This is a genomic window from Paenibacillus sp. FSL W8-0187 (genome assembly GCF_037969755.1).
Taxonomy (GTDB): domain Bacteria; phylum Bacillota; class Bacilli; order Paenibacillales; family Paenibacillaceae; genus Paenibacillus_AQ.
Map to the genome: position 1 here is coordinate 5,468,757 of NZ_CP150206.1, position 57,671 is coordinate 5,526,427.

Below are 57,671 nucleotides of genomic sequence, written 5' to 3' on the forward strand. Positions count from 1 at the left end.
AGCGATAAGATCCGACGGATCAGGGTTCGGCGTGCCCCCGCCGCCGTTTTCGGAATTGCATGGTCCTTTATCCTGCCACACGCCCCAAAGGCCAGTGGTTCCCGGCTCTTCGCCAGTCGTCCACCATTTCGCCTTCCACCGTTTCCCGAGATGCGATACTTCAGCTCCGCTATTGTAAGCGCTACCAACATTCCAGGGAATAGTCGTGCATTCGGCAAGAGCCGTACCCTTTCTGCTTAATGTATCCTTTCCACCGGATACCACTGACGACTCGGCATTAGCGTAGTCCGATCTAACCCATGTAGACGTCAATAACAGCAGCGTCAAAATGACTAATATCGGTTTGATCAGGCCGCGGTTCGTTCCCGTATTTCTTATCAAACATGCCATCCCCCTTCAAATTGATCATGATATGCATCATTAACATATTAATGTGAAGGAAAATCAAAACATTCCATTCATGCGGTTAATAATCGATTCAACACCGCTCTCATGGTAGCCTCGCCGCCATTCTGTTCCACAACCTGAGCAAATGCGGCACGTAATGCCTCCGCTAAAATGACGCCCAATTCTTCGCCAGCCTCTTCTCCTGATGCTATGGCCAGCTCACCGAGATAAGGAGCGACGGGATTCTCTCCTTTACGGGGATCGGGCTCCAACAGCAATCGGCCGACTTTGAGACGAATCATGCTGTCGTAAGCAGTCAAAAGGGCCGATTTAAGCCGGCGCTCGGGAGGCGCGGCGTCGGCAACGGCCTCCATTCGGTCCATCATCCGAAGCGTAACGTCATCCCGAAGCAAGCCGTAAAATTTCTTTTTGGATTTATAGTGATGATAAAGAACTCCCACGGTCACTCCAGCATCGAATCCTGATCATCGTTTTTCATGTGTGGCCCCCTCGCATTTATATGGCTGAGGTCGATTGCCAAAATAAGCAGAACAGAACATGGGGCGTCCCGCCAGATCCAGGATCTTTTGGGGTACTACCCTCAGCACGCTCATTCATATCGCGGTATTCGCATTTCTTCCGTTGCTCATAGGTCAATCGTTTATAGGACTCGGGCTGATGGAATCATGGTTCTGTCCATGTTTGCGGCGGGTCAGGCCGTTCAGAGTTATTTTATACAGAAGGCACCGGGCTCCTCCAATCTGATTCTCAGCTTAAACACCTCCATTGTGCACCTCGGGTTAGCCGCAGGCGCGGGTTCAGGAGGCTTCATGGTCAATACGATATCCACGCTTCAATATCATCCATGGCTCGGTGGATTCGTGCTCGCACTAGGCCTGGCTGCAGGACTTGTCAGCTTCTCGGCCGGTCGAAAGACATGGGTTCCAAAATCGGCTTGACCTCACCCGCTCCATCATATGAAATTTGCCCAAGCCACCCTGCCAACGGGTGGCTTGCATGCTGCTGGTTCCAAAAATGGGCTCACGCATGATTGCCCATGGGAATAACGTATTTTATGGGTCAACGCCTATTACAATATGAAGGGCAGGAATCACAGTGGCAACCTCTTATATGGATTTCACCTCACCGTCCGTTCGGTATACTTATGATATGAGCAATAATCCGTTTTTCAAAAAAGATAGCCGAAATTATATTAATTCTCTCTCCATAAAAGAATTGAACACGCTCGGCAACGCTTCCCTGCTGGATATATACCTCAGCACCGGAAACGTGATAGAGCCGCATATCCATCAGAATGCATCGGAATTGGTGTATGTCATTTCTGGTGCAGTCATCGTCTCTATCGTCAATCCATTTACGAAGGAGCTGCTAAACTTCACGTTAACGCCCGGTCAGGTTGTGCTCGTGCCCCAAGGCTGGTGGCATTATGAAATGGCGACGGTTGACAACACCCACCTGATTGCGATTTTTGACGCACCGGTGCCTGAGTTTATTGGAGGCTCGGATCTTTTGAGATTGACGCCGGCCAGCGTGTTCGCTCACACCTACTGCCTGGATGAAGCCAAAGTCAAGGATACTCTCGCTCCGATTACCGATACGGTTATCATCGGCCCGCCCAACGACTGCTCGCTGCAAGAGCAAGTGCAAGGGCAGATGAAACATCCTCAGTATTATTCACATCATAATCAGCACTATTATCATCAAGAAACATCTGGTAATCGTCGAGACTATGAGCTTCTTCAGCAGCAGCAACAGCAATACCAACAACAGCAGCTGCAATTTCAGCAGCAGCAACAGCAATATCAGGAGCAGCAGCAACAGCAACAGCAACCGATGTTCCAGCAGCAATTTCAAACTCAGGATCAACCGCAGCATGGAGCATATGCTGCTGAACCGCAGCGAACATCAGGTCCATCACAAGAGCAATTCCGTTCACAACAGCAATTACAAGAACAACAGCGTCAGCAATTCATCCAACAGCAGCGGCAGCTGCCATTCTTACAGCGCCAGCTGATTGGAAATGGCTGGGATCAATTCTGATCAACCTTTTGGTGATAGGTCCTCGAGCACAATACGCAGCATCACTATTCGTCAGTGATGCTGCGTATTTCTCTTTTTTATATGGAATTATATTATTTAGGAAGACCGGATGCTCCCGTTATTTTCATCTTCCGGCACGTAATGTTCTCAGGCCGCGTAACCGATATGGACCACTGTATACCCGAGGTCAGATTAACCAGACTTAAGTAATATCCGTGTCCTGCGCCGGTATCAATACCCAGCTTACCGTCGCCATACCAGAGCTCCTCTGGCGGTACACCTAGACGAAATGTAGACGTATGACCGAATACAATCGTTTTATCCAACCATCGGGGGGACAGAAAAAACGGCTCGCGAATTTCCGTTAATTCTTCCGGGCTCTGAGCATGAAGCGGAATTCCGGGCCGAATGCCTGCATGCACAAACAAGTATTGATTATACTCGGTCCATAGCGGCATTGTTGCTATGAACTGCTGATACTTCATGAGCCTGGGAGCCGCGAGCCCTGCTTGTTCCGGTCGGTGATGCAGCCATTTGCGTTCGTTATTACCCAGCAGTGCAATAGCACCGGCATCTCGCAGTTCCTCCACATAATCCAGTGTCCCTGCTGAATCCGGTCCCTTATTTACATAATCCCCAAGCAAGAACAAGCGGTCCACCTCCGGATCATAATGTACATGCCGCAGGAGAGTTTCAAGCAGATAACCGTAGCCATGAACATCCGAAACTGCGTACACCTGACTCATGGGGCTAACATACTGCTGTCTGCATATATCATGGTTTGATCCGGAGACAGTCGTATCAACAATTCGCTTCCGGCATCCACGCTGCAATCATGGAATAAATGAATGGGCTGCTGATCTGCCGTTTCCACAATGACTCTCCATCTTGTTCCTTCGTACACCGTCTGCACCACCGTCACCTTCAGCAGGCTCCCTTCCTGCGAAGCTTCGCCGCGCCAAATCCGGATGGATTCAGGATGGACCATCATCACGGCCCTGCCGTCTCCCTTATCCACGCCGATGCGGAGTCCGGCTATCGGACTCCCGGCAAGCATGGCTATTGGCTGTCCATCCTGGGTCAGTTTGGCTTCCAACTGATTATGATAGCCCATGAGCTGCGCAACCCAAGGGCTTGCCGGTCTCTCAAACAACGCCCTCGGCTCCCCGAATTGGTCAATTCCTCCATCCCGTAAAATCAGGATTCGATCAGCGACCGTAAATGCCTCCATACGATCATGCGTCACATACAGGGTAGCGATGGATAATTCGCCGAGCAATCTGGCCAATTCACCGCGCATATCCGTTCTAAGTTTGACATCCAGATTAGACAACGGTTCATCCATTAATATCAGCTTTGGCTCTGTTGCCAACGCTCTCGCTATGCCTACTCGCTGCTGCTGACCGCCAGACAGTTGGGCCGGCAGGCGGTCCAATAAGCCTTCCAGCTTCAGAAGCGACTGGAGTCGATCCAATGTATTCGCTCTGTCTTTAGTGTCTAACTTTCGGCGTTTCATCCCATACTCCATATTTTGTTTCACCGTCATATGCGGCCAAAGGGCATAATCTTGAAACACCATATTAATGGGCCGGTTCTCCGGGGGAATATAGTGTCTCCCCCGTTCAACGGTGACCCCCGCCATCTCTACCTCGCCTGAATCTATGCGCTGAAGTCCGGCAACCATCTGCAGCAGCGTCGATTTTCCGCAGCCCGATGGACCGAGAATGCAAATGCGTTCCCCTTCCCTCACTTCAAACGTGATCGGCTTCAAGACTTGCTGCGAGCCGAATGATTTCGATACGCCCTTTACCTTTAGGATCATTCCACTCTCCATCCTTTCTAAGTTGGATCACGCTCTATCGACAGCCATTTCCGTCTACCGCTTTCTATTGCCATCCAGCCATCGAAATACAAGGCGTCCCGCAGCTTGAAGCAGTACGATGATGAGCACCACGGTACCGCAGCTTACAACGGTAGCAGCCGTAGCATAGCCGTAGCGCGAGAATTCAAAAGCTCTGTCGATAACCAGTGGCATCAGTGAATAATTAGCCGGTTTCAGCATCGAGGCCAAGGCCAAATCAAACACGCTGGTTCCAAACGAAGCTAGGATCGCGATAAGCAAAGACTGACGTACCATGGGCAGTACGATATCCCGCATCCGTTCGAATATGCTCGCGCCTTGGATAGCGGCTGCCTTCAGCATCGTGCCGGACAAATTGCCGAACGCTCCAAGCTGGACCCTGACTGCGTAGGGGGTGGCACCGGCTATACCCGCAATCACGAGCAGCGAGGGGGTTCCGTATAAATGGAGTCCTAAAGGCTCCAGCCATTTCTGATTCCATATGAAAATATAGCCGATCCCGAGCACAACGCCGGGGACCGCTAGGGATATGATGGAGAACAGCTGAAGCATGGGCTTTAGCCTAGACTCCGTGAAGGTCAGCATGTAGGCAACTACAAACCCGATCAGCATGCTAAACAATGCGGCTGCGGCTGCAATTGCGAGTGAATGATACATTCCTTCCAGATAACCGAGCAGCCGGTGATCCCCAGCCTGTCCTGCAAATAATTCACGATAATGCTCCAGCGTAAAATTGCCCGGATTCAGGCCTCCGCCTGCCTGTTTCAGCAGAGATACCGCTGCACTCGTCCCAATCGGAATCCCGAGACTCAGGAAAAGAAAAACCGTAATTGACAGATTGTACATCCAGGCAAACCGCGGCTTAACCTTCTCCATTTTGACTGCTCTCGCATTCAGAAAGTCAAATCTGGATTTACGGAGGGTCACCATCAGCAAGGTCATCGCCAGCACCAGTATCAATACCAAGTAGAATGCCAGCACTCCCGCCATATCAAAACGTACAGGTGACTGGTAAATGGCCGAGTAAATGGAGTAGGTCAGCGTCGGGAATTTATACACAGTTGCCAATGCGGCAGGCAGCCCAAAATCGCCGATCGAATCCATAAAGACCAGTGTCCAGCCCGCAACATAAGAAGGGAGTGCCAGTGGCAATTCGACGGTTCTCCATACGGTGAAAGGCCTCGCGCCGTTCAGCCTGGCTGCATAACCGAACTGCCTTATATTCCACTCCGAAGCTGCCATAATAGCCAAGTAAGCTAACGGGAATTTGCTTAGGGACATGACAAACACAAGTCCGGCAGGTTGAAAAATAAATGAAGTGACCCACGTCAGCCCCAGCCACTGATGAACCAGTCCATCCGCACTGGCAAACAATACCCAGCCCTGTGCAATCATGAACGATGGCGCGATCAGCAGAACCCACGCCGTCATATCCAGCAATCTTGCTGTTGCAAAGTTCCATCTTGCCCGGATGGTTGCAAGTACGCCTCCAATGATCGTACCGAACGTAGCCGTCCCCAGCGCTAATGTGACTGAATTCAGGAGGGATTGTTTCCACAGAGGTCGGTGAAATATGTCTCCGATCAAACCCAAGCTGCTGGACTGGATCTGCCCGAAAAAGAGTCCAGGGAAAATCACGTTGATTAGCACGGCAAGCAGCGGCAGAAAAATAAAAACAAACAGGAGGAGGGTTACCCCGCCTCCATAGCGAGCTTCCGAAGTATTCATGTTATGTGCCTACCTTACGTTTTGATCCGCAAACCAAGTCTTGATCTCAACCTCATGCTCTGAGGCCCACTTCGCAGAAGGCAGCATAAAGGCTCCGTTCGGTTCACGTTCACTTCGCGCTGACACACCTTCAACGAGCGGCGTAAAGAAACTATCCGTGGAATCCTGACTGGTTAACATCTGCTGTGTCTCGGGTTTTAGCATATATTCCACAAATGCCTTGGCCGCTGCCGGGTTCTTGGTATGTTTGCTGATCGCTACAACACGCAAGCTGCCTGGCGCACCCTCGCGCGGCCATATCACCTCAATAGGCTCACCTGCAAGCTTCAGTTCATAAGCATTGTGCTCCTGGAGTGCCGCAACCTCGATTTCTCCGCTTAACAATGCTTTTCCGACCGGACCATTCTTGGGGTAGACATGCAGCCCCTTCTTAAAACGCTGCTCATATTTCTGCTCTGCCGCTTCGACACCCCATTGCTCATAAAAAGCAGATACGAGCGGATAGGCAGGCGCTGCTACGGCCGGATCGGCATGACCCACAGGACCGTCATAGGCAAAAAATTGCTCCCAGGTCGTCGGTGCCTTCTCCGGCGTTACCAGCGTTGTGTTATAAGCGATGACCCCGGCCGCATGAATGCCTATAGGAAAGTAGGCGAAATCTTCGGGAACATAACTCCTTCCGTTTTCGGACAGATTTCCCAGATTCTCAGGCTCCCAGTCTGTCAGCAGGAAATCGCGATCTGCCAAATTGCGCACCGAACCGTGCCCATCCATCATCAGGACGTCCCACTGCGGGTTACCCTGCTCGGCTTCTATTTTGGCCAATGCTTCTCCCCCGCCGTAATGCACGGCTTCGATCTTGAAGCCTGTCTCTTCCATAAACTTCGGAGCAATGAAATCTACAAAATCATTCCCGTATAAGTAGATCGTTTCCCCGGTATCCTCTGCGTTGTCGCTGGTCAAGGATACGTCCGACTGTCCGGCGGTACTTCCGCTTCCGCTGGTAATGGGTCCTGTCGTTTCCTTAGATCGAACCGTTTGCTGTCCATCCGATTGCGCGCAAGCCGACAACAACAACATCAGCGCAGTTAATGCAATGAATATCCCATGTTTAAAGCCTCTTTTTTTGTTCATGTCACCCTCCTGTTTCTGATTTCCTTCTTGGTTCCATTTCAGCATAACGCGCCAAATTCAATTAAAAATTATCGCTGCGTTAACAAAGAGTTAAATAATATCTATCAAATGTTAGATAAGATTAAGATTATCAATGATGAAATGGAAAGAGAGGATAGCAACATGAACTTACAGCAATTAAAAGTATTTGTGCTTACCGTGGAGCTGAGGAAGTTGTACCTTGTGGCTCAGAAGCTGGGCATTACCCAGCCAACCGTCACCTTCCATTTAAATAAGCTGCAGGAAGAGCTTGGCCTTGCCCTGTTTCACACCAAGTCCTACCATGTCATCAAGCTTACGGAAGCCGGTCAAGCCTTTTATCATTACGCATCGCAGATCCATTCCCTGTCTGAGGAAGCTTCATCAACTATGGATGTCTTCCGCGGAACCGCTGCAGGAGTACTCGCCATTGGCAGCACCCATACTCCCGCTACCTACCTGTTACCGCCGTTTCTGCAACAGTTGAAACTTAATTATCCGGGATTGTCCATCCAGTTGGATGTCCGACCGGCTGCCTATATTATCGAGAAAGTCAAAAAATACGAGCTCGATGTAGGCATCATATCGAACACGCAAGTAGATGAGCCTGAATTCATCGTACAGCCGCTGATCCATGATGATCTGGTGCTTATATTCGCCCCGGATCATCCCTTTGCCAGCATAAGAGATTTAATTCCGAGCGATCTGGTCGAACATCCCTTTGTTTCGCATGAACCAGGCTCCATCAGCAGACAGCTTATTGACCGCTGGGCTGACAAACATCATATCCACCTTCTAATATCATTGGAAATCTCGGGAACCGAAGCACTGAAAGCAGCCGTTCGCCACCGTAATAAGCTGATCAGTCCGGCGCTGCGGATGTTCTGGAGAAACCTTTTGGACAATTTTGCATCACAACAGCCGGAAGAGAGTCATGACACGATTCAAGATTAATCCCGCTATATTTCGTATTCCTCGAAAAACGGTTAGAATAGTAAGGTACGGCATCCATCGAATGCCAATGAGAATTTTGAAGGAGGATCCCTATAACATGAGTATTGATTATAAAGCGTATTTCGCTGAACACCGCGAAACCCATCTGAATGAGTTGAAGGAATGGTTGTCCATTCCGAGCATTTCGGCCCTGTCCGAGCACAAAGGCGATGTGGCAAAGGCTGCCGAGTGGCTCGCAGGCAAGCTGACCGAAGCAGGCCTTGAGCATGTGGAAGTTCATCAAACGGCAGGACATCCTATTATTACGGCAGACTATCTGCATGCCGAAGGCAAACCAACCGTGCTCGTATACGGTCACTATGACGTACAGCCTGTAGACCCGCTTCATCTGTGGGAAACGCCGCCCTTCGAGCCGGCTATCCGTAACGGAAAATTGTATGCACGCGGAGCAACGGACGATAAAGGCCAGCTCTTCCTGCATGTCAAAGCCGTTGAAGCCATTTTGAAGCAAGAGAAAGAGCTTCCGGTCAACATCAAATTCTGCATTGAAGGCGAAGAAGAGGTGTCCAGCCCGAACCTCCCGCTCTATCTTGACAACAACAAGGACAAGCTGGCCGCAGACGCCATCGTGATCTCGGATACATCCCTGCTCGCACCTGGCAAACCGGCCATTTCCACAGGCCTTCGCGGATTGTGCTCCCTAGAGTTGTCTCTGGAAACAGCCAATACCGACCTTCATTCCGGTACATATGGCGGCGGCGTACCTAACGCCTTGCATGCCCTCGTCTCCCTGCTCTCTTCGCTTCATGACGAGCAAGGCCGTGTCGCCGTAAAAGGCTTCTATGACGGCGTGCTCGAGCTGTCGCCTGAAATGCGCGAGGAATTTGCCAAGCAGGAATTTGACGAGGATAAGCTGAAGCAGGATCTCGGCCTCGATTCCCTGTACGGTGAGGAAGGATTCTCCTTCGTTGAACGCGTGGGAGCGCGTCCGACCCTTGAGCTGAACGGCGTATATGGAGGGTTCCAAGGAGAAGGCAGCAAGACGGTTATTCCGAAGGAAGCCCATGCCAAAATTACGTGCCGCTTGGTGGCGGACCAGGATCCGCAAGCGGTCCTCGACGCGATTGAAGCCCACTTGCATGCCCACACTCCAGTCGGTTCGAAGATTACGTTTAAACCGAAGGAAAAGGCATTCGCCTTCAACATCGATCCGTCCCATCCAATGCTGCAAAAAGCCGCGGACGCCTTCGAACATGTCTACGGCACGCGTGCCCTCTTTACAAAGGATGGCGGATCCATCCCGATCGTCGAGAAGCTGTCCAGCACGCTTGATGCTCCTGCCGTCATGATGGGCTTTGGCTTGCCGGACGAGAATCTGCACGCTCCGAACGAGCATTTGAATTTGGAGAATTTCGATAAAGGTTTGCTGACGATCGTTGAGTATTTGAAGCTCGTGTAAACTTTTACCGCCAACGGCCAAAGCGTAGACGCCAACATCACCTGGACACCGCGACCTTCACGCGGGAAGGAAAGCCCAAAGAGTAATCGTAAAGATCCTAAAAAAGAACGCGTATGGCGGGATAACCGAATCCCTGCCAATACGCGTTCTTTATTTTTAAGAAAAGTCCCTTATGCCATCCACATACCGACCATCGGACTGCGGCTTCGGTTTACCGAAGAAAATTGGCCATGGGGTGTGTCCTACAAAAACTTGTTACTGGCTCTATCCCCAAACAGGTAATTTCATCAGCAACAAGCCGCTGCTATCACCAACAAGCCACACTATTACAATAAGCCGCATCTAACGGACCACAGATCCGCTATTTGCACGATTCAGACGATTTTCTTATCCTAACGGACACCAAGTCCGTTATTCAACCCTTTCGCCGCGAAAAAACGGAGTTTTTATGCAAATAACGTACCTCATGTCCGCTAGAATCCCAGTTTAGCTCTTATCGGATCAAATAACGGATCCTGTGTCCGTTAGAATCCGAAAGTATCCACTTATCGAACCAGCAGTTATCACCGTCCTATGTCCGGTAAGCCCGAAAGTATACATTTAACACACTTGCCATCGGGCTCGGTTAACACCGTGACTATAGCATCGACCGTTCTTCAAACAAACTATGTTTTTGCGCGTAGCAGCGCATATGCATAAATAGCGAGGGGGATGTTAATAAAAGTGCATATCGGGTATTAAAAAGAGAACATATGTACATCGCATGAGGAGGGAACAAATGAGAGCAGTCACATTTCAAGGCGCAAAAGACATTCAGGTCAAAGACGTGCAGGATCCATCCCTTCAGACACAGGATGATATTATCGTCCGCATCACCTCTACAGCCATTTGCGGTTCCGATCTTCATATATACCTCGGGACTATGCCCACGTCTAAAGATTTCGTGATCGGCCATGAGCCCATGGGGATCGTAGAAGAGATCGGTGCTAACGTAACCCGCGTAAAAAAAGGCGACCGCGTCGTTCTTCCGTTCAATGTTTCTTGCGGCCACTGCTACTATTGCAATCATGATATGGAAAGTCAATGCGACAATTCCAATGGCATCCCGGATGTCCATACCGGTGGATACCTGGGTTACACCGAACGCTATGGTAACTATCCTGGAGGGCAGGCTGAATATCTGCGCGTGCCGTACGGGAACTTTATGCCGTTTGTCATCCCGGAGTCATGCGAATTGGAGGATGAGGCCCTTCTCTTCTTGTCCGATGTTCTGCCTACTGCCTATTGGAGCGTGGAAAATGCCAGCGTTAAGCCAGGTGATACTGTGACGGTGCTCGGCTGTGGACCGGTCGGTCTGATGACCCAAAAATTCGCCTGGATGAAGGGGGCTAAACGGGTAATCGCCGTGGACCGCCTTCCCTACCGGCTGCAAAAAGCAAAGCGGATGAACAATGTTGAGATCTACAATTTTGAAGACTATGATGATATGGGCGCGTACATCCGCGAGATCACTAAGGGCGGCACGGATATTGTGATCGACTGCGTTGGCATGGACGGGAAGAAGTCAACCATGGAAGCCATTGGTCAAAAGCTGAAGCTCCAAGGCGGAACGTTAAGCGCAATGGATATTGCCTTCGATGCCGTTCGCAAATTCGGCACCGTTCAGCTGACCGGCGTGTACGGTTCATTGTACAACATGTTCCCGCTGGGCCATATTTTTGAACGAAACATTACCCTTACCATGGGACAAGCCCCTGTCATCCATTATATGCCGGAGCTGTTCAGGAAGATCACCGCCGGGGAATTCGATCCAACCGAAATTGTATCCCACCGGCTTCCACTGGAACATGCAAGCGATGCCTATCGGATATTTAGCGATCATGAAGAAGACTGCACCAAGGTAGTTCTGAAGCCGTAGCATCAATTCAAAGCTACAAGAATAAACCAAACATTCCCTGTCACAACCTTTGGATTGGATAGGAAGTGCTTGGTTTTTTGTGTCCCGTTTCATGGAAATTAGTGATTTTGTGTCCCGGTTCATGAAACTTAGTGAGTGAGGTTAAAATCTTCCCGGATGAGTGTTGGACGCTTCGACATGACCTCAAGTCTCAAGGGATGCGTGTCGTCAACGGCTAACATATTCGCCGGGTAGGCTGTCTATTCATTCGCTTTTCTGGGATTCACCCGGATGATCGTTCCGCACGGATCGGATATCCAGTAGCCTCGCGAGTTCTCGTAAACCTCCACCTCATCCCTGCGATCCACCTGATGTTCTCTCAAATATGAAGCGGCGGTCTCGGGATGATCCGTAGTGACCTCTAACCAGACATCCTGCTGAGCATAGTGAGTCATGCAATCCAGCCATAAATTGTTCGGGCCGTGCTGAAAGAGGTGTGAACCATCCTTGAAGCCCAAATAAGGCAGCCGCAAAACCTCTTTGTAAAAATGCACGGTTTCCTCATACTTGTACTTCGGAATTTTAAGGGCAATATTGTTTCCGCCGACAAACTGAATATCCGCTGATGACATGAGTACAAACCTCCTTTTGGGATTTGATGTCATTGTATCATGCAGCATCACCGAAAAATTCTTCTGGATTGCTATCCTAGCAGCGTTGGTTTAAGACGACCTCGGCATTGGTTTATACCAGTTGGGCATATGCGTCTGGAACCCCTCATACCAGTTCAGCACCTCTTGAGCCTGATTCACCATAACCTCCACTTCCTGCTCTCCAAATGGAATCGCCCAATGAATTGAGGAAATCTGATTGCTCGCGATATAAAGTGCCATTAATCTGAAAAATGAATCCGGTACCTCACATCCTTGAAAATATCCGTGAATACGACCGGAAGCGAACCACGGGCTAATCGCAGCATCCCACGTAATCCGATTAAACTCCTCCCAAGGGTCACCATAATCCGCCCGGTTGAAATCGATGATGCCCAGCTCACCTTCAGGAGTAACCACCATATTGCCGACATGATAATCCCCATGCTGAAAAGCACGGGGCCGCTCATCAAGTAAATACCGATGCTCCTCCATAAAACGAATGATGTTCTCAGCACCTGCGAGCTGGATGCCACAGTTCTTATAATTTTTGATGTACCTATCCATTTTGGAATTATAATAATCCGCCCACGTATCAAAGCTGCTTTCAGCCGGAATGCGATGCATTTCGCTCAAATATTGGCCTGCCCGAACGCCAAGCCGGTACTGCTCCTGAGAATCCAGCAATGGAATCGCATCCCTTGCATCTTCTCCCGGAACCCATGTAAACAGGGAAAATACTTGCCTGCCATCATGGCATACGCCAAAATCAATCGGGCGAGACGTACGCATTTCGATAGAATCAAGCTTTTTTACCGCTTCAAACTCCCACCGCTTTCGCTCATATTGAGAGATGTCGGATAATCGGAGAAGCCACTCCTGGCCTTCCGTATCCTGAACATAAAATTTACGATCTGCCGACCAGCCCTTGTCAACCGTTTGAACGGTCATCCATTTATCTGCCCCCGGGATTTCGCGAATCGCGTCCTGCATGCTGCACACCCCCTATATTCGATAACCTGCACGATCTTTAAATCTCATACATTATAAAGGAAGAGGGTTCATTAGACCATGCAGATAATTTCCGGCTAAGCACTGGAATAAATAAATTCGTTGCGCCTCATAATCACTGACCGTAATTGTCAGGAATGATGTAATAAACTCGACTTACAGCATCCATCCTAATATAAAGCGAGGGTTTACACATGAACATGAGCATAGAGGATTTTACGACAGAATGGTTAAAAGAGGCACGGATTACGGAACAAGTCATGGACGCATTAACCGACGATTCGCTCAAAACCGCCATGACGGATCAGCATCGCACGCTCGGTCAGCTGGCATGGCATTTGGTGATGTCGATTCAGTACATGACCATGCTCGGTTTGCAATTTGAGGCACCATCTCGCGAGCAGGAAATCCCGGGTTCCGCCGCCGAGATTCAGCACAGTTACCGCCGGATCCGGCATGCCTTTCTGGATGCGGTGCAGTCGCAGTGGAGCGAGGAGGATCTTCGCGCTACCCGTGATTTCGACGGAGAGCCTTGGGCAAATGCGGCATTCCTGCATTTTACCCTGGTTCATCAAGCCCATCACCGCGGACAGATGACGGTGCTGATGAGACAAGCCGGACTGCGGATTCCCGAGCTCTACGGTCCGACTTACGATTCCTGGATCGACAAGGGAATGGACCCACTCGTGTAGAAAAGATACAATCTACTTAAAAGCAAACATTCGGGATCATCCCATCTGGAAGGAGCGAATCTAGATGTCCAAAGCGGATAATATGCTGTCGATCCTATGGATGCTCCGCTCGGGCAAGAAGATGACCGCGCAGCAAATCGCCGATGAGCTGGAAATCCATGTTCGAACGGTGTACCGCTGCATCGATTCGTTATGCGCCAGCGGCGCGCCCATCATCGCCGATTCCGGGCCGAACGGCGGCTTTCGGATCCTCGGACAGTTTGCCGAATCCCCGCTGATGTTTGATGCAGAAGAGCAGAAGGCATTGGTGCATGCCTCGATCTTTGCCAAAGAAAGCGGCTATCCGTTCACGGACGCACTGCAGCGGGCGATCGACAAGCTGAAGCTTTATACAAACGAGGAGCAGCTTCATCAGATCGAACGGCACAGCAGCGGCATCTCGGTTTTGCAGCCTCCTACTCATAAGGGACTGCGACCGCTGCTTCAGACACTTGAACGTGCCGCGGCGCAAGGACAAACCCTGAAGATGATGTATTCGAAGGGCAGGGAAGGCGCCAGCGTTACCCGAGACTTCGATCCCTACGGCATCATCCACTGGAAGGGTCAATGGTATGCTGCGGGCTTCTGCCATCTGCGTCAAGAGATTCGCAATTTTCGCGTGGATCGGATCATCGAGCTGGAGCTGACAGAGCATGGATTTGAACGGCCCGCTGATTTTTCGGCCAAGGATGTACTGCTTGGCAGTCTGCTGCCCGATCAAGGCAGCCATGAACCACTGGTCCAAGTCGTCATCCAAGGTCACGAGCATGTTCTGAATGAATTAAGTCAGCATTGGTTATTTGGACATACGCTTGTGAAACGCTGTGATGGAGAAGCTCATTTCCGAATGGATACGTCTTCACTGACGTCCTATGTTCCCTATTTTCTTCTCCCATATGGCAAATCTTTAACCATTCTGGAGCCCGCTTCTCTTGTTCTGAAACTGTCAGAAATCACGACAAGCATGGCGCTCCATTACGAACGCATGTTAAGCGACATGACCAAAAAGGAAGGGTGAACCCGATGGAGAAATTCGCGATGTACGGAAAGCTGATTGCCCATCCCGGCAAACGGGATGAACTTGCAGAGATCCTGCTCGAAGCAGCAGCGATGCTTAGCGATAACAAAGATTGTGAACTCTATATCGTCAACGTTTCGGACAGCGATCCGAATGCCGTCTGGGTCACGGAATTGTGGAGCAGCCAAGACGCGCATGCCGCTTCATTGCAGGGAGCCGATACGTCCGAGCTGCTCCAGCGCGGACGGCCGCTGATCGCCGGCGCGGAGCCGCTCAAGCTTAAACCGCTTGGAGGAAAAGGTTTTTAGATATACCTGATCAGAAGAATAGAGGCTGTCCCCGAATCGAAATTCAGGGACAGCCTCTTTTTTTGCTATATATTGTTCCGGTATTCCGAGGGGCTGTAACCAACCTCTTTACGAAACGTCTTCGAGAAATAGTTCGCCGATTCAAAGCCGGTTGCGTCCGCAATTTCTTTGATGCTCAGAGGGGTCGTTCTCAGCATGAGTTTGGCCTGCTCCATTCGTTTGAGGCTTAAATATTTCTGCGGCGTGATCCCAAAATGGCGTTTAAAGTACTTAATAAAATAATTCGGATGCAAATGCAGCGTCCCCGCCATCTGCTCCAGCGTAATCTCCTCATGCAGGTGATTCTTAATGTACTGCTGCACTTTGTGGAGCCTGCCCATATCTTCCATTTTGTCCGTATGAATCTGCGGGTGCTGGTGCTCGAACACTCGGGACAGGATGTCCAGCATCACCGACTTTTCCTTTAACCGCGCGGCGATGGTACCGGTACGATGCGCATCCACCAGCTGCTGGAATAATGACGGAATCTCCGCGTTCTCCGATAAATCATAGCAATAGGGAACGTTCAGCCAGGAAAATACATCGGAATCACCTACGGTCGCCGAGAAGTGCGACCAATATTTAAGATAGGGGCGGCCGCTGATGACAGAGTAGGATTGCCTGGTCCGTGCCGGCATCAGAACCAATTGACCCGGAACGGGATACAGCTCCTCATCGCCGATTTTCACCCATCCTTCCCCATCCAGGATAAAATAGAGCTTGTTGTAAGACACGGTGTAGTCGAATTCCTTCCACTCCGGCCAGCACTGCGTTCTTTCAGCCTCCCAGATCTGAACCTGCATATTCAGGAGCATCTGCTGAATGGCTTCATGTTCATTTCGTTCATTCTTCATCTTCGATTATCCTCTAAAGTTATTATAATACCCGTCAGAGTTAAGTAATTATCTATTCATACTAACACATTCTTGTTAAAATCAAACTCGACAATTCCAAGAATCGGAGGTTTGAATCCATGACAACAACTACTCCAACCAATCAAGTCATCCAGGAACGAAACCAGCGTGTGCAATGGTTCCAGAACGACCGTTTCGGCATGTTCATCCACTGGGGGCTCTACTCGATCCCAGCCAGAGGCGAATGGCTCCGAAGCTCGGAACAGATGAGCATCGAAGACTATCAGACCTATTTCGATGAATTTGATCCCGTTGACTATAATCCGCGGGAGTGGGCCAAAGCGGCCAAAAAAGCAGGCATGAAATATGCGGTGCTGACGGCCAAGCACCATGACGGATTCTGCTTGTTCGACAGCAAGCTGACGGAATATAAATCAACGAATACCAAAGCCGGGCGGGACCTCGTGCAGGAGTTTCTGGAAGCTTTCCGTGAAGAAGGCCTTAAAGTCGGCCTCTACTTCTCGCTGATCGACTGGTACCATGAGGACTATCCGGCCTATGGGGACCGCATTCACCCGATGCGCGCCAACGAAGCCTTCAAGCGCGATCCGAAAAACTTCGACCGATACCTGGATTACATGCACGGGCAGGTTCGAGAGCTGCTGACAGGCTACGGTAAGCTCGATATTATGTGGTTTGACTTCTCCTATGGTAACATGCGCGGCGAAGTGTGGCGCGCCACCGAGCTGATGAAGATGATCCGCGAGCTGCAGCCGCACATTCTCATCGACAACCGGCTCGAAGGCAGCGGCGAGAGCGGCGGCAGCATCTATACTACCGATCCTTCCGTTTACAGTGGAGATTTCGCGTCACCTGAACAGATCATTCCGCCGCACGGCGTCGTGGATCAGACAGGTGCCCCGATCCCATGGGAAGCCTGCATTACACTGAATAACAATTGGGGCTATGCAGCCGCCGACCGCAATTACAAATCGGCAACCACGATCATCCGCAAACTGGTGGAATGCGTTAGCAAGAACGGCAACATGCTGCTGAACGTCGGGCCTGACGCGAGGGGCGTCATCCCTAAGGAGAGCCTTGACGTGTTGGAGGAAATCGGTGACTGGATGAGCAAGAACGGCGACAGTATCTATGGCTGTGCGGCCGCCGATTATCCGAAGCCGGATTGGGGTCGGTACACCCAAAAAGGCAATAAGCTGTACGCCCACGTCTTTGAGGAGTCCATCGGACCGATCAATCTCATCGGCATGGCCGACAAGGTGAAGAAGGCCCGTCTGCTCGCGGACGGATACGAATTGTTCCTCAGCCGCCCATGGAGCGCAGCGGAATTCATCGAGGACGCATTTGTGAATTTCGCGCGTCCTGAACACTTCACTTATCCGCTCCCCGACAAACGCAATACCGTCATTGAACTGGAGCTTTATGACGAATCGGATCGTTCGTAACGATAAGATCGCATATACTATGAACTAATCCCTATAAGAGCCTGACTTGATGTTTTGTTACATCGCGTCAGGCTCTTTTTTATCCCCCGACACCCTATCCTCCTGTTATCATCATGCAATTCCAAACGCAAAAAAATCGTATTGCACATTAACTGTTTATTCTATATACTAATTATCAATTAAACTGTTTATTATATATACAATTAATTAAGGGAGATGTGCTGACAATGAGTAACTATGCTGTTGAGATTCGGCAACTTCGCAAAAGCTTTGGGCACCAAACCGTGCTGGACGGGATCGACCTGAGCGTGCCGCAAGGAAACGTATTTGCTCTTCTTGGTCCTAATGGGGCCGGCAAAACAACCTTGATCAACATCCTGTCGACCTTGGTAGCGCCCGATGCCGGCAGCGTGAGGATTAACGGATTTGATCTCCGCCATCACAAGCAGGATGTGCAGCAGTCCATCAGTCTGACCGGCCAATTCGCTGCCGTTGACGAAGTGCTGACCGCGGAAGAGAACCTGCGGATGATATGCAGGCTGTCCGGTCTATCCGCAGCGGAAGCGCGCCTGCGAACTGCAGAACTGCTCGAACAATTCGATCTCGCAGCTGCTGCCGCCAAGCGCGTGAAGACGTATTCGGGCGGGATGAAGAGAAGACTTGATCTTGCCATCAGCCTTGTTGTGCCGCGGCCCGTGCTGTTCCTGGATGAACCAACCACGGGACTGGATACACGCAGCCGTCGTACCCTGTGGGATATCATTCTGCAGTTGAAGAGCCAAGGTATCACCATACTGCTGACCACGCAGTATTTGGAGGAAGCGGATCAGCTCGCGGACCGGATCGCGGTCCTGGATGGCGGGCGAGTCGTTGCTGAGGGAAGTCCGGCCGAGCTGAAGACCCGTGTCGGAGGAGAAGTTCTGGAGCTCCGCGACGAACACGACGAGGTGATTCACAGGATTCCGACAAGCGGCAGCATCGGGGACGTCGCTCAGACGCTCCATGAGTTCACTCACCTGCTACCGAACGAGACGCGCGTAAGTCTTCACAGGCCAAATATGGATGATGTATTCCTGTCGCTAACCGACAAAAAATTGGAGGAAATCGTATGATGAGAGGAACAGCTTCGAACACAAAAACAACGTCCTTTGCGGTCACCCAGAGCGTTTTTATCGGTCGCAGCTTACGTCACAGCATCCGGAACGCGGAGGCGATGATTACGGCAATGATGCTGCCGATCATGTTGATGCTGCTGTTCACCTATGTATTTGGCGGTGCCATTGATCCCAGCGGACAGTATGTAGACTACGTGGTGCCGGGAATCATTCTGTTATGCGCAGGTTTCGGATCGTCCAGCACGGCCGTCGATGTCTCCCAAGATATGACCAATGGCATCATTGACCGCTTCCGGACCATGCCCATTCAAAGCATGAGTGTCATTACAGGACATGTGGTAGCCAGCCTTGCTCGAAACATGCTGGCGACTGGCGTCGTTATCGCTGTGGCTCTGCTCGTTGGATTCAGGCCTTCAGCCGGACTTCTGGATTGGATTCTCGCCATCGGCTTGATCGCGCTCTTCATCTTTGCCTTCACTTGGCTTTATGCCGCCATCGGCCTCGTTGCAGGCAATCCGGCAGCGGCCAGCAGCTATGGATTTGCACTGCTCTTCCTCCCCTACCTCTCCAGCGCCTTCGTTCCTACCGAGACGATGCCGACATGGCTGCAAGGGGTCGCAAGCAACCAACCGATCACGCCCGTCATTGAGTCCATTCGCGGGTTGCTGATGGGAGGTTCCATCCAGGATCACATCGGCTGGGCAATTGGATGGTGTCTGTTCATCCTTGTCGGGTCCATGGTATGGAGCATGTGGACGTTTAAGAGAAAAGCCGGTCGACGCTAACTATGCATAGGGTCGACAGCTATCCAAGGATGCACCGGACCACGCACCGTGCGCATAATGGAGCAGTGCGCACGATGTAGCAATGCTTTTTTAAGAGCCAATCTGGACATGGCATCTGCCTACCAGCGGATGTCATGTCCGTCCCGGAACGATATCAACCAAACCCAACGCTTGATAAAACATCCGCTTTGGGCCTAATCAACCAGCAAAAAAAACCGATCCTCATGCGAGGATCGGTTTTTTTACCCAGCTGCGGCGCGCTTTTACTGCACTCTCTTACGGCAAGCCCTTACTCCACTTTCTTACTGTACACTCTTACTGCACTCTCTTACCGCACGCTCTTACTCCACACTCTTACTGCACTCTCTTACCGCACGCTCTTACTCCACACTCTTACTGCACTTTCTTACTGTACACTCTTACTGCACTCTCTTATCCACCACGACCTGTAACTGTAACTTTGGCCGATATCATTACTTGTCCGACTTTCCCGGCTGTGTCTTGGTCTGGAGATAATGATCAATGCCGTCCAGAATGCGTTCTAACCCGAAATCAATGTCATTGCCAATCGGGTTCACTTCCTCGTTGTCTTCCGTATAGACCCCCGACATCACAACCGGATACAGGAACGGAAACCGATCCGGCTTCATAAGCTGTTTCAGCGCTGCCGTATAATCGATTCCACTGAACTGTTCCGGGGTGGAGCCTGCCTGTATGGCGCGGTCCATATCCCGCTGCATCATGCCGCTTGATCTAGCGTAATTGCTTAACAAGAGAATCAAAGACATCCGCTCATAATCATTCAGCGGGAGATCCGTCATGAACCGCAGACCCCAATCGATAAATCGCAGATTGTTCGGCGTAATGGGAATACCCGTAATCGGAATGTCTCCAAACCAGGGGTGATCCCGGAATACCTGCATCGTCGATTTGACGTAGGCCCGCATATTCTCGCGCCAGTCGGCAGAATCTTCCGGAGGAATGGGAATATCGCACGCGGCGTTCTGCATTAGCAGCAAAAGGTCGTCCTTGCTGGAAATGTACCGGTACAGCGACATGGCGGTAAAACCCAAGGAGGACGCGATTCGATTCATGGAGACAGCGGAAAGCCCTTCTTTATCGGCGATATCGATAGCCGTCTCCACAATCTGCGACAGGCTCATCTCCCGTTTCGGTCCCCGCTGAGGCGGCTTTACCAATCCCCAGCTAAGAGCCGCCCCTCTGGGCAGCTTGGATCCAATATCCGAATCCATACTCTGATCGTTTGACATAAACAGTGTATCCTTTCTGCATCCTAGCTTCTGATGTCATCGATAATTGTTTATATTATAAACAGTATATCATATATGCTCATCCTTATGTACTGGGTAGCATATAAGCATCAGTGCGAAGATACCGACTTGACCCACGTATACTCAATCATGTGACAGATGCATCAAAATGTTGACCAGCTTCCCGAACGGATCGCGGACAAAAAAGCGTCTTACTCCCCAAGGCTCATCAACCGGTCCATATTCAATGGAAAAGTCTGCCCGCCTCATCGCATCCAGCACAGCCTCTAGCTCATCCACTTCGATCGACAGATCCGGGACGGGCGTGCCGCTGCCTCCCTCGGAAGCAAAGCTGATCTGTATGCTCATCCTCTCCTGCGAGCCATAAGTGGTGAGCCAGCCATGATCCATTAACATATCCAGACCCAGCACATCTTGATAAAACGTCTTGGCTGCGGCGACATCCTTCGTTGCGACATTTGCGACAATGCGTTTAACTCCCAACTTATACTCCTCCATTCATCATGCTAAAAATATCACTGCATCTACGTTATACACACCCTCATGTAACTACACGACGAGTATAACAAATCCTTCCAATAGAAAAAACTGTTGAGGTTTACTCAACAGCTGATTCGTTAGCTTCCCCTATCCTTTCGTTCCGCCCTGCAGCCCGAAGCCCTTGGACATGAATTGCTGGGAGAGAATGTACATGATGATCGCCGGGATGGCGTACAGCACCGAGAAGGCGGCCAGGCTGCCGTAATCAACCATGCCATACTGCCCGAAGAACTGATAGAGCTTCAGGGAAGCCGGGAATTTCTCAGGCGACTGCAGCAGAATATACGGGACGAAGAAATTGCCCCAACTGCCCGAGAAGGTAAATATCGCCACCGTACAAATACCCGGAACCATCAGCGGTGCCACGACCTTGCGCATTCCCGTAAACACCGAAGCCCCGTCCACCCAGGCGGCTTCCTCCAGATCGCTCGGCACGGAATCCATGAAATTCTTCATCATCCAAATCCCGTATGGCATGGATGACGCTACATAGAACAAGATGACGCCCAAAATATTGTCATACAGCTTCAGCCCCAGGAACAGCTGGTAAACAGGCACCATCACAGCCGTAATCGGGAGCGATGTCATAAACAGAATGGTCAGCATAAAGGGTTTCTTATATTTCATCTGATAACGGGATAGCGGATAAGCTGCAAGCAGCGCCAGAAGAACAACCAATACGGCTTGGCCAAGCGACATCATCAGACCAATCAGGTAAGCGCGCTGGTTCTCGCTGCTGGTAATCACCTCAACATAGTTAGCGCCGGTAACCTTGCTGGGCATCTTCAGCGATTGCATCGCATTCGGATCGACGGAAGCCACGAGCACCCAGAGCAGCGGCAGCACAAAACAAATGCCGATCCCCGTAAGGATCGCGTACGGCAGAATACGATAGATTAATTTACGTTGTTTGGCATTCATATGATTTCACCTCTGGTTACTCTTTCATCGACCTGATATACAGCAGGCTTAAGACAATCCCGATCAACAGCAGCAGCAGCGAAATGGCGGTTCCATAGCCTAATTGATAGTTCACAAATGCCTGATTGTACATGAAGATCGGCAGGGTCGTCGTAGAATTGCCCGGACCGCCCCCGGTCATCGCATAGATGAGTCCGAACACCCCAAGCGTCTGCAGCGTAACCAGCATCATGTTGGTTGTAATGGTGCTTTTAATGTACGGAATAATGATACGCGTGAAGATTTTCCACTTGGAGGCTCCATCCACCACCGCCGCTTCCTCAATTTCGTTAGGCACATCATCCAGCGCAGCTTGAAATACCAGCATCGAGAAGGCCGTACCGTGCCAAATGTTCGCAAGAATGATCGTCAGCATCGGGACGGTAAACAGCCAGGTCACTTCCGAAAATCCAAAAAAAGTGATAATTGCATTGAGCGTGCCCTCATCCCCGAAGAAGCTGTACAAGCAAAGAGCGCATACAATCTCGGGCGTCACCCAGCCCGCAAGCACAATCGTTCCAATCACTCGCCGAAAAGTCTTGTTCCTCTGCTTCATCAGCAGGGCGATCAGAAATCCCAGCACCTGCTGCCCGATCACCGCCGAGCCGATAAGGAAAACCAGCGTGTTCCATATACTGATTCGAACCGTGGGGTCCTGAAACATCCGGGCATAGTTGTCAAGGCCGATAAACTTAAGCTCCCTCGCCGCTTCGCCGGTTAACGCCAGGTTGGTGAAGGAATAGAAGAATGTTAACAGAATCGGATATATAAAAAACACGAGCATAATCGCGATTGAAGGAAGCAAAAAAAAGAGCCAGGTATACGTTTTTCTTCGTTTCGGGTAAACGTCCACGGACAGACTGCTCATGTGTCTTCTCCTTCCATGCAGATGATCTGAAAAACCGCTTGCCCAAGCCTCCGCAATGAATGGAGCGCTTGAGCAAGCCGGTTCTGTGTGTATATCGATTATTTCTCCACGATATGATCCGCTCCGACAATGCGGGTAACGTCCTGCGCATATTTATTCATGGCATCCGCAGGCGACGTTCCCGTTGCCACGGACTCTACCATCGTCTGGATCTGTGTCGACACTTCCGGATACTTCTCCTGCGCCGGTCTGAACTCTGCATTCTGCAGGTATTCGGTCGCGATTTCGTTAAACGGCATTTTCGTATATTCCGGATCCTTGGCAACATCGGCACGTACCGTGATATTCCCTGAGGACATAACAAGCTTCTGCGTATTATCCTTGTTTAGCGCATATTTGATAAATTCCCAAGCCTCGTCTTTGTTCTTGGAATTGCTTGGAATCGACAGCGCCCACCCTCCGGCTAGCGTAATCGACCCAGGGGCCTGCCCTTGGCTGGTCGGCATCGGCGCGAAGCCGAGCACATCTTTGTATTCAGGCCATGGCGCCGCGCCTGATTCCATATAGTTGCCCGTAATCCATGAGCCATCAAGTGAAATCGCCAGCTTGCCCTGCGGCAGGTATTCACGGGAAGCCGTGTTGCCTGCCTGGCCATTCAATACTTTGGAGAGCGGCGGTCCGAGTTTCTCTTTATTGACCGTCTCCACAAAGGTCAGCGCATCGAGAATGCCCTGGCTTTTCGTAATCCATTTGCCGCTGGCATCGTCATACAGTCTTTCGCCTGTTCCGTAGAGCAGCATTTCATAGGTTTGCATGGAGGTTGCTTCGCCTGTAGCTTTGCCCATGTTCATCCAGATCGGCACAACGTCAGGCGCCTTCTCCTTGATCGTTCGCGCAGCGCTTAAGACCTCCTCCCAGTTCTTAGGCTGCCAATCCTCCGGAAGACCTGCTTGTTTGAAAATGTCTTTGTTGTACCAGAGGCCCCTGGAATCCGTATTGTACGGTACGCCGTACACCTTGCCATCGCTAGCGGTAACCCCCTTCTTCATCGCTTCAATGAAGGAACCGTTGCCCCAGTCTTCCCATGCCGCCAATTTATCGTCAAGCGGTTCCAGATAGCCTGCGCTTGCATCAGAGTTCAGGATAAAGGTATCCTCTGTCACAATATCCGGCGCCGTATCTTTGGACTTGAGCGCCAAGGCCACCTTGGCAAAATAATCGCCTTCCGATGCCTGAATCGGTGTCGGCTTTATCTCTACGCTTTTGTCGGGGTAACTTGCCGATAGTTCCTTGAGCCATTTATAGAACGCTCCGTTCTCGCCGATTCCGTCATCCCGAAACGTCACGGTAATGATTTTCTTGGCTGTCTCTCCATCCTTTCCCGGCTCCGGATCGCCGGTATCGGCTGGGGTTCCCTTACCCCCGGTACAACCGAATAACAAAGAAACGCTTAATAAAGCCGTCGTTACTAGCCAAAAACCCCTCTTGCCTGACTTCATACGAATCCCTCCTTTTGGCTGCAGCAATTTGATATATTATCCAAAATTTGTATACGCTTACGAGAGCGTATATATAACTCTATTTTGAAAATAGTGGGGATATTCGGAACTTTTTTTCGTAACAAATAGGCCGCTCAATATGAAAGCGACCTATAGCAGCCATTCCTTCTGCATTTTCTGATCGTATTCTTTATTTTCATAACAGGATATGTAATCAACTAATTACCAGAAATAGAAAATATTAATATATAAATGTGAGTCTATTGATTGATATTAAGTTCCTGCCTATTTAGGTCTTTACTTTTGCTGGAAATCCAATTATATTTGTATGTACAAACAATTAAATGAACATGCTGGACTGGAACCATACCAGTAATAACCTATGCCATTGGAGGTATACCATCCATGAGTGACCGCTTGATTTTTTTGTTGGCTTTATTCTCGGTAACTGGCTCGGGACTCATAGCCGGGCTGTTCTTCGCTTTCTCGTCTTTTATAATGACAGCGCTGGCCCGGATTCCCAATGAACAGGGGATTCATGCCATGCAGTCCATCAATACAACCATTCTCAATCCTTTGTTCGGCACATTGTTTACAGGTACTGCATTAACCAGTATCGTGCTTGCGGTCTTATCCATCATGCGCTGGGGGGAACCCGGCTCGTTGTACTTGCTTGCCGCCAGCCTGCTTTATTTAGCGGGATTCATCGTTACGATGGCGTTCAACGTCCCGCTAAACGACGCACTGGCCGCGGTTGACCCAGGTAGCGGTGCCGGAGGCGAGGTATGGATTAACTACCTGAGACGCTGGGTGCCATGGAATCATGTACGAACCATCACTTCTTTAGGGGCGATGATCCTGTTTGTTTTTGCCTTACGGCATCTCCCTTAAGACGGGATCACGGGAATGGGGCGGCTATAATCCATAATCCTTGAATGCCCCCCATCGTTCCACATGTTATTAAATGCCGATTCAAAACTTGCGCCTGTCGCTTCATCCTAAATGATCACGGTAATATCATCGTTCTCTTCCACGGCCGATTGGAAGTAATTGAATGAACCCACTTCCACCTTCGTTCCGTCAAGCAAAATTCATGCATCTGTGGTTATAACGCCCACCGCTTGTTTGATAAAATTGTACAATTCTCCGTCCATCCCATAGGATAATGCATCATCCGGATACTCTGCATAGTACTGCTCTGCTGAATGAATAAACTCTTCATTTATATGAACCCATGACGACATCTTTTCACTCCAAATCTTCGCCAATATCCTCACCTCGTCCTCATGTGGTGCCATGCCCTTCTCATATAACCTTCGAAATTCGGAAAGAGGTATCATGGCTCAACTTCTTCCCGGCTGCCCCCCGCATCGGATTCAGCAGATAAAAAAGGAGCTCAGAATGCATCAGTACATTTTGGCGGATAAATCCAACGGTCTCATGGAGATACCCGGCAAGATTTTCAAAGACATAGAGATTGTCGGGAGCATCCCGATTCAACATTTCTGTGGCTGTTCAAAAGAAGTGTTATACCCCATACTTCATTCACTAGAAAAGAAAGATTTGAAGTACGCTGTTATGAAAGCAGAACCGATTGAACTTGTCTGCCATATTTGCGGCAGCAAATACGATTTCGAGCCCCATGAAATTGCCGGATTCCTCTAGCTCTCTTCATGGGTACACCAAGATCTAAACAAACTTTCTAACAGAAAACCCATACCAAATCTACCGATTCTTCATTAGATATACTATCAATCTAGTAAAGGCGGTGGAGATATGGGGATTCCCATGATAGATAAGTGGAATCACGCATGCCAACTTGACACTTCAGCCAAGCCGCGTCGTAACATCGGATGGATTTCAAGCAATTGGAGCGGATACAGCGTCACAGGAAAAAAAGGGGCCTTCAAACGGATATCCGCCAAATGGAATGTGCCGTTTGTTCGTCCAAGCCGTGCGGCGACCTATTCCTCTGCATGGATCGGAATCGACGGGTTCCGCAACAGCCATTTGATACAGACCGGAACCGGTCACGAATTCATAGATGGTAAGGCTTATTATTATGCCTGGTGGGAGATTCTCCCCGCCTCGGTTACGATCATTCCGCTGCCAATTCAGCCGGGGGATCGGATGCATGCCAGCATCAGCAAGCGCAGCGGTTCTAACTGGTTAATCTGCCTTCGAAACGTATCACGAAATTGGATCTTTCGAACACTACAACGTTACAATGGTCCACAAACCTCGGCGGAATGGATCGTCGAAGCGCCGCAGGTCAATGGGGCACTTGCAACAATGGCACGGTTATCGCCTGTCGCCTTCTCCTGCTGCTGCGTCAATGGGAAAAGTCCAAAACTCACAGCCGATGACGGAGGCATTATGCTTCAGAATTTAAGCGTTACTTCCATACCTTCCAATCCGAACAGGGCAGGAGACCGGTTCGTTGTCAAAAGTGTTCCTCAATAGAGACATGACCTTCAGGCAGCGTCAAGGATGATCCTCATGATGATACGAAGCAGCTGTAAACCCCATAACCAACAACAGCCGCTGCATACCGGAAAAGTCCGGCAGGCAGCGGCTGTTTCTTTATCATGATTCGTAAACCTGTTTTCCCTTGAACAGCACAGCCCGGCGCCGTGACCGTCTGGCAACGGCTTCTGCGGAGCAGCTGGCTTCTACAATCACCGCGTCTGCCGCATCCCCGACGTTAGGCCAGGCATAGCGGCCGTCCTGGTCTAACGGCGTCACGTCTCCGGTAATAAACCCGAGAGCCTGTCCGAGGGAACGCTCATCGGACATATGGAAACGTTCGGCCAGCAAGCCCGCTTTGTCCAGATTATCCCCTTTGCCGAACGGGGACCAATGGTCCATTATGCTGTCTTGCCCAAGCGAGATGTCTACACCACGGCGGTGCAGCTGCGGAATCGGAATGGTTCGGCCAAGCGGTACGGAGGAGGTGACCGAGATGCCCAAATCCGCCAACCGAATCGCCACCTCATCTACTTCGCTTGGTGAGACATCCGCGAAAGCCAGCGCATGGCTGAGCGTGACTCTCCCATTCCAACCCGCCTCTTCCGTAAGGTCAGCCACGCGCTTAAAGGTGTTCAGCCCAACATGTGACGACTCATGCAGGTGCAGGTCAATGCCGGCGTTGGCTTCAACAGCCAGCTCCATCACGGTGTTCAGTGATTTCTCCATGTTCTCATCCACCGTTGTAGGATCCAAGCCCCCAACCAGCGCTGCACCGTTTCGGAGCGCATCCCTGACCAGGGATACGGACTGGCTGCGAAGCAAGCCGTGCTGAGGAAATGCTACAATCTCAACAAAAGCTTTTTCCCTGTATCCTTCAACCGCCTGCAAGGTGGCCTCTAAATTTCTCAAGCCGACAACAGGATCCACATTGCAATGGGAGCGAATATGCGTAGACCCGTAGCGCAGCAACAGGTCAAGCAGTCCCTCCGCTCTTTCCTTGGCGGTAGGAAGAAGCTCCGGAAGCAGCCTCTCTTCCTCCTCGATTCGGCTGAAGATCCCATGAGCCGGACGTCTCGGTGCCCTCCATGGGCCTCCATAATAGGTTTTGTCCAGGTGGATATGCATATCCCTAAATGATGGGAGCATCAGATCCCCGTTCATGTCCCGTGTCGGCAATAACGTATCAGGCAAAGCATCCGCAGGGCGGATCTCGGAGAAAGCCTCATTCTCTATTTTCACATGAAAAAGTCCCGTTTCGGTTCCGATCACGACGTCATCCTCGTAGCGATAACCCGTCTCCAGACGGACATGCAGCAGCCAATATGCATTACTCTGTTCGATCATAGTGTTCATCCCCTTCTCGTTTATACCTGCCTTCTATTTGCCTCGCTCTTCGTTTACAGCGTCCAATAAGATGCGCTCGATCTCTTGGTATCCCCGCTCCCTGGCATGCTGCAGGGGAGTTACGCCATTTCCGTCGGGAAGCCCAGCGTCCGCCCCATGCTCCAGCAGCAGCTTCACGATGCGCTGATAATGCTCACTGCCGTCACCGAGAATGACAGCCTCGAGCAGCGCGGTCCAGTTCAAGTTATTAATATGGTTCACATCGATGTCGGTCCGGGTCAGCAGCTCTTGAACAATCTCTACATGTCCGCGGTCGGAGGCCGGTATGAGAGCCGTCCCGCCAAAACGGTTGGTCAACGTCACATCCGCATCGGCTTCGATCGCCAACCGCAAAATTTCCATCATTCCTTCTGCACCGGCATACAAAAATACATTATTTAGTTGCTTATCTCGAATATTGATATCAGCGCCAGCCTGGATCAAAGCCTCTACCGTTCCGACATGATTGTGGTAGGTTGCAGCCATTACCGCTGTTCTTCCCTGCTCATCCGTCGCATTGATGTTTGCGCCGGATTGAAGAAGCTGGCGTACTTGCTCCGTATTGCCTTGCTCGGCATATTCAATGAGTTCATGATTCATATTCTGCACCTCTTCTTTCTTCAGATTAGGTTGACAGGCCGACAGGAAAAGGATCAATAGAATCGCTGATAAACGCAGCACTCGATGCTCCCTCCTCTTTCTATCGTGTATATTGGTATGCTAACATGAGACAGAACCATATGAAAAATACTTAAAAAATTGAATTCACTAAGGTTTTTCATATACAAGGGAGGATTGTTTCAACCTATGGACATCAGACAGCTCCGGTATTTTATTGCCATCGTGGAGGAAGGTACGATCTCGCTTGCCGCCAACCGGCTTCATATTTCCCAGCCGCCTCTCAGTCAGCAGCTGAAAGCGATGGAGGAAGAGCTCGGGTCCGTCTTGGTATATCGTAGAGGCAAGCGGCTCGAAATCACCGAATCAGGTAAAACGCTGTATAAATATGCGCTCCAGATGACCCAGCTCATGGAAGAGGCCAAAGCCGAGGTTAAAGAGGTCGGGAACGGTGATAAGGGAGCACTGAGTCTTGGCATCAATACATTATCTTCGGTAGAACTGCCGTCATGGCTGCAGGAGTTCAAAGCAAGATATCCCCAAGTTTCATATAAAATTCAGCAGAACGAGTCGTATCAGCTCTGTGAGCTCGTGAGAAACCGGTCGCTCGAATTAGCGATCGTCCGCCTGCCCCTCGAATTGGATGATTTCTCGATCCTTCATCTGCAGACGGAGCCTTTTTATATGCTCACCTCTGAGCCATCCATCGAACAAGAGATAACCCTCCCTCATATTGCGCAGTATCCGCTCATTCTGCCAAGCACGGAAGGGTTGGGCGTGTATTATACGATCCAGATGGCATTCTCGGAACAGAAACTCCAGCCGAACATCGCAGCCGAATGCTCCGACATTTCGCTGCTGCTGCGTTTGGTCGCTTCGGGTTTTGGGGTGGCGATCGTTCCCGAAACGCTGGTCAAGCAGCACTTGCCTGCTTCTGTTCATGCTTACAAAATCAAGGACACCCCGGCTGCGGCTTCCACAGCCTTGATCTGGCTGAGAGATCATCACGTCTCCAGAACGGCTCTGAACTTCATTGACTTGTTGACAAGTGCCCTATAACTACTTACTGCTTCCATAATCGGCCCCTCATAAAAAAGAAGACAGAGCTAATGAAGGCTCCGTCCTCTGGGAAGAATTTATAGCTGTTATCTTGTCCGATACAATGAACCGGCAGCCTCCTGCTCCTGCTTCTGTCCTTGGGAGTGAAGATACAGCTCTTCATAATACCCATGGGAGTCCAGCAGTTCCTGATGCGTGCCTTGCTCCACGATCCGGCCTTTGCTCATGACTAAAATCCGGTCTGCCCCCATGATGGTAGATAGGCGATGGGCAATGACTAGGGTCGTTCGCCCCTCGGCCACGAGTTGCAGCGCGTTCTGGATCAGCTGCTCCGTGTGTGAGTCCAGATTGGCGGTTGCTTCGTCAAGAATGAGAATCTTGGGCTGGAACACGATGATCCGGGCAAAGGAGATCAGCTGCCGCTCGCCGGCGGACAAGCCGCTGCCCCGCTCCGACAACCGGGTATCATAGCCTTCCTTCATCCTCATGATGATCGAATCCGCACCGATAAAGCGGCAAGCCTCGATCACCCGTTCCCTCGAGATGGTCTCATCAAACAACCGTACATTGTCCAGTACCGTGCCGGAGTAGAGATACGGCTCCTGCTGAACAAGGCCTACCATCCGGTGCAGATCAGACTGTGCCAGCTCCCTAATGTCGATTCCATCAATCCGAATGCTTCCTTCGTTCACATCATAGAAACGGCATAGGAGACTGATGAGTGAGCTTTTTCCCGCTCCGGTGGTTCCGACGATCCCGATCATCTCTCCGGGTTTGATATGGAGATCCAGGTCCTGAATGACCGGCGCCCCGCCTTCGTAACCGAACGTGATCCGGTCAAAGTCAACGCGTCCCTCAACTTTTGCTTTCTCAATAGTCACCGGCTTGCGTTGATCGGTAACCTCAGGCTGAATCGCCAGGAGGCCCCATATCCGGTTAATCGCCACCGTTGCCGATTGCAGCGTATTCCACTGCTGGGTGATCGTGTTGATCGGCTGGAAGAATAAACGGATATACGTTATAAAGGCATACAGCACGCCGAACTCCAGCGTTGTCCCTAGGACGGCTTGTCCACCGAGCCACGTCACGAATGCAATCGCCAAGTTGTTCAAAATTTCGTAGGAGCGGTTAAACAGCACGTTCGTCCGGATCTCTCGAATGTTGGCCTTGAAGTAAGAGCCGTTCCGTTCCTCGAACTGCTTCTCCTGCTCCTTCTGCTGATGGAAAACTTGAATCAGATTCATCCCCGAGAGATTCTCCGCCACAAAGGCCACCAGCCGGGATAACCTTGTTCTGGCCATCTGATAGGTGTGGCGCATATAACGCCGAAACGCAATGGCGATCCCCGCAATGATCGGCAGCAGGATCAAGCAGTATAAGGTCAGCGTGACATCCAGCTGGAACATCAAGACCAGAATGAAGATCAAAGTGAATCCGTCGCGGAACAGGCTGAGCAGCACCTGGTTAAAAAACTGATTGATCGCTTCGGTATCACTGGATACGTGCGTAATCAAGCTGCCGCTCGGCACTTTATCGAAATAAGACATCGACAGCTTGGATATATGGGCAAACAGCCGTTTGCGAATGCTCGCAACAATGCTCTGCCCCGCCTTTTGCAGCAAATTATTTTGCAAATAGGTGAACACCATACTGAGCAGCGATAACAAAAAATAGATACCACATATGACCATCAGGCTCCGAAAATCGTTCTTGCCGACCATCAGATTATCATCGATTGCGATTTTCATCAGGTACGGCTGCAGCAGCTCTGCCGATATGGCAACCAAGGTGCAGCCGATAAACCCGGCAAAGATCAGCCGATATTCCTTCATATAACCCGATAAAGCACGAAATGTGGATATATATTTGGGCTTGGACTGAGGGGCATTCAGACCCGCCTTCTGGTCCAGCTGCCAATTGTTAATGGCCTGTGCCATGATGCTTCATCCCCTCTTCCTGAATGTCATGCAGCGTTCGGTACAGTCCGTCCTTCGACAGCAGTTCTTCATGCGTACCCCGCTGAACGATCTCTCCCTGATCCAGGACGATGATCTCATCGGCATGTTTCAATGCACTGATCCGGTGGGCAATAATGATCGTGGTCTTCCCAGCGCGGATATCGCGAATCGTCTCCATAATTTCGGTCTCCGTCACCGCGTCGACGGCGCTTACACTATCATCCAGAATGAGGATAGGTGCATCCTTAATCATACCCCGTGCAAGGCTTGTCCGCTGCCGCTGTCCTCCGGACAGCGTAATGCCTCGCTCCCCAAGGCGGGTTTCGAACTTGTCCGGAAACTCCGCGATGTTGTCATACACCCGTGCTTTTCGTGCCGCTTCCTCAACGACAGCCGGATCCGTGTCCCGTTTATAGAAGGCAATATTCTCGCGGATCGTCGAGCTGAACAGGAAGCCGTCCTGGGGAACATAGGCGATCCCTTCGCGCAGGCTTTTTAATGTAAGCTTCCGAATATCCACGCCCCCGATCAGCACTTTCCCCGGAGGTGGATCGTAGGTACGCAGCAGCAGCTTCATCAGCGTAGTCTTGCCGCTTCCCGTTCGGCCAATGATGCCCAGCGTCGATCCTGACGGAACATCCAATTGAATGCCGCGCAGAACCTGTCTGTTCCCCTCCTCTTGACCATTCACATCATCATAGGAGAAGGATAAATCACGCACTTCGATGCCTGGAATCTCCTGATTCAGCGCCTTGGCGCCAGGCAGTTCCTTAATGTCGGCCTGCTTGCCAAGCAGGTCGTTCAATCGGTCAAGCGAAGCCCTAGCGCGCTGAACGACATTAATGACATTGCCAATCTGCTGCAGCGGATTCATCAGCATGCGGATGTAAAGCGTCAATGCGACAAAGTTTCCGACCGTAATGCGGCCCAGAATCGTCAGATAACCGCCGAATAAGAGGGCGATAATGAGTGAGGCGGCACCCAGAAACGGAATGATCGATTGAAAGAGCGATGACACGCGAACCAGCCGCAGCTGCTTGTCCCGGATGCGGTCCACCGTCGTCCCAAAGCGCCGTTTCATCGTGTCTTCCACCGCGAACTTCTTGGTGACACGGATCCCTCCAAACTGCTCCTCTGCGGATTCTGTCATCAAACCCAGCGCTTCCTGAACCTGCAGCGATCTTCTCCTGATAATCGGCCCGAGCCAAACGACAATTACCGGAATCAGCAGCAAGGGAGCGATGCTCGCAGCCACCAGATACAGCGGTACATTCGTTATAAGCAGCATGACGATCGTGGAGACCAGAAGGATGGAGGAGTTTGCCGTCTGATTGATCCCCATCGAGATCGCTTCCCTTACTGTCGTCACGTCATTCATGAAATAACTTAGCAGCTTGCCAACGCCATTCTTGGAATAAAATCGCTCACTGAGCCCCGTAAAGTGGACAAACAATCGGCGCCGGTTCATAAATTCGAAATACCGTCCCGTGTACATCACCAGAAACTGGCCGATGCCGCCGATGACGGCGAAGCCGACACCGATGCCCAGCAGCGTCCAACTGTACTGCACGATACCGTCGACAGACAATAAACCATCCTTCAGTTCATCCGTGAAATTGCCCAGCACCCTCGGGAAATTCACGTGAATGATGTTAGCAACCAAATGGCAGCAAACCGACAATACATAAAACGGCCACGTCTTCCTGAAAAAATCTCCAAGTATTCGATGAGAGTCCAATGTCCCATATCACTTCCTGTCCCGTTGTTGGATAGATTAGCCCGTTACGTTTTCCTCCTTCCATACGTTTGCTGTGATACTCCCATATTAATAGGTTCTAGAAATAAATCGGTCCTCCTTCCTGAACGGCCATATGATTTATTCAAATTTAGACATACTAGAGTAACAATAATCGATGTAATTTCACTCCAATCATCTAAAGAAAAAAGCCGCAAACATCGGTCGCGACTTTTTCAAAAAGTGTTCCTATGGATGACATGGATGACGCTATCCTGATTTTCGGCTCACGCTCACACGGCCAACCAAGGTGCCGGCTCGCCCGAATAGGTCAGCGATAGCTTATGCATGGCCCGGGTACAAGCAATGTAGAGTAAGCTTCGATCCATCTCGGAACGATAGTTTTCGTCGTCCGCAAAAGGAACGATAACCTGATCGAATTCCAAGCCCTTGGCCATATGGGCGAAGGTGATCGTAATTCCATCCTGAAAGCGGTCGCTGCTAAAATCGAGCAGATTCACGCTGCCCCCAAGCTCTCTGATGGACTCGTACATCTGCCGGGCCTGCGAGGACGTTTTGCATAGGATCCCCATCGTCTGCAGCCCGGAATCTAAAAAGTGACGGCTAAACTCTTGAATGAACGCCAGCTCCTCCTGGGCGTCACGACACCGGATCACCTGCGGTTCTTCTCCATGCCGCTCCACGGGAATCATGGTGCTGCCCGGATGGATTCGCTTCGCAAGTCCCATAATCTCCAGCGTGGAGCGATAGCTCTTTAACAGTTCAATCGTATCGGCATGTGGAAACACGCCCTTGATATCATGCAGTGAAGTGGATGTATATACGTTGACCGACTGATTGCTGTCCCCAAGAATCGTTTTTTTGCACGAAAACCATCTGGAGAGCACGGCATATTGAATGGGTGTATAATCCTGCATTTCATCGACCAGCAGATGCTTCACCATATCGTATGACGTGCTTCCCTCCAAATACATTTTGAGATACAGCAGCGGAAAAACGTCTGCATACTCGATCATTTTCCTTCCTTTCATGACGAACATGTCCGGTATGTTCCTATACGAGAAGAATTCCTTGTACATACTGAGTGCATTTTGAAATTTGAACATTTTCTTGATCGCGGTTTTGACCTTTTTGGATTCTGCCGCAGTCAGTCTCTCTCCATCCTCTGTACGAACCCGGCCTGACAGGATGGAGGCCGTCTTCTCCAAGCGCTGCCTGAGCGGCATGGTCATGATGCCAAGGTAAATGTCCCTGATCTCCGAAGCCAAAATACATACGCCCTTCAGCTGAATATCCGCAGGCAGGAGGAACTGCTCATCTGCATATTTCATATAAGCCTCCAGTTCGTATACGAAGTGCATGCTGGCCTTATACCGGATCCGTTCAATGACCTGCTCGTCATGGGTGCTCACGATTTCGTTCACCTGTTCGGAGAAGGTCTGAAACTGACATAATCCACCCAGCTCTTTGGCAGCAAGCTCCTCCATCGTAACCTCCATGATTTTCTCTTCGCCAAGCTCTGGCAGAACGTTGGATATATAATCGGAGAACACTTTATGGGGGGATATAATGAGCACGTTGCTGGAAGTCAAGGTCTCCTTATGGCGGTACAATAGAAACGCTACCCTATGCAGAGCCACTGAGGTTTTGCCTGAGCCTGCCGCCCCCTGTATGATCAGCTCATTTGCGGTTTCGTTTCGTATGATGGCATTTTGCTCCTGCTGGATGGTAGCCACAATATTCTTCATCTTCTCGTCCGACGTGCTGCTGAGCTCCTTCTGCAGAACGTCGTCATTGATGTTCATGGAGCTCTCAATCATATATTCCATATGACCGTCTTTGATTTTGTACTGCCTTTTGACGGTAATTTCGCCTTGCATCCTGCCCATGGGCGCTTCATACGACGCAGGACCGACATTGTAATCATAGAACAAGCTTGCCACCGGCGAGCGCCAATCATAGATGAAATGCTCCTGACTTCCTCCGTCCGTGAAAGAATGGATGCCGATATAGTAAGCACCTTCTTCAATCGTTTCATTCGTTCGGAAATCCACCCTGCCAAAATACGGCGAGGCAAGTAGTTTGCGAATCTTTTGCAGCCCGGCCACCGTCTTCTCTCCCGTATCAATCGATAAGGAAATATCAACCCGGTTGGCCGCTCGTTCCGCCGCATCCAATTGGGCCATGTTCACCCACAGATATTTCTTCGCTTCAATGATATCCTTGTACGAATCAGACACCTTCCCCTCTAACTCCTCCGATGCTCGATGAAGCCCCTTTAATACAAACTCTAGATACTCCCGCTCTGCGCTTTCGCTTGGATTCAGCATTCGTAAATTCCCCCTCTATGCTAAAGAATAGCTCTAAGTATAGGGGTTTCCCGAAAAAAATATAGACTTATACTTTCCGTTGTAGTATTGTGTATTTATCGTGGGTCCAAAAATACCTATACGATCTACATCAACCATAATAACGATACATAGAGAAAAACCAGGCTGCATGCTGATGCAAACCTGGTTTTTTTGTGCCTATTACCGTTCGTTTTTTGTCTGGTACAGATACAGTGTAAGCGGGGTGAAAATAGCGATAAACAGCACGCTGACTCCAATTCCGGTCATAATCACAGGTAGGGTTGCCGTGCCGTTCATCAGTCCCCTGACGGTGGCTGCCGCCATACTGATCGGACTCAGATCGATGAGAATGCCCGTCCATTTTGGCATCGTCGACGAATCCACCAGAATGTTGCTGGCGAACAGCAGCGGGTATATCGCAATCATGCTGGCCCCCGAAACCGTCTCCGGCCGTTTGGCCACGACGCCGATCAGCGCAAATATCCAGCTGACGCTGAATGCAAAAAATAGGATGAAAGCAATGGCGAGTACAATTTGGATGACGCTGCCCTCGGGGCGGAAGCCCAGCGCAAGCCCTGTACCCAGAGCAACGATAACGCCGACCGTATAGCGTAAACCATCCGTCAGGATGGAACCAAGCACGGAGGCGGGCTGCCAAAAGGGCAGCGTTCGAAAACGATTGTATACCCCTTTGGTAATATCCGAGCATATCGTGGTTCCGCTATACACCGTCATAGGAACGACTGTCAGGATTAGAATGCCGGGCAATAGGAATTGAATATAAGCCCCGGTTGACCCGGCCATGGCGCCGCCGAACAAGTAACTAAATATAAGCAGCAGCAAAACCGGCGACAGAACCGCGTCCATCACCAGACCAAATCCGTTATGCTTGGTATGCTGCCAGGTTCTCCACATAAAAATTCGAATTGCCATCAGGGCATTGGGAGGATCGGTGTCGGCTTGGCGAACAGGCAGCACGCCGTCCTTATTCGCTGTATGTTGGCTCACACTCATGGAGTACCTCTGCCTCCCTTCGACTTCGCGTGGGTCAATGACAGAAAGACTTCGTCCAGACTCGGTTCGCTCAAGGCGAAATATTCAATGGCGAACCCGTTCTTCATCAGCGTACAAAGGGCCTGATTCGCAGCACTTGCATTCTTCACCGGAATCTTATGTACCAACGGATGATTGTCCTGCAATACGTTCAGCGCGTGTTCCTCGTTTAACAAAGTACCGAGCTTGTGCTGATTGGTCGGTTCGATGAATTGGATGGTTAACGTTCTGTTGCCAACGGAAGCCTTCAATTGCCGGGGCGTCCCTTCCGCAATCAAACTCCCTTTATCCATCACGGCAATTCGGTCCGCCAACTGGTCAGCTTCTTCCAGATATTGCGTCGTCAGCAGCACGGTGGTTCCCCGCTTCAAAAGCGACCTTACCACCTCCCACACTTGATTGCGGCTTTGCGGATCGAGGCCAGTTGTCGGCTCATCCAGAAAAATAACGTCGGGCTCGGTAACGATACTGGCGGCAATATCCAGCCGTCTCCGCATCCCGCCAGAGTAACGCTGTACCACGCGGTCCTTCGCTTCGCTGAGTCCAAAAGATTCGATCAACTCCTCGCTTACGAATCGAGCCATTTTCGCCGAATAACCGTAAAGTCTTGAAATCAGCATTAAATTCTGAAGACCGGAGAGTCCTTCATCCAGTGCTGCAAACTGGCCTGTCAGGCTAATCTTTCTCCGAACGTTCCGGGCATTGCCCACGACATCAAACCCGGCCACGCTTGCGAACCCCCCATCCGGCTTAACCAGGGTGGATAACATATGGATGGTGGTTGTTTTTCCGGCGCCATTCGGCCCTAACAAGGCAAACAACTCTCCTTGTTTGACTCGTAGATCAATTCCTTGAACGACCTCCATGTCGTTGTAAGATTTGCGAAGCTCCTTCGTTTCAATGGCGTAAGGCAAGTTTCACAACTCCTCCTCTTTCTATAAATACCGACCTACAGTATGCCATGCCGGCTTATTCTTAAAAATCGTCCAAATGATCACGGACCCAATCAGCAAGCGTTGCTGCCGGACGCCCCGTGACTTCCTCTACCGTCGGCAAAACTGTATAACCGATCTCGGGCGGATTTTTTCCCATTTGCACAAAAAACTCAATCGATTCCTCGTCATAGCCTTGCCCTCTCCATTGATCCCTCGCCTGTTTCTCGGTCAGTTCGACAAAACGGATGTCCTTGCCTGTTACCTCGCTTATGATCCGAACCGCTTCCGTTCGCGATAGGGCTTCCGGTCCCGTAAGGAAATATTCTTGGTCATGGTGACCTTCCTCAAGAAGTGCGGCGACGGCAACCCTCGCGATATCCGCTTCATGTATTCTCGCACTCAGCGCATGGCCGAACGGCTCGCGGACAACCCCCTCCGTGCGGATCGACTCCTGCCAATCCACCAGAATATTCGCCATAAATTCGCCTGGCTTAAGCAAGGTCCATTCCATTGCGCTCTCTCGAAGGGCGGCTTCGACAGGACCTTCTTCATAGCCCACCAATACCGTTACCCGCTTTATGCCGGCCTTCTCGGCAAGCTCAATAATCCGCGGATCCGTCTGCAGGGTCCCATAAGCCTCATCACTGGAGATGATCAAATGCATAGCCGTCACGCCTTGCAGGGCGGGAATCAGGCTTTCCGGGTCATTGAGATTCCCGGCAACTATCTGGACGCCCTCCGGTACTTTCGCTTGCTGCGGATTGCGAGAGATCGCTCTTACTTCTATACCTTGCTGAACAAGTTGCTGCACGATGTGCTTTCCAACGGTACCTGTAGCACCTGTTACCAAAATAGTCATATTGAACTTCCTCCTTGATCGTTGATTTACGATTCATATTTTTGGATTGCTCATCATTCATAACGTTTACGTATTTCCTCCAGCTCCTGCAGCAGGTCTTCTTTCAGTTCCGGCGGGGAGATGATCTCCACCTTGGAACCGTAGCTTAAGATCACCGAGATCGCATAAGCTTTGGTATAAAAAATGGTTTGGACATCAAGAAGTCCTTCGCCGGAGATGAAGGCCTCCGGAAATTGCTCGGTCACCCGCGGTCCCGCGGAAGTATCGAAACGAAGATGAGCCTGTATACCCGGCACCACCTCCTGATCCTCCCGCTCCAGGTTTCCTCTTGGGAGGAACGTGTCAGTGGATACTTCAAGACTGGATATGCGCGATACTCTGAAGATTCGTTTTGCCTGCTTTAACAAGCAGTAAGCCTCCAAATACCACACGCCTTGTTCCCAGTACAGCTGGAGCGGCTCCACTTGCCGCTCCGAGCAGCTGCCGGATGTACTCGTATAATGAAGGGTCATCAGGTTCGAGCGTTCAATGGCATTTAGAATGGGCTGTACCCATGCCCGCTCATGTTCCGACGTGCTCATATCGAATAGGATTTGTTCATGACATCCTCCGTTCAACAGGGCGGGCTGCAAGGTTCCGAGCTTCTTCATGATGGTGGTGTATCTCCCCTTCACAGTCCTTTCGATGCCCTTCAAAAGATTGTAGATCGCCAAAAAGTCATCAACGGAGAAGTGCTGCCTCGTCAGATAGAACCCGCTCATCAATTCAAAGCCGCCATCCGCACCGGGATAGGAAGCAACCGGGATTCCAGCCTGATTAATGAGGTCCACATCGCGGTAGATCGTACGAACCGAGACTTCATACCGGGCGGCAAGCGTCGTGGCCGTCACTCTTTTTTTGGTCAACAATTCCATCGTAATGCCTAGCAGCCTGTCGAGTTTCATCGTTAACACTCCTCGCGTGTCGTACTTTTTGACTTCTGAATCGAATGATAAATCATAAATCCTGACATCTAGTATGTCAGGATTAAATATTGTTCCTGATGGATTTGGGATTATTTTGGCAAGCGAAAGCCACCCGGCCTCCAGGCTCACCTTATGCAAGCCCCGAAGCAGAATGCGCCGGAATCCCCGGTTGTTTTTGATCTGCACGGGAGAAACGATTCGTACACGGAGCGTCTTCTAGCAGCAAGCAGGGGGCCTGCCGCAAGATCTAAGATCTTTTGAGACAGCCCCCCCCTGCTATGCCCAGCTGTTGCGTATTACGCTTTCCATTCGACCCATTCGCCATCCTGCGGAATTTCGATTTGTGCGCGCAGACCTTCCGCTGCCAGACGGCCAGATAGCCCCTCTCTTGTCACAAGGCAGTGGTTGATGGCTTCCATATGGACCGCAACCGCCTTTGTGTGGGGAGCATAACGCAGCAGCTCGATCACATCGTCCTCATCCATGATGATCGGATCTCCCGTGAGAAACCGGGCACCGCCGGCGTTGACCACCGTCATATCAGGCTTGTGGGCATCCAAAACTTCTTTCACTTCATCACACCAGATGGTATCGCCTGCTATATACAGGGTCGGCTGTCCTTCTGCCTTCAAAATAAAACCGGATACCTGCCCCATCATCTGACCGATCTCACCCGTACCGTGATGACCGCCGGTTCGGATTATCGTAACCCCTTCATATTCCAGGGTTTCCTGGACTGCCGTCACGGACGTAAAACCTTGCGATGCCAAGGTATCCTCGTCCCCCGGTTGACACAGAATCGGCGTCGTCTTTGGCAGTACATCCATAGCAGCTTGATCCCAGTGATCCAGGTGCAGGTGCGTGACCAGCACCGCGTTCGGACGGAGCTTGTCAGCCATGGAGAACGGCAGCGGCACAAGCGGATTCCGTCTGTCATTCGCAGTGTTAATAACCGGCGGGTTCGCCTTGGCATTGCTAAACATCGGATCGACCAGCAGTTCAAGATGGGCATACTGTATTCTTAACGTAGCATTACGTATAAGCTGAAGTTTCACTTTCATTTCCCCTTTGTTTCATTTAATATGGTTCTGAACCCATTATAGAGAACGCTAATATTCCCGCCTACAGCTTCGTGAAAGGAATTAGGGGAACTCACTTTCATCGTGAAAGGAAATGACCATGCCAAGCGCTCATGAACTCGACAAAGTCGATCTTCGCATATTACATCATCTGCTGGAGGATGCGAGCCTATCTCACAAAGCCATCGGACAGCAGGTACATTTGACAGGTCAAGCCGTCGGGGCCCGTGTTCGGAAGCTGCAGGATCTGGGTGTCATTGAAGGCTTTACGCTTCGTTGGAACCCGGACAAAATCGGACTGACCGTACATGCTTTTATCACCATGTTCTTGGCGTTAAATACGGCTCATTCTCCCTTCTTATCCTTTGTTCAGTCACATGACATGGTTGCCGAAACCCATCGCGTCAGTGGTGAAGGGTGTTATTGGTTAAGAGTACGGGCCAGCTCACCCAAGGAATTGAATGATTTTCTGGAAGAGCTTCTGAAGTACGGCAATTATAAAGTCAGCCTGTCCATTGATCAGGTGAAATAAAAAAGAAGAAACCGCGGATCCACGAGATCGGCGGTTTCTTCTTGGTATCTATTATGAATTTTTCATATAATGTATTTTTAATATAATTTCATTTATTTCACCGCGTTTTCTTCCGCCATCAATTCCCGCGCATATTCGTTCAAATTGATGGATTGGCCGTGATTCAACCTCGATTTCTCCGCCGCGAACGCAATAAGGTGGCTTCGCACGGAGGCACTAGCTGACGTCAGGCTCTCCTGCCCGTTATAGCTCCGAACCTCCTTCAGGAAGCTCGCCACAATTCCGCTGTCGCCCCCGCCATGTCCGCTGGACTGCGAAGGAATCGTGATCTCCGTTTTCTGTCCGGTTAGGAAATCGTAAACCGTAATCTTGCCTTCCTCTCCCCGAAGCTCGCCGCGGGTGCCCATGATCTGAATTCTGCGCTCCTGTTCATACGTGAATCCGCACATGCTGAACATCGCGGTGGCACCGCCCTCAAACTCCATGTTAACGACCTGATGATCGACCACATTGTTATCGCTCCGATATACGCAGCGGCCATAGTCCGTATCGCGAAGCCCTTGAATGATGTTCGGCTTGGTCAGCTCCTGGGTGAAATGCCCCGCCCATCCCTTGTACTGGTCGCTCAAGTAAAACCGTGGTGCCGAATACGGACAGGTTGGTTCCACCTGGCAATCGAGGCACCGATCGGCCGAACCTTCGGGAGCCTGCTCCTCCCGGAAATGCATCAGGGAGCCAAACGAAGTGACCTGCGTACACGGCCGGTCCATCAGCCACGACAGCACATCCATGTCATGGCAGGATTTAGCCAGTATCATCGGGCTTGCCTTGTCGGAGTTATTCCAATTCCCCCGCACAAAGCTGTGCGCGATATGCCAGTATCCCACATTCTCGTTCAGTTGGATCGAAGCCACCTCACCGATGGTCCCTTCCTGAATCACGCGTTTGATGGTACTCCAAAAAGGGGTATATCTCAGAACATGGCATATGGTCAGCAGCCGGTTTTTGCGAATGGCCGCCTGCTCCATCTCAAGACACTCCTTCGGTTCCGGAGACATCGGTTTCTCCAGAAGCACATGATACTGTTTCTCCAGAGCTTGCATGGTTGGGCCATAGTGCATGCGATCCTGTGTACAGATGACGGCGATATCGGCAAGGCAGGGCTCCGCCAGCAGCGGCTCCCAGGATTCATAACACCGTTCCGGCGGAATTCCATGCTTCTCGGCAAAACGGATTCGCCGCGCCGGATCGGCCTCGGCCACGGCCACGAAGGTCAGCTCATGCGGATAATCCAGGGCATAGGGGGCATACCCCCCGGCGCCGCGCGCGCCTGCCCCAATCAATATGGCTTTCAATTGTGTCATATCATGTCGCTCCTTTTAGGTTCTGCTACTCGCTATTATTTGGTATATCGATCAGCCGCGGACTGGTAAATGGCCAGATAGCGCTCCGACCCCATCTTTTGCAGGTTAGCTACGTATTGATCCCAGTTATCAAAGGACTCGTTGCCAGCTATGAATTTATCCCGCATCTCATCCACGTACGTATTAATGTCGGTCTGGATACCGGTAAGCTCGGACTGCTCATCGGCGGTAAAGTTAAACGGCGGCCAGACCTTGTCTTGAGGTATGACGTACGGCTCGGCTTTTTTTGCATTCTCTACGGACGTCGGCAGGCCTTCTGCTCCCTTGAAATACTTCTGCTTCACGAAGCCCGGATAATATCCGCCAGGCCATATCAGATACTGCCCTACCGCCTGGTCCAGATTGAGACCCTCCGGATTGTTCTTGATCTCGTCCACGTAATCCACATTGCCATCAGCATCTTCCTTATACGTTTCATCTTCCCAGCCCATGAAGAACATGCGGATGCCCTCGTCACTGTAGAAGTAATCCATCCAGCGGATCAGCGCGGCTGGATTCTTCGCTTTATCGGTCAGGACAAACATCCCAATGTTCCCCAGCGGAGAGCCCGTGGCGCTGAACATCTGATCGCCGTGCGGCCCCTTCAATACCGGAAGCCCTACATAACCCTCTTGATTGTAGATGGCGATCGGGTCCACATTATCAACGACGCCGAGAAGACCTTCCACGCCTTTGGCGTCCACCTCCGTGCTCTTCACGGACATGATATCCTGCTCCAACAGGCCGTCCTTGTACAGCTTGTTCACGAACTGAAGCAGTTCCTTGTATCTTGGATCCGTCGGAATGAACCGGACCTTTCCGCTCGCCGGATCGGTATCCACGTTAATGTTCGAGGTTCCGTGATAATTGAGGCCGAACGAACCGCGCAAATAGTTGACGATACCGGTAGTTCCCACGCCGCCCCATGCATATTCATCCTTCTGGCCGTTGCCGTTCGGATCCTTCTCCTTAAACGCTTTCAACATATCGTAGAATTCATCCAGCGTCTGCGGCTCTTGAAGGCCAAGCTTTGTCAGCCACTCCGACTTCACCCACGGCGTTCCGTACAGCACGGACCGGAATTCCGGATCGTACAGCGTCGGAAGCCCGTAAATGTTGCCGTCCGGCATCGTAATCCCCTTCTCGATGACAGGATATTTCTCCATCAATGCCTTGAAATTCGGCGCATATTGATCAATCAGGTCATTCAGCGGGATAAAAGCGCCCTGCTTGCCGTATTTTAGCAGATCTGGCCTCGGGAATGCGGAAGCATAGAACATTTCCGGATAATCGCCGCCGGCGAGCAGCAGATTCCGTTTTTCCGCCAAGTTGTCTTTGTGCACCGTGTCCCACTGTACCTGAATATTGGTCATTTTCTCATATTCCTGCCACAGCTTGATGTTGTTCCAGTCGGCGTTGGCAAAGAACTTTCCGGCAAATCCGGTCACCGTCATCTTGTCACTGACAATCGGAAACCCGGTCTCATTAATCGCTGTTTTCCCTTCACCCGCGGAGTCCGATTCAGCCGTTCCTCCCGAACCTTTCGAACTGCAGCCCACCGTCAACGATACCGACAACATGCAGGTCAACAGAAGACTTCCCCATTGCTTCAGCTTCATCCGTAATCCTCCCCTTTTCATGTTCCATCCATATATCCATGCAAGGAATTATCCTTTGATGGCCCCAATCATAACGCCTTTGACAAAATACCGCTGCAGGAACGGATAGAGCGCCAGCACGGGAATATTAGCCACGACCAGCACCGCGTACTTAATGCCCTCCACTTCCCTTTGCTGCTTGATCGCCGATTCGGTCGACATTTTGACCATGTCGTTCGTTTGCCCCTGAATCAGAATTTCGCGCAGGATGAGCTGCAGCGGAAATTTATCTTTATCCGATAAATACAGAAGTGCATTGAAGAACGCATTCCAATGACCGACCGCATAGAACAAAATGGTCACCGCGATAATCGGCATGGACAGCGGCAGTATAATCCGGGTCAAAATTTTAATGTTCGAGCATCCATCGATCGTCGCGGCCTCCTGCAGCTCTCCGGGTATGGACTGCTGAAAGAAGGTACGCATAATGATGATATTCCAGATGGATACAGCATTCGGGATAATCATGACCCAGAGTGTATTCAGCATGCCGAGGTTCTTGATCAGCAAGTACGTCGGAATGAGTCCTCCGCTGAAAAACATCGTGAAGACCAGCAGCGCCATGATGGCATTTCGCCCGACAAAATCCTTCCGCGACAGCGGATAGGCTGCAAGGATAGTCATTGTGAGATTAATGAACGTGCCAAGCGACGTATACACCAGCGTATTGGTAAAGCCGCTGATGATATCCTTGTTCTGGAAAATTTTCACATAGGAATTCAGGTTGACTCCCTTGGGCCACAGCAGCATCTCGCCCCTCAGAACCGCCTGCGGGTCGCTAAACGATGCGCTGAGCACAAAGACCAGCGGGTACATAACAATGATGGTGACCAGGATCAGAATCGTATAGTTGATAACATTAAAAATGCGGTCCCCTCTGGTTTCAATTTGCATGGCTCTTTCGCTCCCCTCTTTACCAAAGACTGGTCTCGCTCACGCGCTTCGAAATAAAGTTCACGACAACCAGCAGGACAAAATTGATGACGGAATTAAACAATCCGATGGCTGCGGAGAAACTGTACTCGGCATTCTGAATCCCCATTCGGTAGACATAGGTGGCAATAATGTCGGAGCTATCCATATTCAGGTTGTTTTGCATCAGGAGCACCTTCTCAAACCCGATCCCCATAATGCTGCCCATGTTCAGGATCAAGAGGATGATGATCGTTGGCATAATACCTGGGATGTTAATATGCCATATGCGCTGAAGCCTGGTCGCACCATCGACACGCGCAGCTTCGTGCAGCTGGTTGTCTATGCCGGCAAGGGCTGCCAAATAGATAATGGAGCTCCAGCCCATGGTCTGCCATACATCCGATAGAACGTACAGAGATTTGAACCAGGAGGGCTCCGTCATGAAATTGATCGGCTGACCGCCAAACATTTCAATAAAATGATTGATGATGCCGTAGCGGGGCGACAGGAAAATCATCATCATCCCGACAACGACCACGGTAGACAGAAAGTGAGGAGCATACGTGATGGTCTGCACGAATTTCTTGAAACGTTCAGCCCGAACCTCGTTCATGAGCAAAGCCAGAATAATCGGGATCGGAAAACCGACAGCAAGGCTGTATAAACCGATGCCCAGCGTGTTCTTAATCAGGCGCCAGAAATAGTAACTGTTGAAAAAGCGATCGAAGTGCTCAAAGCCGACCCACGGACTGCCCCATATCCCTTGCGTTGCTATAAAATCCTTAAAGGCGATCTGGATGCCGTACATCGGAACATACTGGAACAGGATGTAATAGGCGATGACCGGTGAAATCAGGGCATAAAGCTGCCAATTACGTAAAACACGATTCCATAGTAAGCGCTTACGTTTCGTTTCAGGTACCGCGGTTGCTGCGGGCTGCAGGGTCGTATTAGCCAATGAGCATCACCTCGTATGTATGGATTGGATTAACCTCGTAACACTAGCAAAGCGATCTTGACATGCCAACAAGGCATGGGGTATCCGCTCATTCGGCGGATCAGTTCCAATTCACATGAATGGAGCTTGGAAAGTACTCGTTTATGATTTCCCTCCTTTTCTCTGCAATCCATAATATGACTTAGCTACCTCCACCTCAAGCTATCCGTTAGCCAATATGGTTTTTGGAGCGTACTATATGTTAGATATAGTAACGCAACATTTTTTATAAATAAAACCCGAACAAGTCAGGTGTTATTTCATTTCTTGGATTTGTTTTGGATATTCATTTGGTTAATTCCGGATTTTATTTGGATATATATTGGTATATGAAAGGCATAACGCTGAGCAAGCGCAGGGCCTAATACATTAATAAGGGGAATTGCTTTATTCTTATAATCTATTTATATAAAGGAAATGAAAGCGCAAACAAAAATAAAGTGGAAATATGCGAAGTGTCGTTTATTCCGAATTCCAAAATCAGAAAATCCATTCCAAACATATCATTGATTTCACTCATAATAATATAGCAATATGGCATTGTCAAACACTTTTTGGACTTTTTTGGCGCAAAAACCTCAAACTTTAGGTAAAACTCGCAAAAAAACAGCTGTCGGATTTCAAGCCGACAGCTGTTCGATGATCCTTTTTTATCTTTTTCATGTTATCTAATCATACATATTGAGTCAGTTGTTTTCACTCTCTTGTGAAACTAGAGGACTCCCGAACAATCAATGAGCATGGCAGTAATATTTTGGTTGCCACCTTGAAATGTCCGTCCAAATAATCCACGATGGATTTGGCAGCCACCCTGCCGATCTCATATTTGGGCACGGAAACCGAGGTTAACGGAGGCGTTGTATATTGGGCTACATCAATGTTATCCATCCCCACGATTGCGATATCTTCCGGTATGCGACCTTGATTCTCGACAACGGCACGCATGGCTGGAATGGCAAGCATGTCGCTGGCACAAAAAACAGCCGTTGGCCATAACTCTTTGGGAAGCCCTCCCAATAGCTCGGACATCTTGCTGAAGCTCCGATCCACATTCCATCCCGTATTCATCAGCCACTCCTCGCGCACTTCCAGGTTGGCTTCCAGCATAGCGAATTTATATCCGACATACCGTTCTTCGCTCTCCATCTGCTTGGAATACGCAGGCCCCCCGATATAAGCGATTCGCGTGTGCCCCTGGTCAATCAGGTGGCGTACGGCTGCCCTCGCTGATAAAATCCGGTCACAGTCTACAACGGGCACGGTCAGCCGCTCATCATTCAAACTCACTCCCATGATGACAACCCCGGCCTGCTGTATCAGTTCAAACAGCTCCTTGTCGTACCAGCTGACGGCTACAATCCCCTGGGCTCCTGTCTCCCTAAGCATAAGGCTTATTTTGTCCGCATCGCCGATTTCCTCGCATGTACGAACGATCGCCGGAGGCTGTCCGAGTTCCTCCATTTTTTTATGGAAACCGGCTAGAACCGTTGAGAAATACGGGTGGTCGTCCATCAGGTTTTGGGGCACGACACAGACAACCCGCTTATCGGCCATGCCGTTATCATGTACACTTTTGGATGGCTCAGGTAGTCTATATCCAAGATCAAGCGCAGCTTGCCTGATTTTCTGCTTGGTATCCTCGCTGACCGGACGGCTTGCATCATTGCTGATGGCCCGCGAAACCGTAGATATGGATACCCCGACCCGTTCGGCGATATCTTTAAGCTTAGCCAATCGCATCTCCTCCTTCGCAAAATTTGGAACCAAATTTTCCGCCATCCATTGATCATAGCATAAACTTTCTCATTTTGGGGCGTCAAATTGATGTCCATCTCATTGCTGAAAGGAAAGGTGATGTCTTGCCGATTCTTTGCGGATTCTTTCGTTTCCGGCAGTATGAAAATGCTGCATATCAGGCGCCGTTACAGCATAGCTGTCACCAGCGGTTACTCACATTAAGCTTCCAATGGCACGCGCTCGGTGCTCTCCCGCTTTCCTAATCGGAAAAGTACAAACGACACTCCCACGGCTATAGCAACGCCCCCGGCACCGATCCAGGTGATGGACGATAAGGACCATTGCTCCACGGCAACTCCTCCGATGCCTGCGCCCGCAGCCATGGCGAGCTGCATCACGGACTGGTTCAGGCCTAGCATAACCCCGGATGAATTCGGCTCCAGCTGGACGAGGTTATACTGCTGCGTCGGACCCGAAGACCAGGCGGATAACGACCATATCACAAGAATCGCAAACACGAAGATGACAGATACGGCTGCTTGGGTAAAGGTCAGAACGATTAGCGCGAGAATATGCAGAAGCATGCCACCGGTTAATGTAAGCGGCACTCCCCATCGATCCGTACTGAATCCGCCGAACTTGGAGCCGATAAGGCTGGCAATGCCAAAGGCAAACAGTGCTGCACTAATCAGACCTTCGTTCAGGCCGCTGACTTGAAGAAGGTAAGGAGACAGGTACGTATAGGCAATGGAGTACCCGCCTAGCCAGAAGAACGTGATCGCCAAACCGAGTGCGACTTTAGTCTTTTTGAGCAGCGCAAATTGCTGAAGCAGCGGCACGGGAGCATCTCCTTTTGTTTTTGGAATCGCCTTATGCAGCACGATCATGGAAACAACCCCTAGAATGGCAATGAAACCAAATACGGATTTCCATCCAAAAACAGCAGCTACGACACGACCGAGGGGGACGCCAATGATCAGGGAAGCTGTGAAGCCCATGACAACCGTAGCGATTGAACTCGCCTGTTTACCCGGCGGTGCGATTTTGGCGGCTATCCCGAGCGCCGTTACAACTACCATCCCTGCCCCCATCGCCATAATAACGCGCGCAATCACAAACGGAATATACCCCGGAAGGGCAAATGACAATAGATTCGCGATCACAAAAATACCCAATGAATAAACCAACAGCTTCCGTCTCTCCACTCTAGCGGTCAGCGCCATAAGAATAGGGGTCAAGATCGCATATACCAAAGAGAAAATCGTGATCAGCTGGCCAGCAGCGGTTATCGTAATTCCTAACGAATCCGCAATTTTATCCAAAACCCCCGATATAATATACTCTGATGTTCCCACTAAAAAACTAACGATAGCCAAAAAATAAATCTTCCATGCACCTGTCATAATTGCTAATTCCACCTTTACCTCAAATTTATATATTGTGAATTGTCGATATGTTAAACCAATAAAAAGACATATCGCAATATATAGATATATGGTACGGAGCAAGACTGAATATTCCTTATTTCTTAAGGAATATTCAGTACCTGCGTTATATCTCCTGCTTCAAATACTCTCCGATTTCTTGGATAACTTCTTCATCCCGCTTATAATACGTGAATTTTCCAAGCCGCTCCGTCTTGATCAAACCTGCCCGATGCAGAATCGATAAATATTGCGATGCGGTGGACTGCGTCATATTCAGTTTCTCGGTCACCTGGCTTACGCATACCCCGACTTTCCTCATATCAATCCCTTCGTGGGGTGTAAAATATTGTTCCGGTTCCTTGAGCCACTGCAATATTTCAAGCCGCGATTCATTCGACAACGCTTTAAAAACTTCGATTGGTTTCATATGTATCATTATATCGAGAATTATCGATGTGTCAACCTATTTCCCTCAAATACCTCCCGATCGAATGCCATAGCGTCTCATGGCACTCGCGTAGAACCATCCATTTGCCGTATGCAGCGCCGTCTCCTCGTCGATCCAGTCAGATAGGACCCGCTCCCACAGAAACTCGGCAGCCAGCTTCTTCACAAGCAAAATCTTGCCGTAACTCCATTCCATACAGCGGGCATCGGAGACGATAATCGAGCTCTTGCTTGCCGGGAGTGCCTCCAGACGGTACTGCATGCTGTCCCGGTAGGTGCTTGCCCGGAAGTTGAACCACCACATGCCGCCAACATGAACGTTCGGGAAATTCCAGGCTGCCTGCACCGCATCAAGATTGTTGAGCTCCGATGCAAGCACAAGCTCAAATTTACAACGATACGACTCAAACAAAGCAGTCAGCTTGAGAATCCGCTCTGTATCGTTGGCCGGGAACGCCGTACCGCACCACGACCTCTCTACTCCCAGAAACAGCTGTACGAGCAGGCCGTTCCGCTCCGCAGCACCACATATGACGTGAAGCAGCTCCATCAGAATGTCGTCACGCCCGCTTGCGGGCCCAATCTCCTTACGGATGTGCGAACTCGATTCATACCGCGGCAGCGTTGTCATGATGCCCGGGAGGCCAGCTTCACGAAATCCGCCGAGCAGCAGGTCAATCTCGCCTCTCACATCCAGAAAAGTCCTGGCCGGATCATTAGAATGCACCATGCGGTCAACCCATGGACCCAGCACCCCGTCAATCCGGGGGAGCAATACGGCATCATCCCGCATCCCTTGAAACGTTGCATGTTCCGGATGATTCACGACAAACCGGCGGATGTTCATTCGGTCTGCCGTTTGTTGTGCCCAGCCCTCTTCGGCGGACGCTTGCCGTACGCGAGCCATAGCTTCCTGCACCGAATGTTCATCCTTGATGATGACTCCGTATAATTCACGCATAATGGAGGTAAATACCCAGTTCATCAGCGTGCTTCTCGTTGATTGATAGGCTTTTAGAAAAGCAGCAATTCGCTCCGCCTCCGGCAATTTATCCGCTTCATCCGGGTAGCCACCGGCTTGCAGCTCTCGGTAGAACCAGAAGTAATGGGCGATCTCCCAAAAGTCCCTTGCGCCAAGCCGGTCACCGATAAGATGGGTATGGGTATCGAAGACCGGCAACCCCATGATTTGCTCGAAGAATACAGCTTGTTTGCCGCTCATATCATGCAAGCTCATGTGAACATCTCCTTCTCTTCATGAATCGGTTATTTCCGGTTTTCCGAGATGACAACGCCCTTCCCTTCGTTGTAGCGGTCTGTGGCTTCCTTAATAATCTCAAGGCCACCCTTCTTCTTATATTCCTCAATCACTTTCGGCCAATCCGAGATCGGCTCTCTGCCATAAATCATCTTGATCATATGATCGAGAACCAGCTTCGGCCCCACGTCATCGCCTTGCGGTGCGGTATCCGGATATTTGGAATACGCGTCCAATGCCGGGGAGAAGCGGATCGACCCCAGCCCTTCCTTGAAGACCACCGTATCCATGAACTTGATCATGTCCTGCCCGTCCTCGGTCAACTCTTCCTTTGCCTTGTTGTACACCATATCGTGGACGAACCAGAACATGCTGCGGAAACCGTCTTCATCCATGGCTTCAGGCGTGGATGGAGGCGTAAACTTGATTGCGCCGTTCTCCCGGGTGTAAGTTTCACCTTCAATCCCGAACGAGAAATATGTCTCCGCCTCCGGCGTCAGCATCCAGTCAAAAAACTTGATAATACCGATGGCCTTCTCCTCTGAGACCTTGCTATTAATATAGTAAGACGTATTAATGCTTGAATACAGAAGATGGCCTCCGGTGTTCTCCGGACCGCGCGGCGATGCAATGATATCAACCTTGGCGTCTGGTACGGCATTTTTCAGCTTGCCGCGGAAGCCTGCCAAAAGCTGGGCGTTGGCGGACCACATACCGGATTTACCGCTCTCAATGTTTTTGCCATAGTCACTGGAGGTCAGGGTCGCAAAATCTTTGGGAATCAGACCTTCATCGTACATGGTCTTATAGGTCTCCAGTGCTTTCGTCATATTTTCCACGTCAAAGAACTTGGGAACAACCTCCCCGTTCTGCAGTTCGTACTGGGATGGCAGCACATCAAACGCCCCCAGAATCGTGTCGGCATATTTAAAGTTCTCCCGCATTTGATACGGGAACTCAACGCCTTCCTTCTTCATCTCACGCATTACGTCCAAAAATTCATCCACCGTTTTTGGTGCCGGGAGCCCTGTCTTTTCCAGCAGATCGGTCCGGATATACAGCCCTCTCCGGGACGGGTTGGACAGCCATGCCGGTATTCCATAAATTTTGCCGTCATAGCTTGTCTCCTGCCAGGCTTCCTTCGGCACACTCTTCATCAAATTCGGAGCATGCTCCTTGAGCAAGTCGTCAAGCGGCATAAATACGCCTGCTTCTACGGAACCGGACATCCCCTTGCTTGTAGCCCCTCCCACGTTCTGAACGACATCAGGAATATCATTAGAGGCAAACATTAAAGTCATTTTGCTATCGAAGTCCTTCAGTGGAAGCATCGTCAGTTCAATATCCGTATTGGTCAGCTTCTCAAGCTCCTTCACCCATCTCTCTTCATTTACATCCTTCGAACGCTCGACATGTTTATTTCCGCTGGTTGCCATAGACATCGTGAAGGACAGCTTGCCATCAGCGGCACCGCCCGAAGAACCGGGGGTTCCGCCATCCGCTTCCTTTGCACCGTTACAGCCGACCGCCGTTAAGGCAATTAGCGCGCTCATCAAAACCAAACTCCATCTTCTTCTCATCCATATCGCTTCCTTCCATATTTCTCTCGGATTGTTTACCTTTGCCACTTCTGATAACTGCTCGAATTTCGAGCTGCTCATCTCCTTGTAAACCGGATATCCCTTTCCCCCTTGAGCATCTCACCTCAAAATCTAAAGCGCTCTCATAATAACATCCAACTTCCGGATATTAACATGTACTTTCTTCTGATCGCATGTGTTTTCATATGCTGTCCGTCTTTCATTACTAGATTTTCTTATCGGAATGCTGATGAACAAAAGCAAGTATTCTTGCATTCACCTCTTCCGGAAACTCGCCATTGATGGCATGCGAGGCGCCAGGCCAGTTCTCGATTTGAATATTCCGCACATGGGACTTGCCCATACCTGACTCTATCAGCCTTGCAATTGGATCACTGTCATCCGCCTTGGTTCCGCTGAAATGTGGCTCATCTGAACACGGCCAAATGCCGTCTCGACATCCTTCGTTTCGGAGGGAGAAACTTCATGGCATCTTCATAAGCAGCCTCGAACTCTGCCTTTCCCTTCTCTGAGAGGTAACGCCCTTGGAGGAATTTATGGCGGGGATGACTCAGCAGTTCAGCTGAAAATTAGAAACCACCAGCTCCCGTTATAAACGTAGCTGGTGGTTTCAGGTAATTCATCCTTAATTGGATGACAGAGGCTGTGTCTTTCCTCCGCCCCACACGGCTGGCAGCAGGGACAGCAGACCGAGAAGAGCCAAGAACGCACCGACCCATAAAGGAGAGGCCAGACCTAGCCCGGCATCTATGGTCATTCCACCCGTAGATGAGCCGACAACAACCCCCAAGCTGATAACAGAACCATGAACCGTCGTTACAAGTGACCCCGTATCGGCGACCCTTATCACCCGGGTAGCCATCGCCGGGTTCATTGGTACACCCACCAGACCAACAAGCACAACAGCGATCATGGCAACGACCGGGCTGTGAACGAACAGTCCAAATACCATCAAGGCAGCGGCTAAGGTAATCAGCCCTATCGTGAGAATCGGCATCATATAATGATCCGCCAGCCTGCCGGTAACCACATTGCCAAGCACCGTGGCCACGCCGTATACGCCCAGCAGGATTGGAACCGACGAAACACTGAATCCAGCAAGCCCGGTTAAGATTGGCGAGAAATAACTGAATGCGGCAAAGGTTGCGCCTATAATCAGCATGCTTGTAGTATAAGCAGCCCACAGTCGGCGATTCTTAAAGGCAGCCAGCTCTTGCCGGATGCCAGCCTTCTCCGGCTTCGGCAAGGATGGAATCGTAAACAGCCCTACCAGTCCTGAAACAAGCAGCAGGACAACCACGGCCCAGAAGCTGGCACGCCAGCCAAGCAGCTGCTCGATCCACATCGCCAGCGGAACTCCGATCGCGGTAGCAACCATCAATCCGCCGATAACGATAGAGCTTGCGCGTCCCCGCGACTCCGGATCAACAAGGCTGAAGGAGATAGCGAGCGATACACCGAACGCGGCAGCGGAGGAAAGCCCTGTAATGATCCGCGCCGCCATCATGACTTCGTAATTCGGGGCTATGGCGCCTAAAGTCTGTCCCATTAGGAAGATAACGGACACGGTCATGAAGGCTTGTTTGGGCCTCACTTTCAACAGCCCTATCGTCAGCAGCGGCCCTCCTACGATCATCCCGACTGCATATGCGGTAATGAGATACCCGATGGCGGCAATCGAAACGTTGAATTCCGCTGCAAGCGAAGGCATAATGCCAGCCACCATAAATTCGGAGGTGGTCATTGAGAAGATCATTAGGCCTAATACATAAATGGAAAAAGGCAATGGGAACAGCTCCTATCATAATTATTCAATAGTTTTGTAACTTTCGGTACAAAAATAAGCGCAATAAGTCCAACCACACTTTAAACCGCACTATAGCTGGATTACACTTTCACATAAAACCAACTTCTTTACTACTCAGTACAAAAATATTCAAAAAAACATGCCTCTCTAAATTACTACATTTCGTAACGTACCATTTCGTCGTTGCAACAACATGCCCTCCATACGCTTGCGCATGGTGTTGGCTGCTCCTTTCCTAAGGGTTCCAGCTCATTATATATATTTTGTAACGGTCGGTCAATAAATGTTGTTCATTCCACAGAATTGTCCTTTACGACAGCCAAAATACCCCACTTCTACATGAAGATAGGGTGGGGTATTTAGCTCCGCAACAGCTTTACGTTGCCTTAATGACTTGCTCATTAGTGAACGTACCGAGCTTCTTTAGCTTATCAAATCAACCATCAACGATCCCAATGACGGCATTCATTATAATTCTCTCGCCGGCTCTTGCACCAGCGTATCGTGGCTGGTATCAAGCAATACCGCATTAATTCCGTTAAGAAAAGCCAACGCGCTCGCCTTAATAATATCCGTATCCATTGCGCGCCCGGAATAGATTTTGCCCTGATATTCGATTCGAATGTTTACCCGGCCGATGGCTTCTTTTCCTCTGGACAGACTGTTGATTTTGTAATCCTTTAACTGTACGTCCAAACCGACCAACGCCTTCATGGCGCTGTACAGCGCATCAATCGGGCCATCCCCCACCATGCTGTCCCTGAACGTCTCGCTGCCTTTTCTCAGCTTCACGGTTGCCGTCGGATACAGATCATTGGTCACGACCTGGAACGAATCCAGCTCATACAGATGACTGCTGACTTCTTCATGGGTACGATGCTGGGTCACCAGATAAAAAACGTCATGATCATATACTTCCTTCTTAGCATCGGCAAGCTGCAGGAATTTCTCAAACAGCGCTTCAAAATCTTCGCCTTCGCCTGTCTCGAAACCAAGCTTCTCCACCGCATTCTTGAACGCATGTCTTCCGGATCGCGCAGTCAGGATCAGCTCCATGCTGTCAGCGCCAACTTCCTCCGGCGACATAATTTCGTAAACCTGTTTATCCTTAAGCAATCCATCCTGATGGATGCCGGAAGAGTGCGCGAAGGCATTCTCACCCGTAATTGCCTTATTCACCTGAACATCCAGGCCCGTCAAATGCGTCAGCAGCCTGGAGGTTCTAATCAACTCCTTGAGCCGGATATTGGTGGAGGCCTTAAAATGATTCTCCCGGACTTTGAGTCCCATGACCACTTCTTCAAGCGACGTATTGCCTGCGCGCTCCCCTAAACCATTGATCGTGCATTCTACTTTTTCGGCGCCGTTTCTTACTGCGCTGAGCGTATTGGCCGTAGCAAGCCCGAGATCGTTATGGCAGTGAACGCTGAGGATAACCTGATCGTTCAGATTCTTCAGGCGCTCGTTGATTTTGCGGATCAATTCGCCGAATTCGTCCGGAACGGCATAACCGACCGTATCCGGAACGTTAATCATCGTGGCACCGGCCTTTACCACGGCCTCGATCGTTGTCCACAGATATTCGAAGTCGGACCTGGATGCGTCCTCGGTCGAATACTGTACATGAGGCAGCAGCGTTTTGGCGTACTTCACCGCATCAACACCCATCTGAAGCACCGCATCCTTGGAGCGGTTGAATTTCTTCTCCACATGAATATTCGAGGTGCCGAGCACGATATGAATCAGCGGATTTTGCGCGAGCTTAATGCTTTCATATACGGCGTCGATATCGCCCTTCACCGCACGTGCAAGTGCGGTAATGGAGACGCTATCGCCTACGGTTCGGGCGATTTCCTGAACCGCTTGGAAATCCCCTGCCGAAGACGCGGGAAAACCCGCCTCGATAATATCGACATTCAGCCGCTTTAGCTGCTGTGCAAACTCGATCTTTTGCTGTACGTTCAGTTTGGCGCCCGGAACCTGCTCTCCGTCGCGCAAGGTTGTGTCCAATACGATAATGTTGCGTTCCATTTGATATTCCTCCTCGATAATCGATCGTTCATTTTCCTTCATTTTCCTTCATTTATATCAAGCGGGGTTGGTTAAACCCGGAATTTAACCAACAAAAAACCCCGCCTCTACATATAGAGGCGGGGTTGAACCCGCGGTACCACTCTAATTCATTTTTATGCAAAATGATCTTCTTCGATGGCCATCACCATCTATCCCTATAACGGTGGAACTCCGGCTAACCCTACATGATCAGGCAGCTGTTCATAGACGAGTTCAAAGGGAACGACATTACCGTTTCACACCTGCCAACGGCTCTCTGAAAAGTCATTACGCTTTTACTATTTCTAATCAAAACATTTAGATATGAATTTTGATAACTATCTTAAGGAAAGAGGAGGGTTTTGTCAACCCTTTATCTTCCAAAGGCAAAAGAACGCATGGGTTACAGCAATCCGGACTTCTTCACATTCGCCAGGAAATCATGGAATTCCGGAATATTCAGCTGCTGCGCTGCATCGGACAACGCCGTAGCCGGATCGGGATGAACTTCAACCATCACACCGTCTGCACCTGCAGCAAGAGCCGCTCTGGCACAAGGGGCCAGGATGTCCTTACGGCCTGTGGAATGGGTCACGTCCACCAGTACTGGAAGATGTGTTTCTTGTTTCAGAATCGGTACCGCCGAGATGTCCAAGGTGTTTCTCGTCGCCTTCTCATACGTCCGTATGCCGCGTTCAATCAGCATCACCTGCGTAT

The 57,671-nt window shown here is 50.4% G+C and carries 52 protein-coding genes, 2 pseudogenes and 1 other annotated feature (2 of these 55 cut by a window edge); of the genes and pseudogenes, 16 read left to right on the top strand and 38 right to left on the bottom strand.

Annotated elements, in window-relative coordinates:
• Both MKY48_RS24670 and MKY48_RS24675 read right to left on the bottom strand, forming a co-directional pair.
• Positions 1-381: the start of a carbohydrate-binding protein gene (locus MKY48_RS24670; RefSeq protein WP_339291394.1), read on the bottom strand. Its footprint begins 876 nt before the window's first position; the window shows 381 of its 1,257 coding nt (coding positions 1-381); it begins with the start codon at positions 379-381; its stop codon lies beyond the left edge, outside the window.
• A 77-nt stretch (positions 382-458) separates the two neighbouring features.
• On the bottom strand, positions 459-848 hold the full coding sequence (locus tag MKY48_RS24675) for a hypothetical protein (protein WP_339291396.1): 390 nt from the start codon (positions 846-848) through the stop codon (positions 459-461).
• A gap of 225 nt (positions 849-1,073) precedes the next feature.
• On the opposite strand from MKY48_RS24675, the gene MKY48_RS24680 reads away from it, so the two are divergent.
• Both MKY48_RS24680 and MKY48_RS24685 read left to right on the top strand, forming a co-directional pair.
• A complete protein-coding gene (locus tag MKY48_RS24680; RefSeq protein WP_339291398.1) occupies positions 1,074-1,346 on the top strand; it encodes a hypothetical protein in 273 nt (90 codons plus the stop codon).
• A gap of 157 nt (positions 1,347-1,503) precedes the next feature.
• Positions 1,504-2,025 (top strand): annotated as a pseudogene (locus tag MKY48_RS24685) (cupin domain-containing protein); the annotation flags it as partial.
• Between the two features lie 515 nt (positions 2,026-2,540).
• Here the strand turns inward: MKY48_RS24685 and MKY48_RS24690 are convergent.
• Genes MKY48_RS24690 through MKY48_RS24705 form a run of 4 tightly spaced genes read right to left on the bottom strand, consistent with a single transcriptional unit; the run spans position 2,541 to position 7,171 of the window.
• The gene (locus tag MKY48_RS24690) at positions 2,541-3,194 is read right to left on the bottom strand and encodes a metallophosphoesterase (RefSeq protein WP_339266989.1); all 654 of its coding nucleotides are present in this window, start codon (positions 3,192-3,194) and stop codon (positions 2,541-2,543) included.
• Positions 3,191-4,270 carry an ABC transporter ATP-binding protein gene (locus tag MKY48_RS24695; protein WP_076324139.1) on the bottom strand — a complete coding sequence of 360 codons (1,080 nt, stop codon included), beginning with the start codon at positions 4,268-4,270 and terminating at the stop codon, positions 3,191-3,193. Before MKY48_RS24695 ends, MKY48_RS24690 begins: the two co-directional genes overlap by 4 nt.
• A 54-nt stretch (positions 4,271-4,324) precedes the next feature.
• Complete coding sequence (locus MKY48_RS24700; RefSeq protein ID WP_339291400.1) at positions 4,325-6,037, bottom strand: ABC transporter permease subunit; 1,713 nt, start codon at positions 6,035-6,037, stop codon at positions 4,325-4,327.
• A 9-nt stretch (positions 6,038-6,046) separates the two neighbouring features.
• The gene (locus MKY48_RS24705; RefSeq protein WP_339266993.1) at positions 6,047-7,171 is read right to left on the bottom strand and encodes an extracellular solute-binding protein; all 1,125 of its coding nucleotides are present in this window, start codon (positions 7,169-7,171) and stop codon (positions 6,047-6,049) included.
• A gap of 162 nt (positions 7,172-7,333) precedes the next feature.
• On the opposite strand from MKY48_RS24705, the gene MKY48_RS24710 reads away from it, so the two are divergent.
• From MKY48_RS24710 to MKY48_RS24720, 3 genes are all read left to right on the top strand, one after another.
• The gene (locus MKY48_RS24710; RefSeq protein ID WP_339291402.1) at positions 7,334-8,143 is read left to right on the top strand and encodes a LysR family transcriptional regulator; all 810 of its coding nucleotides are present in this window, start codon (positions 7,334-7,336) and stop codon (positions 8,141-8,143) included.
• 103 nt (positions 8,144-8,246) lie between these two features.
• Positions 8,247-9,602, top strand: coding sequence for a dipeptidase (locus tag MKY48_RS24715; protein ID WP_339293553.1), 1,356 nt, complete (start codon positions 8,247-8,249; stop codon positions 9,600-9,602).
• Between the two features lie 778 nt (positions 9,603-10,380).
• The gene (locus MKY48_RS24720) at positions 10,381-11,520 is read left to right on the top strand and encodes a zinc-dependent alcohol dehydrogenase (protein WP_339291404.1); all 1,140 of its coding nucleotides are present in this window, start codon (positions 10,381-10,383) and stop codon (positions 11,518-11,520) included.
• Positions 11,521-11,759: 239 nt separating this feature from the next.
• Here MKY48_RS24720 and MKY48_RS24725 read toward each other — a convergent pair whose 3' ends face one another.
• A complete protein-coding gene (locus MKY48_RS24725) occupies positions 11,760-12,131 on the bottom strand; it encodes a hypothetical protein (RefSeq protein WP_339266998.1) in 372 nt (123 codons plus the stop codon).
• A gap of 90 nt (positions 12,132-12,221) precedes the next feature.
• Complete coding sequence (locus MKY48_RS24730) at positions 12,222-13,142, bottom strand: phosphotransferase family protein (protein WP_339291405.1); 921 nt, start codon at positions 13,140-13,142, stop codon at positions 12,222-12,224.
• Between the two features lie 212 nt (positions 13,143-13,354).
• Here MKY48_RS24730 and MKY48_RS24735 point away from each other — a divergent pair, with 212 nt between their 5' ends.
• The 3 genes from MKY48_RS24735 (at position 13,355) to MKY48_RS24745 (ending at position 15,217) form a co-directional block, all read left to right on the top strand.
• Entirely contained in the window at positions 13,355-13,852 is a 498-nt protein-coding gene (locus tag MKY48_RS24735; RefSeq protein WP_339291406.1) for a DinB family protein, read from the top strand.
• Positions 13,853-13,916: 64 nt separating this feature from the next.
• A complete protein-coding gene (locus MKY48_RS24740) occupies positions 13,917-14,909 on the top strand; it encodes a YafY family protein (RefSeq protein ID WP_339291408.1) in 993 nt (330 codons plus the stop codon).
• A gap of 5 nt (positions 14,910-14,914) precedes the next feature.
• Positions 14,915-15,217, top strand: coding sequence for an antibiotic biosynthesis monooxygenase (locus MKY48_RS24745; RefSeq protein WP_100538611.1), 303 nt, complete (start codon positions 14,915-14,917; stop codon positions 15,215-15,217).
• Between the two features lie 65 nt (positions 15,218-15,282).
• On the opposite strand, the gene MKY48_RS24750 is transcribed toward MKY48_RS24745, so the two are convergent.
• Positions 15,283-16,110, bottom strand: a complete 828-nt coding sequence (locus MKY48_RS24750; RefSeq protein WP_076324149.1) for an AraC family transcriptional regulator — start codon at positions 16,108-16,110, stop codon at positions 15,283-15,285.
• Positions 16,111-16,229: 119 nt separating this feature from the next.
• Between MKY48_RS24750 and MKY48_RS24755 the strand changes: the two genes are divergently transcribed.
• From MKY48_RS24755 to MKY48_RS24765, 3 genes are all read left to right on the top strand, one after another.
• The gene (locus tag MKY48_RS24755) at positions 16,230-17,576 is read left to right on the top strand and encodes an alpha-L-fucosidase (protein ID WP_339291409.1); all 1,347 of its coding nucleotides are present in this window, start codon (positions 16,230-16,232) and stop codon (positions 17,574-17,576) included.
• A gap of 227 nt (positions 17,577-17,803) precedes the next feature.
• A complete protein-coding gene (locus tag MKY48_RS24760) occupies positions 17,804-18,688 on the top strand; it encodes an ATP-binding cassette domain-containing protein (protein ID WP_339291411.1) in 885 nt (294 codons plus the stop codon).
• Positions 18,685-19,476, top strand: coding sequence for an ABC transporter permease (locus MKY48_RS24765; RefSeq protein ID WP_339291413.1), 792 nt, complete (start codon positions 18,685-18,687; stop codon positions 19,474-19,476). The genes MKY48_RS24760 and MKY48_RS24765 overlap by 4 nt, the downstream gene beginning before the upstream one ends.
• Before the next feature lie 473 nt (positions 19,477-19,949).
• On the opposite strand, the gene MKY48_RS24770 is transcribed toward MKY48_RS24765, so the two are convergent.
• The 5 genes from MKY48_RS24770 to MKY48_RS24790 form a co-directional block, all read right to left on the bottom strand.
• Positions 19,950-20,747, bottom strand: a complete 798-nt coding sequence (locus MKY48_RS24770) for a TetR/AcrR family transcriptional regulator (protein ID WP_339267013.1) — start codon at positions 20,745-20,747, stop codon at positions 19,950-19,952.
• Between the two features lie 144 nt (positions 20,748-20,891).
• Entirely contained in the window at positions 20,892-21,251 is a 360-nt protein-coding gene (locus MKY48_RS24775; RefSeq protein ID WP_127591679.1) for a VOC family protein, read from the bottom strand.
• Positions 21,252-21,395: 144 nt separating this feature from the next.
• Positions 21,396-22,229, bottom strand: a complete 834-nt coding sequence (locus tag MKY48_RS24780) for a carbohydrate ABC transporter permease (RefSeq protein WP_339291416.1) — start codon at positions 22,227-22,229, stop codon at positions 21,396-21,398.
• Between the two features lie 16 nt (positions 22,230-22,245).
• Positions 22,246-23,136 (bottom strand): sugar ABC transporter permease, encoded by an 891-nt coding sequence (locus MKY48_RS24785; RefSeq protein WP_076324156.1) that lies wholly within the window; start codon positions 23,134-23,136, stop codon positions 22,246-22,248.
• Positions 23,137-23,234: 98 nt separating this feature from the next.
• Entirely contained in the window at positions 23,235-24,635 is a 1,401-nt protein-coding gene (locus MKY48_RS24790; RefSeq protein WP_339291418.1) for an ABC transporter substrate-binding protein, read from the bottom strand.
• Positions 24,636-25,040: 405 nt separating this feature from the next.
• On the opposite strand from MKY48_RS24790, the gene MKY48_RS24795 reads away from it, so the two are divergent.
• Positions 25,041-25,526 carry an anthrone oxygenase family protein gene (locus tag MKY48_RS24795; protein ID WP_339291419.1) on the top strand — a complete coding sequence of 162 codons (486 nt, stop codon included), beginning with the start codon at positions 25,041-25,043 and terminating at the stop codon, positions 25,524-25,526.
• A gap of 200 nt (positions 25,527-25,726) precedes the next feature.
• On the opposite strand, the gene MKY48_RS24800 is transcribed toward MKY48_RS24795, so the two are convergent.
• Positions 25,727-25,933: a hypothetical protein gene (locus tag MKY48_RS24800; RefSeq protein WP_339291420.1), complete on the bottom strand. Its 207-nt coding sequence runs from the start codon at positions 25,931-25,933 to the stop codon at positions 25,727-25,729.
• 40 nt (positions 25,934-25,973) lie between these two features.
• On the opposite strand from MKY48_RS24800, the gene MKY48_RS24805 reads away from it, so the two are divergent.
• Together MKY48_RS24805 and MKY48_RS24810 are read left to right on the top strand one after the other, a co-directional pair.
• Positions 25,974-26,300: an Hsp33 family molecular chaperone HslO gene (locus MKY48_RS24805; RefSeq protein ID WP_339291422.1), complete on the top strand. Its 327-nt coding sequence runs from the start codon at positions 25,974-25,976 to the stop codon at positions 26,298-26,300.
• A 111-nt stretch (positions 26,301-26,411) separates the two neighbouring features.
• The gene (locus MKY48_RS24810) at positions 26,412-27,098 is read left to right on the top strand and encodes a G1 family glutamic endopeptidase (protein ID WP_339291424.1); all 687 of its coding nucleotides are present in this window, start codon (positions 26,412-26,414) and stop codon (positions 27,096-27,098) included.
• A gap of 123 nt (positions 27,099-27,221) precedes the next feature.
• Here the strand turns inward: MKY48_RS24810 and MKY48_RS24815 are convergent, their stop codons facing one another.
• Both MKY48_RS24815 and MKY48_RS24820 read right to left on the bottom strand, forming a co-directional pair.
• On the bottom strand, positions 27,222-28,448 hold the full coding sequence (locus MKY48_RS24815; RefSeq protein ID WP_339291426.1) for an amidohydrolase: 1,227 nt from the start codon (positions 28,446-28,448) through the stop codon (positions 27,222-27,224).
• A 33-nt stretch (positions 28,449-28,481) separates the two neighbouring features.
• The gene (locus MKY48_RS24820; RefSeq protein ID WP_339293554.1) at positions 28,482-29,087 is read right to left on the bottom strand and encodes an ankyrin repeat domain-containing protein; all 606 of its coding nucleotides are present in this window, start codon (positions 29,085-29,087) and stop codon (positions 28,482-28,484) included.
• Between the two features lie 207 nt (positions 29,088-29,294).
• Between MKY48_RS24820 and MKY48_RS24825 the strand changes: the two genes are divergently transcribed.
• A complete protein-coding gene (locus MKY48_RS24825) occupies positions 29,295-30,164 on the top strand; it encodes a LysR family transcriptional regulator (protein WP_215158856.1) in 870 nt (289 codons plus the stop codon).
• Between the two features lie 86 nt (positions 30,165-30,250).
• On the opposite strand, the gene MKY48_RS24830 is transcribed toward MKY48_RS24825, so the two are convergent.
• The 8 genes from MKY48_RS24830 to MKY48_RS24865 form a co-directional block, all read right to left on the bottom strand.
• A complete protein-coding gene (locus MKY48_RS24830) occupies positions 30,251-32,101 on the bottom strand; it encodes an ABC transporter ATP-binding protein (RefSeq protein ID WP_339291427.1) in 1,851 nt (616 codons plus the stop codon).
• The gene (locus tag MKY48_RS24835; RefSeq protein WP_339291429.1) at positions 32,085-33,860 is read right to left on the bottom strand and encodes an ABC transporter ATP-binding protein; all 1,776 of its coding nucleotides are present in this window, start codon (positions 33,858-33,860) and stop codon (positions 32,085-32,087) included. Before MKY48_RS24835 ends, MKY48_RS24830 begins: the two co-directional genes overlap by 17 nt.
• Positions 33,861-34,150: 290 nt before the next feature.
• On the bottom strand, positions 34,151-36,208 hold the full coding sequence (locus MKY48_RS24840; protein ID WP_339291431.1) for a 3'-5' exonuclease: 2,058 nt from the start codon (positions 36,206-36,208) through the stop codon (positions 34,151-34,153).
• A 201-nt stretch (positions 36,209-36,409) separates the two neighbouring features.
• Positions 36,410-37,243 carry an ABC transporter permease gene (locus MKY48_RS24845; protein WP_339291433.1) on the bottom strand — a complete coding sequence of 278 codons (834 nt, stop codon included), beginning with the start codon at positions 37,241-37,243 and terminating at the stop codon, positions 36,410-36,412.
• Positions 37,240-38,196 (bottom strand): ATP-binding cassette domain-containing protein, encoded by a 957-nt coding sequence (locus MKY48_RS24850; protein ID WP_339267031.1) that lies wholly within the window; start codon positions 38,194-38,196, stop codon positions 37,240-37,242. The genes MKY48_RS24845 and MKY48_RS24850 overlap by 4 nt, the downstream gene beginning before the upstream one ends.
• Positions 38,197-38,257: 61 nt before the next feature.
• Positions 38,258-39,076 carry an NAD(P)H-binding protein gene (locus tag MKY48_RS24855; protein WP_339267033.1) on the bottom strand — a complete coding sequence of 273 codons (819 nt, stop codon included), beginning with the start codon at positions 39,074-39,076 and terminating at the stop codon, positions 38,258-38,260.
• A gap of 53 nt (positions 39,077-39,129) precedes the next feature.
• Entirely contained in the window at positions 39,130-40,020 is an 891-nt protein-coding gene (locus MKY48_RS24860) for a YafY family protein (protein WP_339291436.1), read from the bottom strand.
• Positions 40,021-40,337: 317 nt separating this feature from the next.
• Positions 40,338-41,096 (bottom strand): MBL fold metallo-hydrolase, encoded by a 759-nt coding sequence (locus MKY48_RS24865; protein WP_339291437.1) that lies wholly within the window; start codon positions 41,094-41,096, stop codon positions 40,338-40,340.
• Between the two features lie 124 nt (positions 41,097-41,220).
• On the opposite strand from MKY48_RS24865, the gene MKY48_RS24870 reads away from it, so the two are divergent.
• Complete coding sequence (locus MKY48_RS24870; RefSeq protein WP_339291438.1) at positions 41,221-41,652, top strand: Lrp/AsnC family transcriptional regulator; 432 nt, start codon at positions 41,221-41,223, stop codon at positions 41,650-41,652.
• A gap of 92 nt (positions 41,653-41,744) precedes the next feature.
• Here the strand turns inward: MKY48_RS24870 and MKY48_RS24875 are convergent, their stop codons facing one another.
• The 13 genes and pseudogenes from MKY48_RS24875 to MKY48_RS24935 form a co-directional block, all read right to left on the bottom strand.
• Positions 41,745-43,016: a Gfo/Idh/MocA family oxidoreductase gene (locus MKY48_RS24875; protein WP_339291439.1), complete on the bottom strand. Its 1,272-nt coding sequence runs from the start codon at positions 43,014-43,016 to the stop codon at positions 41,745-41,747.
• A 35-nt stretch (positions 43,017-43,051) separates the two neighbouring features.
• Positions 43,052-44,674, bottom strand: coding sequence for an extracellular solute-binding protein (locus MKY48_RS24880; RefSeq protein WP_076324173.1), 1,623 nt, complete (start codon positions 44,672-44,674; stop codon positions 43,052-43,054).
• Positions 44,675-44,722: 48 nt separating this feature from the next.
• The gene (locus tag MKY48_RS24885) at positions 44,723-45,607 is read right to left on the bottom strand and encodes a carbohydrate ABC transporter permease (protein ID WP_113060632.1); all 885 of its coding nucleotides are present in this window, start codon (positions 45,605-45,607) and stop codon (positions 44,723-44,725) included.
• Positions 45,608-45,626: 19 nt separating this feature from the next.
• On the bottom strand, positions 45,627-46,586 hold the full coding sequence (locus MKY48_RS24890) for an ABC transporter permease subunit (RefSeq protein ID WP_339267041.1): 960 nt from the start codon (positions 46,584-46,586) through the stop codon (positions 45,627-45,629).
• 735 nt (positions 46,587-47,321) lie between these two features.
• Positions 47,322-48,359, bottom strand: a complete 1,038-nt coding sequence (locus tag MKY48_RS24895) for a LacI family DNA-binding transcriptional regulator (RefSeq protein ID WP_339267043.1) — start codon at positions 48,357-48,359, stop codon at positions 47,322-47,324.
• A 221-nt stretch (positions 48,360-48,580) separates the two neighbouring features.
• Complete coding sequence (locus MKY48_RS24900; protein ID WP_339267045.1) at positions 48,581-49,765, bottom strand: MFS transporter; 1,185 nt, start codon at positions 49,763-49,765, stop codon at positions 48,581-48,583.
• A 148-nt stretch (positions 49,766-49,913) separates the two neighbouring features.
• Positions 49,914-50,216 (bottom strand): metalloregulator ArsR/SmtB family transcription factor, encoded by a 303-nt coding sequence (locus tag MKY48_RS24905; protein ID WP_339267047.1) that lies wholly within the window; start codon positions 50,214-50,216, stop codon positions 49,914-49,916.
• A 45-nt stretch (positions 50,217-50,261) separates the two neighbouring features.
• Positions 50,262-51,473, bottom strand: a complete 1,212-nt coding sequence (locus tag MKY48_RS24910) for a glucuronate isomerase (protein WP_339267049.1) — start codon at positions 51,471-51,473, stop codon at positions 50,262-50,264.
• Between the two features lie 29 nt (positions 51,474-51,502).
• Positions 51,503-53,074 (bottom strand): extracellular solute-binding protein, encoded by a 1,572-nt coding sequence (locus tag MKY48_RS24915; RefSeq protein WP_339267051.1) that lies wholly within the window; start codon positions 53,072-53,074, stop codon positions 51,503-51,505.
• Positions 53,075-53,300: 226 nt separating this feature from the next.
• A pseudogene (locus MKY48_RS24920) lies at positions 53,301-53,489 on the bottom strand (alpha/beta hydrolase); the annotation flags it as partial.
• 231 nt (positions 53,490-53,720) lie between these two features.
• Positions 53,721-54,881: an MFS transporter gene (locus MKY48_RS24925; protein ID WP_339291441.1), complete on the bottom strand. Its 1,161-nt coding sequence runs from the start codon at positions 54,879-54,881 to the stop codon at positions 53,721-53,723.
• Between the two features lie 489 nt (positions 54,882-55,370).
• Positions 55,371-56,933: a 2-isopropylmalate synthase gene (locus MKY48_RS24930; protein WP_339267055.1), complete on the bottom strand. Its 1,563-nt coding sequence runs from the start codon at positions 56,931-56,933 to the stop codon at positions 55,371-55,373.
• Between the two features lie 112 nt (positions 56,934-57,045).
• Positions 57,046-57,276, bottom strand: a binding site (T-box leader).
• An 81-nt stretch (positions 57,277-57,357) separates the two neighbouring features.
• On the bottom strand, positions 57,358-57,671 hold the 3' portion of the coding sequence (locus MKY48_RS24935; protein ID WP_053492057.1) for a bifunctional 3-deoxy-7-phosphoheptulonate synthase/chorismate mutase. Its footprint extends 757 nt past the window's final position; the window shows 314 of its 1,071 coding nt (coding positions 758-1,071); its start codon lies beyond the right edge, outside the window — the gene reads right to left on this strand; its stop codon occupies positions 57,358-57,360.

Coding starts and splice junctions, on each gene's coding strand:
- MKY48_RS24680 (WP_339291398.1), top strand. CDS start 1,074: ATGGTTCTGTCCATGTTTGCGGCGGGTCAGGCCGTTCAGAGTTATTTT.
- MKY48_RS24690 (WP_339266989.1), bottom strand. CDS start 3,194: ATGAGTCAGGTGTACGCAGTTTCGGATGTTCATGGCTACGGTTATCTG.
- MKY48_RS24695 (WP_076324139.1), bottom strand. CDS start 4,270: ATGATCCTAAAGGTAAAGGGCGTATCGAAATCATTCGGCTCGCAGCAA.
- MKY48_RS24700 (WP_339291400.1), bottom strand. CDS start 6,037: ATGAATACTTCGGAAGCTCGCTATGGAGGCGGGGTAACCCTCCTCCTG.
- MKY48_RS24705 (WP_339266993.1), bottom strand. CDS start 7,171: ATGAACAAAAAAAGAGGCTTTAAACATGGGATATTCATTGCATTAACT.
- MKY48_RS24710 (WP_339291402.1), top strand. CDS start 7,334: ATGAACTTACAGCAATTAAAAGTATTTGTGCTTACCGTGGAGCTGAGG.
- MKY48_RS24720 (WP_339291404.1), top strand. CDS start 10,381: ATGAGAGCAGTCACATTTCAAGGCGCAAAAGACATTCAGGTCAAAGAC.
- MKY48_RS24725 (WP_339266998.1), bottom strand. CDS start 12,131: ATGTCATCAGCGGATATTCAGTTTGTCGGCGGAAACAATATTGCCCTT.
- MKY48_RS24730 (WP_339291405.1), bottom strand. CDS start 13,142: ATGCAGGACGCGATTCGCGAAATCCCGGGGGCAGATAAATGGATGACC.
- MKY48_RS24735 (WP_339291406.1), top strand. CDS start 13,355: ATGAACATGAGCATAGAGGATTTTACGACAGAATGGTTAAAAGAGGCA.
- MKY48_RS24740 (WP_339291408.1), top strand. CDS start 13,917: ATGTCCAAAGCGGATAATATGCTGTCGATCCTATGGATGCTCCGCTCG.
- MKY48_RS24745 (WP_100538611.1), top strand. CDS start 14,915: ATGGAGAAATTCGCGATGTACGGAAAGCTGATTGCCCATCCCGGCAAA.
- MKY48_RS24750 (WP_076324149.1), bottom strand. CDS start 16,110: ATGAAGAATGAACGAAATGAACATGAAGCCATTCAGCAGATGCTCCTG.
- MKY48_RS24755 (WP_339291409.1), top strand. CDS start 16,230: ATGACAACAACTACTCCAACCAATCAAGTCATCCAGGAACGAAACCAG.
- MKY48_RS24760 (WP_339291411.1), top strand. CDS start 17,804: ATGAGTAACTATGCTGTTGAGATTCGGCAACTTCGCAAAAGCTTTGGG.
- MKY48_RS24765 (WP_339291413.1), top strand. CDS start 18,685: ATGATGAGAGGAACAGCTTCGAACACAAAAACAACGTCCTTTGCGGTC.
- MKY48_RS24770 (WP_339267013.1), bottom strand. CDS start 20,747: ATGTCAAACGATCAGAGTATGGATTCGGATATTGGATCCAAGCTGCCC.
- MKY48_RS24780 (WP_339291416.1), bottom strand. CDS start 22,229: ATGAATGCCAAACAACGTAAATTAATCTATCGTATTCTGCCGTACGCG.
- MKY48_RS24785 (WP_076324156.1), bottom strand. CDS start 23,136: ATGAGCAGTCTGTCCGTGGACGTTTACCCGAAACGAAGAAAAACGTAT.
- MKY48_RS24790 (WP_339291418.1), bottom strand. CDS start 24,635: ATGAAGTCAGGCAAGAGGGGTTTTTGGCTAGTAACGACGGCTTTATTA.
- MKY48_RS24795 (WP_339291419.1), top strand. CDS start 25,041: ATGAGTGACCGCTTGATTTTTTTGTTGGCTTTATTCTCGGTAACTGGC.
- MKY48_RS24800 (WP_339291420.1), bottom strand. CDS start 25,933: ATGGCACCACATGAGGACGAGGTGAGGATATTGGCGAAGATTTGGAGT.
- MKY48_RS24805 (WP_339291422.1), top strand. CDS start 25,974: ATGGCTCAACTTCTTCCCGGCTGCCCCCCGCATCGGATTCAGCAGATA.
- MKY48_RS24810 (WP_339291424.1), top strand. CDS start 26,412: ATGGGGATTCCCATGATAGATAAGTGGAATCACGCATGCCAACTTGAC.
- MKY48_RS24815 (WP_339291426.1), bottom strand. CDS start 28,448: ATGATCGAACAGAGTAATGCATATTGGCTGCTGCATGTCCGTCTGGAG.
- MKY48_RS24820 (WP_339293554.1), bottom strand. CDS start 29,087: ATGAATCATGAACTCATTGAATATGCCGAGCAAGGCAATACGGAGCAA.
- MKY48_RS24825 (WP_215158856.1), top strand. CDS start 29,295: ATGGACATCAGACAGCTCCGGTATTTTATTGCCATCGTGGAGGAAGGT.
- MKY48_RS24830 (WP_339291427.1), bottom strand. CDS start 32,101: ATGGCACAGGCCATTAACAATTGGCAGCTGGACCAGAAGGCGGGTCTG.
- MKY48_RS24840 (WP_339291431.1), bottom strand. CDS start 36,208: ATGCTGAATCCAAGCGAAAGCGCAGAGCGGGAGTATCTAGAGTTTGTA.
- MKY48_RS24845 (WP_339291433.1), bottom strand. CDS start 37,243: ATGAGTGTGAGCCAACATACAGCGAATAAGGACGGCGTGCTGCCTGTT.
- MKY48_RS24855 (WP_339267033.1), bottom strand. CDS start 39,076: ATGACTATTTTGGTAACAGGTGCTACAGGTACCGTTGGAAAGCACATC.
- MKY48_RS24860 (WP_339291436.1), bottom strand. CDS start 40,020: ATGAAACTCGACAGGCTGCTAGGCATTACGATGGAATTGTTGACCAAA.
- MKY48_RS24870 (WP_339291438.1), top strand. CDS start 41,221: ATGCCAAGCGCTCATGAACTCGACAAAGTCGATCTTCGCATATTACAT.
- MKY48_RS24875 (WP_339291439.1), bottom strand. CDS start 43,016: ATGACACAATTGAAAGCCATATTGATTGGGGCAGGCGCGCGCGGCGCC.
- MKY48_RS24880 (WP_076324173.1), bottom strand. CDS start 44,674: ATGAAGCTGAAGCAATGGGGAAGTCTTCTGTTGACCTGCATGTTGTCG.
- MKY48_RS24885 (WP_113060632.1), bottom strand. CDS start 45,607: ATGCAAATTGAAACCAGAGGGGACCGCATTTTTAATGTTATCAACTAT.
- MKY48_RS24900 (WP_339267045.1), bottom strand. CDS start 49,765: ATGACAGGTGCATGGAAGATTTATTTTTTGGCTATCGTTAGTTTTTTA.
- MKY48_RS24905 (WP_339267047.1), bottom strand. CDS start 50,216: ATGAAACCAATCGAAGTTTTTAAAGCGTTGTCGAATGAATCGCGGCTT.
- MKY48_RS24910 (WP_339267049.1), bottom strand. CDS start 51,473: ATGAGCTTGCATGATATGAGCGGCAAACAAGCTGTATTCTTCGAGCAA.
- MKY48_RS24915 (WP_339267051.1), bottom strand. CDS start 53,074: ATGAGAAGAAGATGGAGTTTGGTTTTGATGAGCGCGCTAATTGCCTTA.
- MKY48_RS24930 (WP_339267055.1), bottom strand. CDS start 56,933: ATGGAACGCAACATTATCGTATTGGACACAACCTTGCGCGACGGAGAG.